The organism is Streptomyces sp. SX-6, from assembly GCF_059089585.1.
In genome coordinates, this window is record NZ_JBTHHU010000003.1 from 310945 (window position 1) to 366217 (window position 55273).

General features: G+C 72.2%; 48 protein-coding genes and 1 tRNA gene (1 of these 49 cut by a window edge). 32 read left to right on the forward strand and 17 right to left on the reverse strand.

Annotated elements, in window-relative coordinates; translation table 11 throughout:
- The 4 genes from pfkB to ACV530_RS05640 form a co-directional block, all read left to right on the forward strand.
- Positions 1-723: the 3' portion of a 1-phosphofructokinase gene (gene pfkB / locus ACV530_RS05625; protein WP_494331103.1), read on the forward strand. 234 nt of this gene lie to the left of the window's left edge; only the last 723 of its 957 coding nucleotides appear in the window; its start codon lies off the left edge, out of view; the stop codon is at positions 721-723.
- A gap of 19 nt (positions 724-742) precedes the next feature.
- On the forward strand, positions 743-2674 hold the full coding sequence (locus ACV530_RS05630) for a PTS fructose transporter subunit IIABC (RefSeq protein WP_494331104.1): 1932 nt from the start codon (positions 743-745) through the stop codon (positions 2672-2674).
- A 120-nt stretch (positions 2675-2794) separates the two neighbouring features.
- Positions 2795-3685, forward strand: a complete 891-nt coding sequence (locus ACV530_RS05635) for an ATP-binding cassette domain-containing protein (RefSeq protein WP_494331105.1) — start codon at positions 2795-2797, stop codon at positions 3683-3685.
- Positions 3682-4647, forward strand: a complete 966-nt coding sequence (locus tag ACV530_RS05640; RefSeq protein WP_494331106.1) for an ABC-2 membrane transporter-related protein — start codon at positions 3682-3684, stop codon at positions 4645-4647. Before ACV530_RS05635 ends, ACV530_RS05640 begins: the two co-directional genes overlap by 4 nt.
- 7 nt (positions 4648-4654) lie before the next feature.
- Here ACV530_RS05640 and ACV530_RS05645 read toward each other — a convergent pair whose 3' ends face one another.
- Together ACV530_RS05645 and ACV530_RS05650 are read right to left on the reverse strand one after the other, a co-directional pair.
- The gene (locus ACV530_RS05645; RefSeq protein ID WP_494331107.1) at positions 4655-5752 is read right to left on the reverse strand and encodes a P1 family peptidase; all 1098 of its coding nucleotides are present in this window, start codon (positions 5750-5752) and stop codon (positions 4655-4657) included.
- Positions 5749-6990 (reverse strand): low temperature requirement protein A, encoded by a 1242-nt coding sequence (locus ACV530_RS05650; RefSeq protein WP_494331108.1) that lies wholly within the window; start codon positions 6988-6990, stop codon positions 5749-5751. Before ACV530_RS05650 ends, ACV530_RS05645 begins: the two co-directional genes overlap by 4 nt.
- 64 nt (positions 6991-7054) lie before the next feature.
- Between ACV530_RS05650 and ACV530_RS05655 the strand changes: the two genes are divergently transcribed.
- On the forward strand, positions 7055-7240 hold the full coding sequence (locus ACV530_RS05655) for a hypothetical protein (protein ID WP_494331109.1): 186 nt from the start codon (positions 7055-7057) through the stop codon (positions 7238-7240).
- A 224-nt stretch (positions 7241-7464) separates the two neighbouring features.
- On the opposite strand, the gene mscL is transcribed toward ACV530_RS05655, so the two are convergent.
- From mscL to ACV530_RS05680, 5 genes are all read right to left on the reverse strand, one after another.
- Complete coding sequence (gene mscL / locus ACV530_RS05660; protein WP_494331110.1) at positions 7465-7944, reverse strand: large conductance mechanosensitive channel protein MscL; 480 nt, start codon at positions 7942-7944, stop codon at positions 7465-7467.
- Between the two features lie 431 nt (positions 7945-8375).
- A complete protein-coding gene (locus ACV530_RS05665) occupies positions 8376-9215 on the reverse strand; it encodes an S-methyl-5'-thioadenosine phosphorylase (protein ID WP_494331111.1) in 840 nt (279 codons plus the stop codon).
- 92 nt (positions 9216-9307) lie between these two features.
- The gene (locus ACV530_RS05670) at positions 9308-9616 is read right to left on the reverse strand and encodes an FmdB family zinc ribbon protein (RefSeq protein ID WP_494331112.1); all 309 of its coding nucleotides are present in this window, start codon (positions 9614-9616) and stop codon (positions 9308-9310) included.
- Positions 9617-9683: 67 nt separating this feature from the next.
- A complete protein-coding gene (locus ACV530_RS05675; RefSeq protein WP_494331113.1) occupies positions 9684-10949 on the reverse strand; it encodes an MFS transporter in 1266 nt (421 codons plus the stop codon).
- 205 nt (positions 10950-11154) lie between these two features.
- Positions 11155-12672: a potassium/proton antiporter gene (locus tag ACV530_RS05680; protein ID WP_494331166.1), complete on the reverse strand. Its 1518-nt coding sequence runs from the start codon at positions 12670-12672 to the stop codon at positions 11155-11157.
- A gap of 186 nt (positions 12673-12858) precedes the next feature.
- On the opposite strand from ACV530_RS05680, the gene ACV530_RS05685 reads away from it, so the two are divergent.
- Positions 12859-15759: a penicillin acylase family protein gene (locus ACV530_RS05685; protein ID WP_494331114.1), complete on the forward strand. Its 2901-nt coding sequence runs from the start codon at positions 12859-12861 to the stop codon at positions 15757-15759.
- Here ACV530_RS05685 and ACV530_RS05690 read toward each other — a convergent pair.
- Positions 15743-16351 carry a 5-formyltetrahydrofolate cyclo-ligase gene (locus tag ACV530_RS05690; protein WP_494331115.1) on the reverse strand — a complete coding sequence of 203 codons (609 nt, stop codon included), beginning with the start codon at positions 16349-16351 and terminating at the stop codon, positions 15743-15745. The genes ACV530_RS05685 and ACV530_RS05690 overlap by 17 nt on opposite strands.
- 79 nt (positions 16352-16430) lie before the next feature.
- Between ACV530_RS05690 and galU the strand changes: the two genes are divergently transcribed.
- The 9 genes from galU to ACV530_RS05735 all read left to right on the forward strand — a co-directional run bounded on the left by galU (position 16431) and on the right by ACV530_RS05735 (position 24196).
- Positions 16431-17333 (forward strand): UTP--glucose-1-phosphate uridylyltransferase GalU, encoded by a 903-nt coding sequence (galU, locus tag ACV530_RS05695; protein WP_494331116.1) that lies wholly within the window; start codon positions 16431-16433, stop codon positions 17331-17333.
- Between the two features lie 3 nt (positions 17334-17336).
- The gene (glp, locus tag ACV530_RS05700) at positions 17337-18656 is read left to right on the forward strand and encodes a molybdotransferase-like divisome protein Glp (protein WP_494331117.1); all 1320 of its coding nucleotides are present in this window, start codon (positions 17337-17339) and stop codon (positions 18654-18656) included.
- A gap of 65 nt (positions 18657-18721) precedes the next feature.
- Positions 18722-19213 (forward strand): cyclic pyranopterin monophosphate synthase MoaC, encoded by a 492-nt coding sequence (gene moaC / locus ACV530_RS05705; RefSeq protein ID WP_494331118.1) that lies wholly within the window; start codon positions 18722-18724, stop codon positions 19211-19213.
- Positions 19210-19704 (forward strand): MogA/MoaB family molybdenum cofactor biosynthesis protein, encoded by a 495-nt coding sequence (locus ACV530_RS05710; RefSeq protein WP_494331119.1) that lies wholly within the window; start codon positions 19210-19212, stop codon positions 19702-19704. The genes moaC and ACV530_RS05710 overlap by 4 nt, the downstream gene beginning before the upstream one ends.
- Positions 19701-20306 carry a GNAT family N-acetyltransferase gene (locus ACV530_RS05715; protein ID WP_494331120.1) on the forward strand — a complete coding sequence of 202 codons (606 nt, stop codon included), beginning with the start codon at positions 19701-19703 and terminating at the stop codon, positions 20304-20306. Before ACV530_RS05710 ends, ACV530_RS05715 begins: the two co-directional genes overlap by 4 nt.
- A gap of 145 nt (positions 20307-20451) precedes the next feature.
- A complete protein-coding gene (sepX, locus tag ACV530_RS05720; RefSeq protein ID WP_494331121.1) occupies positions 20452-21510 on the forward strand; it encodes a divisome protein SepX/GlpR in 1059 nt (352 codons plus the stop codon).
- A gap of 86 nt (positions 21511-21596) precedes the next feature.
- Positions 21597-21670 (forward strand) — tRNA-Ala (locus ACV530_RS05725).
- A gap of 131 nt (positions 21671-21801) precedes the next feature.
- Positions 21802-22656 (forward strand): putative RNA methyltransferase, encoded by an 855-nt coding sequence (locus ACV530_RS05730; protein ID WP_494331122.1) that lies wholly within the window; start codon positions 21802-21804, stop codon positions 22654-22656.
- A 133-nt stretch (positions 22657-22789) separates the two neighbouring features.
- Positions 22790-24196, forward strand: coding sequence for a hypothetical protein (locus ACV530_RS05735; protein WP_494331123.1), 1407 nt, complete (start codon positions 22790-22792; stop codon positions 24194-24196).
- A 49-nt stretch (positions 24197-24245) separates the two neighbouring features.
- Here the strand turns inward: ACV530_RS05735 and ACV530_RS05740 are convergent, their stop codons facing one another.
- A complete protein-coding gene (locus ACV530_RS05740) occupies positions 24246-26459 on the reverse strand; it encodes an alpha-N-acetylglucosaminidase (protein ID WP_494331124.1) in 2214 nt (737 codons plus the stop codon).
- Between the two features lie 172 nt (positions 26460-26631).
- Between ACV530_RS05740 and ACV530_RS05745 the strand changes: the two genes are divergently transcribed.
- From ACV530_RS05745 to ACV530_RS05755, 3 genes are read left to right on the forward strand one after another with little or no spacing between them, the layout of a single operon-like run.
- Complete coding sequence (locus tag ACV530_RS05745) at positions 26632-27081, forward strand: hypothetical protein (protein WP_494331125.1); 450 nt, start codon at positions 26632-26634, stop codon at positions 27079-27081.
- Positions 27082-27102: 21 nt separating this feature from the next.
- A complete protein-coding gene (locus ACV530_RS05750) occupies positions 27103-28335 on the forward strand; it encodes an ATP-binding protein (protein WP_494331126.1) in 1233 nt (410 codons plus the stop codon).
- 36 nt (positions 28336-28371) lie between these two features.
- A complete protein-coding gene (locus tag ACV530_RS05755; protein ID WP_494331127.1) occupies positions 28372-28881 on the forward strand; it encodes a DUF1269 domain-containing protein in 510 nt (169 codons plus the stop codon).
- Here the strand turns inward: ACV530_RS05755 and ACV530_RS05760 are convergent.
- Positions 28878-29357 (reverse strand): GNAT family N-acetyltransferase, encoded by a 480-nt coding sequence (locus ACV530_RS05760; protein WP_494331128.1) that lies wholly within the window; start codon positions 29355-29357, stop codon positions 28878-28880. The two genes, ACV530_RS05755 and ACV530_RS05760, sit on opposite strands and share 4 nt — an antisense overlap.
- Before the next feature lie 67 nt (positions 29358-29424).
- Here ACV530_RS05760 and ACV530_RS05765 point away from each other — a divergent pair, with 67 nt between their 5' ends.
- Positions 29425-30216, forward strand: coding sequence for an exodeoxyribonuclease III (locus ACV530_RS05765; protein ID WP_494331129.1), 792 nt, complete (start codon positions 29425-29427; stop codon positions 30214-30216).
- Positions 30217-30337: 121 nt separating this feature from the next.
- Positions 30338-30727, forward strand: coding sequence for a VOC family protein (locus ACV530_RS05770; protein WP_494331130.1), 390 nt, complete (start codon positions 30338-30340; stop codon positions 30725-30727).
- Between the two features lie 171 nt (positions 30728-30898).
- On the opposite strand, the gene ACV530_RS05775 is transcribed toward ACV530_RS05770, so the two are convergent.
- The 3 genes from ACV530_RS05775 to ACV530_RS05785 form a co-directional block, all read right to left on the reverse strand.
- Positions 30899-31099 (reverse strand): hypothetical protein, encoded by a 201-nt coding sequence (locus ACV530_RS05775; RefSeq protein ID WP_494331131.1) that lies wholly within the window; start codon positions 31097-31099, stop codon positions 30899-30901.
- Positions 31100-31176: 77 nt separating this feature from the next.
- On the reverse strand, positions 31177-32055 hold the full coding sequence (locus ACV530_RS05780; protein WP_494331132.1) for an SDR family oxidoreductase: 879 nt from the start codon (positions 32053-32055) through the stop codon (positions 31177-31179).
- Positions 32052-33512: a flavin-containing monooxygenase gene (locus ACV530_RS05785; RefSeq protein WP_494331133.1), complete on the reverse strand. Its 1461-nt coding sequence runs from the start codon at positions 33510-33512 to the stop codon at positions 32052-32054. Before ACV530_RS05785 ends, ACV530_RS05780 begins: the two co-directional genes overlap by 4 nt.
- A gap of 149 nt (positions 33513-33661) precedes the next feature.
- Here ACV530_RS05785 and ACV530_RS05790 point away from each other — a divergent pair, with 149 nt between their 5' ends.
- Complete coding sequence (locus tag ACV530_RS05790) at positions 33662-34426, forward strand: MerR family transcriptional regulator (protein WP_494331134.1); 765 nt, start codon at positions 33662-33664, stop codon at positions 34424-34426.
- A gap of 42 nt (positions 34427-34468) precedes the next feature.
- Here ACV530_RS05790 and ACV530_RS05795 read toward each other — a convergent pair whose 3' ends face one another.
- Positions 34469-37741 (reverse strand): S41 family peptidase, encoded by a 3273-nt coding sequence (locus ACV530_RS05795; protein WP_494331135.1) that lies wholly within the window; start codon positions 37739-37741, stop codon positions 34469-34471.
- Positions 37742-37925: 184 nt separating this feature from the next.
- Here ACV530_RS05795 and ACV530_RS05800 point away from each other — a divergent pair, with 184 nt between their 5' ends.
- The 3 genes from ACV530_RS05800 to ACV530_RS05810 all read left to right on the forward strand — a co-directional run bounded on the left by ACV530_RS05800 (position 37926) and on the right by ACV530_RS05810 (position 42408).
- Positions 37926-38498: a TetR/AcrR family transcriptional regulator gene (locus tag ACV530_RS05800; RefSeq protein WP_494331167.1), complete on the forward strand. Its 573-nt coding sequence runs from the start codon at positions 37926-37928 to the stop codon at positions 38496-38498.
- Positions 38499-38600: 102 nt separating this feature from the next.
- Entirely contained in the window at positions 38601-40802 is a 2202-nt protein-coding gene (locus ACV530_RS05805; RefSeq protein WP_494331136.1) for an MMPL family transporter, read from the forward strand.
- A 409-nt stretch (positions 40803-41211) separates the two neighbouring features.
- On the forward strand, positions 41212-42408 hold the full coding sequence (locus ACV530_RS05810; RefSeq protein WP_494331137.1) for a MarP family serine protease: 1197 nt from the start codon (positions 41212-41214) through the stop codon (positions 42406-42408).
- 158 nt (positions 42409-42566) lie between these two features.
- On the opposite strand, the gene nicT is transcribed toward ACV530_RS05810, so the two are convergent.
- Positions 42567-43685: a Nickel transporter NicT gene (gene nicT / locus ACV530_RS05815; protein ID WP_494331138.1), complete on the reverse strand. Its 1119-nt coding sequence runs from the start codon at positions 43683-43685 to the stop codon at positions 42567-42569.
- Between the two features lie 198 nt (positions 43686-43883).
- Here nicT and ACV530_RS05820 point away from each other — a divergent pair, with 198 nt between their 5' ends.
- Positions 43884-45056 carry a serine hydrolase domain-containing protein gene (locus ACV530_RS05820; protein ID WP_494331168.1) on the forward strand — a complete coding sequence of 391 codons (1173 nt, stop codon included), beginning with the start codon at positions 43884-43886 and terminating at the stop codon, positions 45054-45056.
- A gap of 260 nt (positions 45057-45316) precedes the next feature.
- On the forward strand, positions 45317-46123 hold the full coding sequence (locus tag ACV530_RS05825) for an SDR family NAD(P)-dependent oxidoreductase (protein ID WP_494331139.1): 807 nt from the start codon (positions 45317-45319) through the stop codon (positions 46121-46123).
- On the opposite strand, the gene ACV530_RS05830 is transcribed toward ACV530_RS05825, so the two are convergent.
- Complete coding sequence (locus ACV530_RS05830) at positions 46124-46975, reverse strand: DMT family transporter (protein WP_494331140.1); 852 nt, start codon at positions 46973-46975, stop codon at positions 46124-46126.
- 28 nt (positions 46976-47003) lie between these two features.
- A complete protein-coding gene (locus tag ACV530_RS05835; RefSeq protein WP_494331141.1) occupies positions 47004-48764 on the reverse strand; it encodes a dolichyl-phosphate-mannose--protein mannosyltransferase in 1761 nt (586 codons plus the stop codon).
- Positions 48765-48832: 68 nt separating this feature from the next.
- Between ACV530_RS05835 and rsmI the strand changes: the two genes are divergently transcribed.
- From rsmI to ACV530_RS05865, 6 genes are all read left to right on the forward strand, one after another.
- On the forward strand, positions 48833-49696 hold the full coding sequence (rsmI, locus tag ACV530_RS05840) for a 16S rRNA (cytidine(1402)-2'-O)-methyltransferase (protein ID WP_494331142.1): 864 nt from the start codon (positions 48833-48835) through the stop codon (positions 49694-49696).
- Between the two features lie 208 nt (positions 49697-49904).
- A complete protein-coding gene (locus tag ACV530_RS05845) occupies positions 49905-50354 on the forward strand; it encodes a hypothetical protein (RefSeq protein WP_494331143.1) in 450 nt (149 codons plus the stop codon).
- Positions 50355-50363: 9 nt separating this feature from the next.
- Positions 50364-51269, forward strand: coding sequence for a TatD family hydrolase (locus ACV530_RS05850; RefSeq protein WP_494331144.1), 906 nt, complete (start codon positions 50364-50366; stop codon positions 51267-51269).
- A gap of 96 nt (positions 51270-51365) precedes the next feature.
- Positions 51366-52790 (forward strand): resuscitation-promoting factor, encoded by a 1425-nt coding sequence (locus ACV530_RS05855; RefSeq protein WP_494331145.1) that lies wholly within the window; start codon positions 51366-51368, stop codon positions 52788-52790.
- Positions 52787-53680 (forward strand): 16S rRNA (adenine(1518)-N(6)/adenine(1519)-N(6))-dimethyltransferase RsmA, encoded by an 894-nt coding sequence (rsmA, locus tag ACV530_RS05860; protein ID WP_494331146.1) that lies wholly within the window; start codon positions 52787-52789, stop codon positions 53678-53680. The genes ACV530_RS05855 and rsmA overlap by 4 nt, the downstream gene beginning before the upstream one ends.
- Positions 53677-54582 carry a 4-(cytidine 5'-diphospho)-2-C-methyl-D-erythritol kinase gene (locus ACV530_RS05865; RefSeq protein ID WP_494331147.1) on the forward strand — a complete coding sequence of 302 codons (906 nt, stop codon included), beginning with the start codon at positions 53677-53679 and terminating at the stop codon, positions 54580-54582. The genes rsmA and ACV530_RS05865 overlap by 4 nt, the downstream gene beginning before the upstream one ends.
- The last annotated feature ends 691 nt before the right edge of the window (positions 54583-55273 follow it).

Here is a 55273-nt window from a genome sequence, read left to right on the forward strand (position 1 = left end):
GCCGGTGTTCCGGTGACCGGCGCGACACGGGTGAACGTCGCTGTCGCGGAACCGGACGGGACGCTCACGAAGGTGAACGCGGGCGGTCCCGAACTCAGCGCGGATGAAGCCGAGTTGCTGCTCGCCGCCGTGGCCGAGCGGTCGGCGGGGGCCGGCTGGATCGCCTGCTGCGGCAGCCTGCCGCGCGGCCTCGCGCCGCAGTGGTACGGCGCGCTGGTGGCCCGGGCGCACGCCGCGGGGGCACGGATCGCGCTCGACACGTCGGGCCCGGCGCTGACCGCCGCGCTGCGGGAACGCCCGGACGTGGTCAAGCCCAACGCGGAGGAGCTCGCCCAGGCCGTCGGCCGCCCGCTGGCCACGGTCGCGGACGCGGTCGAAGCGGCCCGCGAACTGCGGGAGTTGGGCGCCCGGTCCGTACTGGCCAGCCTCGGCGCGGACGGGCAGCTGCTCGTCGACGCGTCCGGCGTGTGCTTCGGCACCGCGCGGGTCGCGTCCGTACGCAGCAACGTCGGTGCGGGCGACGCGTCGTTGGCCGGGTTCCTCGCGGCGGGCGGCGAGGGCGAGGCGGCCCTGGCCGCCGCGCTGGCGCACGGTGCGGCGGCGGTGCAACTGCCCGGGAGCGCGATGCCCGCTCCGGCGGACCTCGAACCGTCCGCCGTCACGGTCACGCGGGACGTCCCGTGGAGCCGCGCGCTGACGGAGCCGGTGACATGCGGCCGGTGAACATGCAAGGGAGCATGCGATGAGTGAGCTGATCACCGCTGACCTGGTCGACCTCGACCTCTCCGCGGACACCAAGGAGGCGGCTGCCCGGTCGCTCGCCGAGCGCATGGTGGCCCTCGGCCGGGTCACCGACCTCGACGGCTTCCTCGCCGACGTGGCCGCGCGCGAGGCCCAGATGCCGACCGGCCTGGACGGCGGCATCGGCATCCCGCACTGCCGCAGCGAACACGTCACCGAGCCGACCCTGGCCTTCGGCCGCTCCGCCGCACGCATCGACTTCGGGGCGGCGGACGGTCCGGCGGACCTAGTCTTCCTCATCGCCGCCCCGGCGGGCGCGGACAGCGATCACCTCACCATCCTCTCCGCTCTGGCACGGCAGTTGACGGACGACGCCTTCACGGGCGCCCTGCGCGAGGTGGGCGATCCCGCGCGGGCCGCGGCCATGATCCGTGGCGAGGAGGCGGCCGCTTCGGAGCCTGAAACCGCTGAGGAAGCTGAAGAAGCTGAGGAAGAGCCCGTCTTCCGGGTCGTCGCCGTCACCTCCTGTCCCACCGGTATCGCCCACACCTATATGGCCGCCGAGGCGCTCCAGCGCGCCGGGCAGGCCGCCGGGGCCGAGGTCGTGGTGGAGACCCAGGGCTCGGCCGGGTTCACCCGGCTCGACCCGGCCGTCATCGCCGCCGCCGACGGCGTGATCCTCGCCCACGACGTCGAGGTACGGGACAAGGACCGCTTCGCGGGCAAGCCGACCGTCGACGTGGGGGTCAAGGCCGGCATCAACCGGGCCGACGAGCTGATAGCCGAGGTACGGGCCAAGGCCGGACGCGGCGAGGCCACCGCGCCGCGGGCCGCGGCCCCCATGGACGCCGGAGCCGCCGCGGGGGACGGCTTCGGCACCTGCCTGCGCAAGTGGCTGATGACGGGCGTCAGTTACATGGTCCCCTTCGTCGCCGCGGGCGGACTGCTCATCGCGCTCGCCTTCGCCATCGGCGGCTACGAGGTCAACAAGGCCCCGTCCGTCGCGGACCACTTCGTGTGGACCGAGTCCGCGAGCTGGGCCGCGCTGCTGTTCCAGACCGGCGGCGTCGCCTTCGGCTTCCTCGTGCCGGTGCTGGCCGGCTTCATCGCGTACGGCATGGCCGACCGGCCCGGGCTCGTGCCCGGCTTCGTCGGCGGCGCGGTGGCGGTGACCATCAACGCCGGGTTCCTGGGCGGGCTGATCGCGGGCCTGATCGCCGGTGCGGTGGTGATGGCCGTACAGCGGGTGAACGTACCGGCCGTGCTGCGCGGGATCATGCCGGTGGTGGTGATCCCGCTGCTGTCCTCGGCGGTGGTCGCGTTCCTGATGTTCCTCGTCGTCGGCAAGCCCGTCGCCTCGCTGCAGACCGCGCTGACGGACTGGCTGGGCGAACTGTCCGGCGCCAACGCCGTGATCCTGGGCGCCCTGCTCGGGCTGATGATGTGCTTCGACCTCGGCGGGCCGCTGAACAAGGTCGCCTACGCCTTCGCCGTCGGCGGGCTCGCCCACCCCAACGAGGGCAGCCTCAAGGTGATGGCCGCCGTGATGGCGGCGGGCATGGTGCCGCCGCTGGCGATGGCGCTGGCCACCACCGTGCGCGGGCGGCTGTTCACCGAGGCCGAGCGGGAGAACGGCAAGGCGGCTTGGGTGCTGGGGGCTTCGTTCATCACCGAGGGTGCGATTCCGTTCGCGGCGGCGGACCCGCTGCGGGTGATCCCCTCGGCTATGGCCGGCGGCGCGGTGACCGGCGCGCTGTCGATGGCCTTCGGGTGCGGGCTGCGGGCACCGCACGGGGGCGTGTTCGTGGTGCCGCTGATCAGCAGCCCGCTGCCGTACCTGGCCGCGGTGGCGGCGGGCACGGTGGTGAGCGCCGGTGCGGTCGTGCTGCTCAAGTCGTGCTGCTCAAGCAAGGGGGCCGTCGCCGCCAGGTGACTTCGGGTGAAGGGCGGGCTGGGTCCTCCAGCCCGCCCGTTTTTCGTTTCCACAGGGATTTGACGGCACGGACGACCTGTCCGCATCATTCCACTAAGGGCTTAGTGAAACGAGGTGGAAATGATCGCGGCGGCCTTGGCGGCGACCCGGCTCGGACGCAGATTCCGGGGCGGATGGGCGCTGCGGGACTGTGATTTCGCCCTGCCCGCGGGCCGGATCACCGGGCTCGTCGGCCCCAACGGGGCCGGCAAGAGCACGCTCTTCCACCTCGCGACCGGGCTGCTGCGCCCCACGGACGGCGAGCTGAGTGTCTTCGGCGAGGTGCCCGGCACCCCCGCCGCCCGGGACCGGGTGGCGTTCGTGGCCCAGGACAAGCCGCTCTACCCCCGCTTCACCGTCGCGGACACGCTCCGCTTCGGGCGCGAGATGAACGGCGACTTCGACCACGCCGCCGCCGAGCGCATCGTGCGCGCCGGTGACATCGCGCCGACCGCCCAGGTCGGCACCCTCTCCCGGGGGCAGTGCACCCGGATCGCCCTCGCGCTGGCCTTCGGCAAGCGGCCCGAACTGCTGCTGCTCGACGAGCCGTTGGCCGACCTCGACCCGCTGGTGCGCCACGAGATGATGGCGCTGGTGATGTCCGAGGTCGCCGAGCGGGGCGTCACCGTCGTGCTGTCCTCGCACATCCTGTCCGAGCTGGAGGACGCCTGCGATCACGTCCTGCTCCTGCGGCAGGGCGGCGTACGGCTCACGGGCGACGCCCAGGAGCTGACCGAGACGCACATACGGATCACCGGCCGCGCCGACGGGGCCACGCCGGACGGGCTGCCGCCCGGCCTGGACCGCGGCGCCGTCGTCGAGTCGGCCGTCACCGGGCGCCAGGTCACCGCCTTCGTGCGCCGCACCGGCTTCGTGCCCGACGATCACTGGATCACCGAACCCCCCACGCTGGAAGACCTCTTGCTCGCTTACCTCCGTTCCCCCGCCGCCCCGTCCGAGGCCGCGGCGTGAAGGGGACCCTCTGGCTGGCCTGGCGCCAGCAGCGCACCCTGGTCCTCGCCGGTGCCGCGGTCCTGGTCGTCCTCGCGGCCTGGGTCGCCTGGCGGCGCGCGGACATGATGGCGTTCATCGACGACAGCCATCTGAAGATCTGCAAGGGCTGGGACATCGAGGAGTGTCCGGGTACCAACCTCGATCTCTCCGAGAGGCTGCTGCGGGACAACACCGACTCCATCCGCGCGCTCGGCGCGCTCAGCACCGCCCTGCCCGCGCTCATCGGGCTGTTCTGGGGAGCGCCACTGATCGGACGCGAGCTGGAGAGCGGTACGGCCAAGCTGGCGCTCACCCAAGGCGTGGGCGCGGGACGGTGGTTCACCAGCCGCTTCGCGCTGGCCGCGGTGTGCGCGGCCGTCGGCTCGGCGGTGGTCGCCGGGCTCGTCGCCTGGTGGTGGGCGCCGGTCTCCAACATGCTGGACGGGCTGTACTGGCACGACGGCTTCATCTTCAACGCCACCGGCCCCGCCGCTGTCGCCTGTGCGCTCTTCGGGCTCGCCGTGGGCACGGCGTCGGGGCTGCTGCTGCGGCGTACGCTGCCCGCAATGGGCGTGACGCTCGGGGCGGTTGTGGCGGTGCGGCTGCTGCTCACCACCGTCCGTTCCGACTGGATCTCGCCGGTGCGGCGCGTCACGCCGGGCATGACGCCCAAGACGCCGGTCGGGAGCGCCTGGTCGACCGGGCAGTTCGGGTACCTCGACAAGGCGGGCCGGGAGTACTCCATCGACCGCTACTGCCAGACCTCGGGCGCGGATCTCAAGCGGTGCATGGCCGAGCACGGCTTCGTCGCCCGATACCACAAGGTCTATCCCAGCGGCGATTTCTGGGTGTTCCAGTGGATCGAGACGGCGGTGTTCCTCGGCCTCGCGGGGGCGCTGGTCGCGCTGACCTGGGTGATGCTGCACCGCCGTCCGATCTGATGGGCTATCAGTTCTCGTAGAGCTCGCGGTAGGAGGGGAAGACACCGCCCGGCCCGTCCACACTGTCCGCCGCGAGCACGGCCTTGACCATCGCCCGGGTCAGGATGTCGGCACCGGCGGCGAGGATCTCGTTGACGGCGCCGAGGGAGTAGTCGACGCCTTCCGGCAGGTGCTCCTCGACGGGCAGCGGACGGGAACCGGTGGCCAGGGCGAAGATTGTGTCGCCGTCGGTGAGCAGGTGGGCGGGGCGGACGGCGCGGGCCAGGCCGTCGTGGCCGGTGCCCGCGAGCTTCTGGGCCTGCGCCCGGGTGAGCACGGCGTCGGTGGCGATGACCGCGAGCGTGGTGTTGAGCGGCGGGCGCGCCGAGGCGGCGAGCCGCTTCGCGGACTCCTCGCGGGCCTCGGCCAGGGCGAGTTGGGCGGCGCGGTGGCGCTCGGGGGAGGGGCTCTCGGTCCGCGTGGCGCCGTGGAGCGCGCCCGTTTCCGGGTCGACGACGGAGCCCGCGGCGTTGACCGCCGCGAGGGCGGCGACGGTCACCCCGGAGGGCAGGACGACGCTCGCCGTGCCGATGCCGCCCTTGAGCCCGCCCGCCACGGCGCCCATGCCGGCGCCGACGTTGCCCTGCGCGACGGGTGCGCCGGGCGCCGTACGGGCCGCGGCCTCGACGGCGGCGCGGCCGAGCGCGGCACCGGGGCGGGCGCGCCAGTCGCCGCCGCGGCCGAGGTCGAAGAGGGCGGCGGCCGGGACGACCGGCACCAGCTGGGCGGGGTCCGGCCCGACCCGTACGCCCCGGCCCTGCTCCTCCAGCCAGGCCATCACGCCGGAGGCGGCGTCGAGGCCGAAGGCGCTGCCGCCGGTGAGGACGACGGCCTCGATGCGCTGGACGAGGTTGCGCGGGTCGAGCGCGTCGGTCTCGCGCGTACCGGGTCCGCTGCCGCGTACGTCCACGGCGGTGATCGCGCCGCCCGGTTCGGTGAGGACCACGGTCGTGCCGGAGAGGGCGCCGTCGCCGGTCAGCTCCGCGTGGCCGACCCGCAGGCCGGCGACGTCGGTGAGGGCGTCGAGGGGGCCGGTGGGGGTGGTGTGCTGCGTCGCGTCAGTCATGCGGCATGCGTATCACGCGCGGGCGGTGGGGAGTTGGCCGCGTCGCTGCTCACATGCAGGGCGACCCCGACGACGACGGTGGCGACGGACACCAGCCCGGCGGCGAGCACGGCGTGCTGCCCGGCGAACGTACAGGCCAGGAGCAGCACCGAGGCGACGGGCAGCACCGCCTGCTGGGCCGCGCCGCGCTTGTGGTGCCGGGCGTGGATCAGCCACACCGTGAACGCGAAGAGTGCGGCGGGCACGGTGACGGAACTCGCGGCGGCGAGCGCCGAGATGTGGGCCTTGCCGGTGGCCTCCTCGATGGCGACCTCGATGCCCGCGCCGATGGCGGCGGCGGAGGTGAAGATCAGGTAGTGGCCGTAACCCCACAGAAATGCCTGCTTGTTGGAGGCCAGATGGAGGTGGATGGGCACGGCGAAGTAGATCCAGTAGGCGGCGAAGATGATCAGGAGGCCGCCGGCCGCGGTGAGCAGCAAGGTGCTCAGCGCGTGCTTGCCGGTGTGCGCGTCGACCGCGGACTGGACAGCGACCGTGGCCGCCGAGACGGTCTCGCCGAGCACGATGATCGTGAACAGGCCGTACCGCTCGGCGATGTGGTGGGGGTGCCAGCCGGTCTGGTGGTCGCGCTCGGCGATCGGGGGCACGGTCAGCTCGCAGACGGCCATCACCAGGAAGCCCCATGGCTTGGCGTGGGCGGGCAGGAAGAGCAGGCCGAGCCAGCCGATCTGGCACAGGGCGATGCCCGTCGCGTAGCTGAGCGCCGTGCGGCGCTCCTGGCCGGTCGAGCCGCAGGCGGCTCGCAGCCACTGGGAGACCATCGCTAGCCGCATGACGAGGTAGCCGAACCAGACGACCGTGAAGTCGCCGCTGTCGAAGGCGCGGGGTACGCCCGCGGCGAGGATCAGCACACCCGCGATCTGGATCAGGGTCACGACGCGATAGAGCACGTCGTCCGTGTCATAGGCGGAGGAGAACCAGCTGAAGTTCATCCACGCCCACCAGACGGCGAAGAACATCATCGCGTAGCCCTCGACGCCGTGGGCCGGGTGGCCCTCGGCGAGGGCGTGCGCCAGCTGGCGGCCCGCCTGGGCGACGGCGACGACGAAGCAGAGGTCGAAGAAGAGCTCCAGTGGGGTCGCGGCGCGGTGGCTCTCCTCGCGGCCGCGCGCGGCCATGGGGCGCAGGACGCCCCAGCCGCCCCATGACCGGTCGGGTGCGGGGTGCTCCTCGCTCATACGGCGATTGTCGCCGTGACCGGCGCGGGGCGCGCGCGGAGGCGGCGCCCGTACGCTGGGGGGTATGAGTGCTTCCCCTTCGCCCGAGCCGTCTGTGCCCGTCCCCTCCGGCCTGGTCTTCGACGACCCGCTGGACCGGCAGTCGTCGGACGACACGGATGCGGGTTGGGGGGAGAGGGGCTCCTCCGGAGGCGGTGCGGCTGCGGATCTGGCGCGCTTCCTGGACGAGAAGCCGCCGCATCATCTGTGAGGGGTGCCTGCGCCCCAGTCCCACCCTTTCACCGTTTCCCGGGGCTCCGCCCCCGGACCCCCTTGTCGCGGCTCCGCCGCTCGGCCTCAAGCGCCGGCCGGGCTACAAGTCAGCCCGTCCGGCGATTGAGGACAACCGCGCGAAGCGCGGTTTCGGGGCCCGGGGCGGAGCCCCGGAGGAGACGGTGAGAGGGCGGGACCGGGGCACAACCCCTGCAGCGCGGTCTAGCGCGGGGCCGGAACCGAATCCGTGCCCGGGCCCCGGCGCTGCTCGATGAGCGTGTCGCGGATCTGCGCGAGAAGCTCGATCTCCGTGGGCGCGGAAGCCTTCTCCTCCGTCGGGGACTTCGCGGCCTGCCGGTCCTGCCAACGCTTCATCGGCAGGATCATCAGGAAGTACACCACCGCCGCGGTGATCAGGAACGTGAGCGAGGCACTCAGCACCGAACCCCACTGGATGAAGACACCCTTGGTGACCTCACCCGCCTTGTTCGTGACGCAGGGACCCTTGATGCAGGACGAGTAGCGCTCGAGATCCTGTGTGCCGAAGGCGCCCACAACCGGGTTGATCACGCCCTTGACCACAGAGTTCACGATGTTGGTGAACGCCGCGCCGATGACAACGGCGACCGCGAGGTCGATCACGTTGCCCCGCATCAGGAATGCCTTGAAGCCTCCAAGGACCCCTGTCTTCTTCTCGCCCACCGAGCAGCCTCTCTGTGCACACCAATGTTCCGGAATGGTCGATTCCACACCATACGAGACGGTCCGGGCTGTCTGTCCAATCGTTGAACACGATCAGCCCAGATACCCCGGAAGCAGCTGTGAGCCGCAGAAGATCAACGCACCGGCGGCCGCCAGACACCACATCGCTGCACCGCGCCGACGGCGTCGGCGCGGGCCCACGCGGACGGGGGCGAAGAGCGGCACCACACGCGCGGGCGGGGGCGCGCAGGGCCGCTGGGGGAGGGTCGGGACGGGCCTGGCGAGAGGGGACATGGCGACCTCCGTCTGTCGTGGGGAGCGTCCGGTGCACGCTCCCCACGATCCCGGTTCCCGACGGATCCCGCTGAGGGCTGTGGAGGATTGAGAAGTTGTGAACAACCCTGTCACCCTTGGGAGTCAGGGCTTGGGAGTCAGGGCAGTTCGATACCCAGGTCCCAGCCCTCGTGCACGCGGGTGCACAGACAGTCCCGCGCCTCGGTCTTCGGCAGCGCGGTCACCGCGTCGAAGAGCACCTCGCGCAGCCGCGCCGTGTTCTCGGCGAAGACCCGCAGCACCTCGTGGTGGGTGACGCCGTCGCCCGTCTCCGCTCCGGCGTCCAGATCGGTGACCAGCGCCATCGACGTGTAGCAGAGCCCCAGTTCACGGGCGAGGACCGCTTCCGGGTGCCCGGTCATGCCGACCACCGACCAGCCCTGGGCCGCGTGCCAGCGGGACTCGGCGCGGGTCGAGAAGCGCGGACCCTCGATCACCACCATGGTCCCGCCGTCCACCGGCTCCCAGTCGCGCCCGCGCGCGGCGGCCAGCGCGGCCGCGCGCCCGGCGGGGCAGTACGGGTCGGCGAAGGCCAGGTGCACCACCGCGGGGACCGTTCCGTCCGGGAGAGGTTCCCCGTCGAAGTAGGTCTGGGCACGGGACTTGGTGCGGTCCACCAGCTGGTCGGGGACGAGCAGGGTCCCCGGCCCGTACTCCTGCCGCAGCCCGCCCACCGCGCACGGGCCCAGCACCTGCCGTACGCCCAGGGACCGCAGGGCCCAGAGATTGGCCCGGTAGTTGATGCGGTGCGGCGGCAGATGGTGGCCGCGCCCGTGGCGGGGGAGGAAGGCGACCGTACGCCCTGTGAGTTCGCCGAGGAAGAGCGAGTCGCTCGGCGCCCCGTAGGGCGTCTCCACGGTGATTTCGGTCACGTCGTCCAGGAACGAGTAGAAGCCCGATCCTCCGATGACACCAATGTCAGCCTGCTGTTCGACCATGCGGCCACCCTAGGGCGTGGCCGTCGCGCACGTACGCCGAAGTCCACCGCCCGGCGGGGACGGTGGACTTCGGCGTACGTGAGATATGCGCGTCAGGCGGCGGTGGAGCTGCTGCTCGACGAAGAAGTCGACGAAGAGGTCGAAGAAGAAGAGGAAGACGACGTCGACGAGGTCGAAGTCGCGGAAGAGCCGGTCTTCGCCGCCGGAGTGCTGCTCGACGACGAGCCGCGGCTGTCGTTCCGGTAGAAGCCGGAGCCCTTGAAGACAATGCCGACGGCGGAGAAAACCTTCTTCAGGCGCCCGTCGCAGTTCGGGCACACGGTGAGGGCGTCGTCGGTGAACTTCTGCACCGCCTCGAGGCCCTCGCCGCACTCGGTGCACTGATACTGGTAAGTCGGCACTTGCTTCCTCCTGGCACTCTCACTCGATGAGTGCTAACGACGCTCCATAGTGCAGTATTCCTGTCCGTCAGTCCACCGAGACGGGCTCACGGTGACCGACCCCACTGGCCGCCACCCGCGAGGCCACGGGCCCGGTCGCCAGCGCCTTGCGCAGCACCAGCAGGACCATCAGCGCCAGCGCCGTGCCGGCCAGCGGCACCAGGAAGCCGCTGTTCGGACCGTGCTTGTCGATCAGGGAGCCACCGATGGCAGCGGCGGCCGCCTGGCCCAGGCCCACGGCGCCGGTCAGCCAGGTGAAGGCCTCGGTACGGACGTCCGCCCGCACCAGCTTCTCGACCAGCGTGAAGCCGGTGATCAGCGCCGGAGCGATGGACAGACCGACGACCAGGCCCAGCCCGCCCAGCAGCGGCAGCGAGTGCACCGCCCACAGCGGGCTGGTGGCCAGCACCAGCACCGGGTAGGCGGCCAGCAGACGGCGCTGCGGGGCGCTGCGCCAGACGACGGCGCCGCAGATGATGCCCGCGGTCATGTTCCCGGCCGCGAAGATGCCGTAGAGCAGGCCGTTGAGGCCCGGCTCACCGATGTGCTCGGTGAAGGCGGCGAGCGAGACCTGCATGCCGCCGAAGACCGAGCCGATGCCCAGGAAGACGGCGATCAGCACCCGCACGCCCGGCACGGAGAGCGCCGAGGCGCCCTTCTTCCGGTCGCCCTCGGCGCGTACCGGCCGCGGCTGGGTGCCCCGCTGGGAGGCGAAGAGCAGGCCGCCGACGATGGTGAGCGCGGCCTCCGCGATCAGGCCGGCCGACGGGTGGATGCCCGTGCACAGCGCGGTGGCCAGCACCGGACCGATCACGAACGTGAACTCGTCGGTGACCGACTCGAAGGCCGCCGACGTGCCCATCAGCGGCGTGCCCGCCAGCTTCTCCGCCCAGCGGGCCCGCACCATCGGGCCGATCTGCGGGGTGGACGCGCCCGCGGGCACCGCCGCGACGAACAGCGCCCACAGCGGGGCGTCCGACAGCGCCAGCGTCACCAGCACCGCGATCGCCGCGGCGTGCACGATGACACCCGGCAGCAGCACCGCGGCCTGCCCGAAGCGGTCCGCGAGCTTGCCGCCCTGGGGGGCGAACAGGGCCATCGACACACCCGCGGTCGCCGAGACGGCGCCCGCGGTGGTGTACGAGCCGGAGGTGTGCTGGACGAGCAGCAGGATGCCGATCGTCAGCATGGCGAACGGCTGTCGTGCCACGAAGCCGGGGAGCAGGAACGTCCAGGCGCCGCGCGTGCGCAGCAGCTGCCCGTATCCGGGCCGGTCGGTAGCCGTGGTTGCCACGGCTTGGCCTTTCCGCCACCTGGTAGCGCGCCCGCACAGCCACGGAGCGCGCCGAGAGCTGTCCTCTCGCGCAGGACCGTGGTAGATGCCGGTTCCGGCCGCCGTGCGGTCGCGCCAGCCCTGCATCAGGCAGAGTTGGTTCGGGGTTTTGTAACAAACGCTGTCAGTAACAAAGAGTGAGGCCCCGAGCGCACACTCGAACGGCCTACTTCCTCTCTACCATACCTGGGGCACCCCTGGTTCCTGTAGTACCCAACCACCCCGCGAGCTTGCCGCCCTCGCCGACCGCCCGCAGCCGTTCCTCGGCCGCGTCGCGCACCGGGTCGGTGGCCACCACGAGCAGTTCGTCGCCGTGCCGCAGCACCGTGCTGGGCAGCGGTACGAAGCTCGAGCCCTCCCGTACGACCAGCGTGACGGCCGATCCGGCGGGCAGCCGGAGCTCGGCGACCTCCACGCCGTGCATCTTCGAGGTGTCCGGTATCGCGACCGACAGCAGATGGCCGCGCAGCCGCTCGAGGGGCGCCGATTCGATGCCCAGGTCCTCGGCCTCGGTCTTGCCGAGGTCGAGGTGACGGGCGAGCCAGGGCAGGGTGGGGCCCTGCACCAGGGTGTAGACGATCACCAGCACGAACACGATGTTGAAGATCCGGCGGCTGTCCGGGACCGCGGCCACCATCGGGATGGTGGCCAGCACGATGGGCACCGCCCCGCGCAGCCCGGCCCATGACAGCAGTGCCTTCTCCTGCCACGGGGTGCGGAACGGCGCCGTACTCAGGAACACCGACACCGGCCGGGCCACCACGGTCAGCACCAGGCCGACGATCAGGGCCGGGAGTATGTCGGAGCCCAGCTCGTGCGGGGTGACGAGCAGACCGAGCAGGACGAACATGCCGATCTGGGCGATCCAGCCGAGCCCCTCCGCGAAGCCGCGGGTGGCGGGCTGGTGCGGCAGCTTGGCGTTGCCCAGGATCAGCGCGGCGAGGTACACGGCGAGGAAGCCCGAGCCGTGCGCGAGCGCGCCGCCGGCGTAGGCGACGGTGGCGATGGCCATGACGGCGATCGGATAGAGGCCCGAGGCCGGCAGGGCGACATGGCGCAGGGTGTACGCGCCCAGCATGCCGACCGTGAGGCCCGCGGCGGCGCCGATGGCCAGCTCCAGGGCGATCTTGCCGATCAGCATGTACCAGTGGTCGACCGGTCCGGTGGCGGAGAAGGCGACGACGAGGATGACGACGGGTGCGTCGTTGAAGCCGGACTCGGCTTCCAGAACACCCGTCAGACGTCCGGGGAGCGGAACGTTGCGCAGGACGGAGAAGACGGCCGCCGCGTCCGTGGAGGACACGACCGCGCCGATGATGAGTGACTGACGCCACTCCATGCCCGTCAGATAGTGCGCGGCCGACGCCGTGATGCCGACGCTCACGGCGACGCCGAAGGTGGAGAGCAGGGCGGCGGAGGGCAGGGCGGGTTTGATCTCGTGCCACTTCGTGCCGAGACCGCCCTCCGCGAGGATCACCACGAGGGCGGCGTAGCCGATGACCTGGGTCAGGCCGACATCGTTGAAGTGGACGCCGATGCCGTCCTGGCCGATCGCGACGCCTATGCCGAGATAGATGAGCAGGCTGGGAAGCCCGCTGCGGGACGAGATGCGGACCGCTACGACCGCGACGAGCAGCACGAGCGAGCAGATCAGCAGGAGTTCGTTGAGGTGGTGGACAGTCAGGGGCCGCTCCCATCACTAGCCCCATCGGCCGGTGGAACGTTCCGTCAGCCGATGGGAACTTCATTTCCTCATCTAACATTTTACGGGTTCTTAACGCCTGTCCCCAGCCGCGTCCGGCCTCCGGGCGCCCTGCGCCTATGGTTGCTTCCAGCACTCCAGGACCACCCTGCCCCGCGAAGGACAGCGATGCCCGCCAACAAGACCGGCCCTTCCGGCAAGAAAAAGAAGGGGCGACGTGCCCGCCTGCTCGTGATCACGCTCGTGCTGCTGCTCGTCGCGGGTGTCGGCTTCGGCGGCTACTGGACCGTCAGCACCGTCCGCGCCTCCTTCCCGGAGACGACCGGCACCCTGCGCCTCAAGGGCCTGACGGGGCAGGTCACGGTGGAGCGGGACGGCAACGGGATACCGCAGGTGTACGCGGACAACGCCGAGGACCTCTTCCGCGCCCAGGGCTTCGTCCAGGCCCAGGACCGCTTCTGGGAGATGGACGTCCGCAGGCATCTGACGGCGGGACGGCTGTCCGAGATGTTCGGCTCCGGACAGGTGGAGACGGACGCCTTCGTACGGACCATGGGCTGGCGCCGGGTCGCGCAGCAGGAGTACGACACCAAGCTGTCGCCGGCCACCAAGAAGTACCTGCAGGCCTATTCCGACGGCGTCAACGAGTACCTCAAGGACCACCAGGGCAAGTCGCTGTCCGTCGAGTACGCGGCCCTGGAGTTCGAGAACGACTACAAGCCCGAGAAGTGGACCCCGGTCGACTCGGTCGCCTGGCTCAAGGCCATGGCCTGGGACCTGCGCGCCAATCTGCGCGATGAGATCGACCGCTCGCTCGCCTCGACGCGGCTGAGCCCCAAGCAGATCGACGAGCTGTACCCGCCGTACCCGTACGAGCGGAACAAGCCGATCGTCGAGGGCGGTTCCTACGACTCCGTCACCAAGAAGTACGACCCCAAGGGCACCCCGGACGAGACCTCGCAGAACTCCACCGGCACCCCCGGCACGACCGGCACCGGCACGACCGGCACTGGCACGACCGGCACCGGGACCGGGACGACCGGCACCCCCGGCACGTCCACCGGCACCCCCGGTACGTCCGGGACGCGCGGTTCGTCCACCGCGCCCGGCACCACCCCGACCACCGGCGGGTCCGCGGGCACCGGGCTGCGCAGCGGGCTGTCCTCGCTGTCGAAGACCCTCGACAAGCTCCCGGCGCTGCTCGGCCCCAACGGCAACGGCATCGGCTCCAACTCCTGGGTCGTGTCCGGCAAGTACACGACCACCGGCAAGCCGCTGCTGGCCAATGACCCGCACCTGGCACCGCAGATGCCCTCGCTCTGGTACCAGATGGGGCTGCACTGCACCAAAACCGGACCGCAGTGCCCGTACGACGTCGCCGGTTACACCTTCGCCGGCATGCCGGGCGTCGTCATCGGCCACAACCAGGACATCGCCTGGGGCATGACCAACCTCGGCGCGGACGTGGCCGACCTCTACCTCGAGAAGGTCTCCGGCAGCACGTACCTGTACGACGGCAAGCAGATGCCCCTCGTCACCCGCAAGGAGACCGTGAAGGTCGCGGGCGGCAAGGACCGCGAGTTCACGGTCCGGTCGACCGCCGACGGCAAGCCGATCGTCTCCGACCGCAACGACGAGCTGGGCAAGGTCGGCCAGGACGCGCCCGTCAAGGACCCGGCCCCCGACCGCTCGGAGGGCTACGCGGTCTCGCTGCGCTGGACCGCCCTGACGCCCGGCAGGACCATGGACGCGATCTTCGAGCTCGACCGGGCCGCGGACTTCAAGCAGTTCCGTTCGGCGGCGGCGGACTTCGACGTCCCCTCGCAGAACCTGATCTACGCCGACACCAAGAACCACATCGGCTACCAGGCGCCCGGCAGGATCCCGGTGCGCGGCAAGAACAACGACGGCAGTCTCCCGGCGGCCGGCTGGGACCCGGGCTCCCGCTGGACCGGCTTCCTCCCGCAGTCCGCGCTGCCCTGGGACTACGACCCCAAGCGCGGCTACATCGTGACGGCCAACCAGCCGGTCATCGACCAGAAGTACCCCAACAAGCTCACGACCGACTGGGACTACGGCACCCGCAGCCAGCGCATCAACGACTTGATCCAGTCGAAGATCAAGGACGGCGGGAAGATCTCGACCGACGACATGCAGAAGATGCAGATGGACAACAGCAGCGAGATCGCCAAGCTGCTGACGCCCTACCTGCTCAAGGTCAAGGTCAAGGCCGCCAACGCGAAGGAGACCGCGTACGTCCGCGAGGCCCAGAAGCTGCTGAAGGACTGGGACTACCACCAGGACGCCGACTCGGCCGCCGCCGCGTACTTCAACGCGGTCTGGCGCAACACCCTCAAGCTCGCCTTCGGCAACAAGCTGCCCAAGGAGCTGCGGGTCAAGGGCCAGTGCCTGCGGGTCCGCCCCAACGACTCGGGGCCGCAGGAGGACCTGGACGGCAACACCCGTCTGGTCAACGAGTGCGGCGAGCGTGACCCGGACGAGGCGCAGCCGGACGGCGGCGACCGCTGGACCGAGGTCGTGCGCGGCATCCTCGACAAGCCGGACAGCCCGTGGTGGAAGACCCCCGGCACCCGTGCCGTCCCCGGTGCGGCCGGCCGCGACGAGCTGCTGAACAAGGCCATGCAGGACGCGCGCTGGGAGCTGACCTCCAAGCTCGGCAAGGACGTCAACTCCTGGAGCTGGGGCCGGCTGCACCAGCTGACCCTCAAGAACCAGACGCTCGGCAAGGAGGGCCCCGCGATCGTCAAGTGGCTCCTCAACCGCGGCCCGTGGAACCTCGCCGGCGGCGAGGCGGCGGTCAACGCCGTGGGCTGGAACGCGGCGGGCGGCTACGACGTGGTCTGGGTGCCGTCGATGCGGATGGTCGTCAACCTCGAGGACCTCGACAAGTCCCGCTGGATCAACCTCACCGGCGCCTCCGGGCACGCGTACAACGCGCACTACTACGACCAGACCGACAAGTGGGCCAAGGGCGAGCTGCTGCCGTGGGCCTACAGCCGGGACGCGGTCAAGAAGGCGACGGAGGACACCCTCACGCTGAAGCCGTAGCGTCCGGGAACCGGCGCACGCCGCCGGGAGTGATCACCGCGTGAACGGGGTGGTCGTGCGGTTCCTCCGGGACCCGCGCGACCACCTCGTCGTCGTAGAGCAGCACGATCAGGGCGGGCGAGACCCCCGCCCGCTCCAGCCGGGCCAGCACGCGGTCGTACGAGCCGCCGCCGCGCCCCAGCCGCATGCCCCGGCCGTCCACGGCGAGTCCCGGCAGCAGCACGGCCCGGGCCCCGGTCACGGCGTCGGGCCCGAGCCGCTCGCCGTCCGGCTCCAGCAGGCCACGGGCGGCGCGGACCAGGTGGGCGGAGCCCCGGTAGCGGCCCCAGTCGAGATCGTTGTCCGGCAGCAGGACCGGCAGCAGCACCCGCACGCCTCGTGCGTGCAGCGCGTCCAGCAGGGCGCGGGTGCCGGGTTCCGTCCCCACGGAGACGTACGCGGCCACCGTCCCCGCCCCCGCGAGCTCCGGGAGCTCGAGCGCGCGCCGCCCCAGAGCCTCCTGCGCCGCCTCGCGCGCGCCGGCGCTCAGCGCAGTCCGGCGGGCGAGCAGATCGCGCCGCAGGGCGGCTTTGGCGCTGTCCTGCTTGTTCATGTTCGTACAAACTCCTTTTCGCGGTCCATACTCGGTGGAGCCGTATATTCCGTCTCTGGCTCTGGATAGTGTTCGACCCATGACTCAAGCGCGCCCTCGGATCAGCAAGGCTGTCATCCCGGCCGCCGGCCTGGGAACCCGCTTCCTCCCGGCCACGAAGGCCACCCCCAAGGAAATGCTGCCGGTCGTCGACAAGCCGGCGATCCAGTACGTGGTGGAAGAAGCGGTCGGTGCGGGCCTGTCGGACGTCCTGATGATCACCGGTCGCAACAAGCGACCGCTCGAGGATCACTTCGACCGCAACTTCGAGCTGGAGGAGGCCCTGCGCCGCAAGGGCGACGAGTCCCGGCTCGCCCGGGTCCAGGAGTCCAGCAACCTGGGGACCATCCACTACGTGCGGCAGGGCGACCCCCGCGGCCTCGGCCACGCGATCCTGTGCGCCGCGCCGCACGTGGGCGACGAGCCCTTCGCGGTGCTGCTGGGCGACGACCTCATCGACGCCCGTGACCCGCTGCTCTCGCGCATGGTCGAGATCCAGCGCCGGCACGGCGGCAGTGTGGTCGCGCTCATGGAGGTCGACCCCTCCCAGGTCCACCTCTACGGCTGCGCGGCCTTCAAGCCCACCGACACCGAGGACGTGGTCGAGATCACGGGCCTGGTCGAGAAGCCCGACCCCGCCGAGGCCCCCAGCAACTACGTGATCATCGGCCGCTACGTTCTCGACCCCGCCGTCTTCGGCGTGCTGCGCGAGACCCCGCCCGGCCGCGGCGGCGAGATCCAGCTGACCGACGCCCTGCAGGCCCTCGCCGCCGAGCCCGGCCTCGGCGGCCCGGTCCACGGCCTGGTCTTCAAGGGCCGCCGCTACGACACCGGGGACCGCGGCGACTATCTGCGGGCCATCGTCAGGCTCGCCTGCGAGCGCGAGGATCTGGGGCCGGACTTCCGGGCCTGGCTGCGGAGTTATGTCACCGAGGAGATGTAGCGAGTGAGCCGGAACGCCGACGACACCGACCGCCTGTGGACGGTCGACGAGCACCTCGACGACATCCTCGGCAGGATCCGCCCGCTGGAGCCGCTCGAGCTCCAGCTCCTCGACGCCCAGGGCTGTGTGCTGGTCGAGGACGTCGTGGTGCCCGCGGCCCTGCCGCCCTTCGACAACAGCTCCATGGACGGCTACGCGGTCCGCGTGGCCGACGTCGAGGGCGCGAGCGAGGAGTTCCCGGCGGTGCTCACCGTCGTCGGCGAGGCCGCGGCGGGCGGCGGCGAACCGCCCGCCGTGGGCCCCGGCGAGGCGGTCCGCATCATGACGGGCGCACCGCTGCCGCCCGGTGCGGAGGCCGTCGTCCCCGTCGAGTGGACCGACGGCGGCCTGGGCGGCGGCCCCGCCGCCACCATGGCCGCCGGCAGCGTCCCCCGTAGCCTTAACGGCACGGGAGGTGCCCCCATGGGCGAGGTCCGCGTCCACCGCCCCGCCGCCGCCCGTGCGCACGTACGGGCCCGGGGCAGCGACGTGGGCGCCGGAGAGCTCGCCCTCGGCGCGGGCACGGTGCTGGGGCCGTCCGAGATCGGGCTGCTGGCGGCGATCGGCCGCGCCGCCGTGCGCGTCCGCCCGCGCCCGCGCGTGGTCGTCCTGTCCACGGGCAGCGAGCTGGTCCCGCCCGGCGAGGAGCTCGGCCCCGGCCTGATCCACGACTCCAACAGCTTCATGCTCACCGCCTGCGCCCACGACGCGGGAGCCATCGCCTACCACGCCGGTTCGGTGGGCGACGACCCCGGGACGCTGCGCTCCACCCTCGAGGACCAGCTCGTGCGCGCCGACGCCGTGGTCACCAGCGGCGGCGTGAGTGTGGGGGCGTACGACGTGGTCAAGGAGGCCCTGTCCTCTCTCACCGGCGAGGACGGCAGCGTCGATTTCCGGCGGCTGGCCATGCAGCCCGGCAAGCCCCAGGGCTTCGGGCGCATCGGCCCCGACCGCACCCCGCTGTTCGCCCTGCCGGGCAACCCGGTCAGCTCGTACGTCTCCTTCGAGCTCTTCGTGCGCCCGGCCCTGCGGGCCCTGATGGGGCTCGAGCCCCGCGACCGGACCGTCGTGCGCGCGGTGTGCGCCGACGCCGTCACGTCCTCCCCGAAGGGCCGCCGCCAGTACCTGCGGGGCCGCCACGAGGACGGCAAGGTCACCACCCTCGGTGGCACGGGATCGCACCTGGTCAAGGCCCTCGCCGACGCCAACGCCCTGATCGTCGTCCCCGAGGACACCACCGAGGTGGCGGCCGGTACGGAACTCGAAGTGATCCTTCTCGACTGACCGCTCACCTCTCCGGGTACCGTGCTGCCCACTGTCTGACCGCACCGGACCGGACCAGGAGAACGATGAGCAGCGCCCAGGACCCCCTCGACCGTCTCACCCACATCGACGAGACGGGCGCGGCGCGCATGGTCGACGTCTCGGCCAAGGACGTCACCGCCCGCACCGCCACGGCGAGCGGGCGTGTGCTCGTCTCGCCGCGCGTCGTGGAGCTGCTGCGCGGCGAGGGCGTCCCCAAGGGCGATGCCCTCGCCGTCTCCCGCATCGCGGGCATCATGGGCGCCAAGCGCACCCCCGACCTCATCCCGCTCTGCCACCCGCTCGACGTCTCCGGCGTCACGGTGGACCTGTCGGTCGCCGACGACGCGGTCGAGATCCGCGCCACGGTGAAGACCACCGGGCGTACGGGCGTGGAGATGGAGGCCCTCACCGCGGTGAGCGTGGCCGCGCTCACCGTCGTCGACATGGTCAAGGCCGTCGACAAGGGCGCCACCATCACCGCCGTGCGCGTCGAGGAGAAGACGGGCGGCAAGTCCGGGGACTGGAGCCGCGCATGAGAGCCCTGGTCGTCACCGCCTCCAACCGGGCCGCGGCGGGCGTCTACCCGGACCGGGGCGGCCCCCTGCTGGCCGAGGGACTGGCCGGGCTGGGGTTCGCCGTCGACGGCCCCCGGGTCGTCCCCGACGGGGACCCCGTGGAGCAGGCCCTGCGGGAAGCGGTCGAGGCGTCGTACGACGTCGTCGTGACCACCGGCGGCACCGGGATCTCGCCCACCGACCGCACCCCCGAGGCCACCCTGAAGCTCCTCGACTACGAGATCCCCGGCATCCCCGAGGCCATCCGGGCCCAGGGGCTGGCCACGGCGCCCGCCGCCGCGCTCTCCCGGGGGCGCGCGGGGGTGGCCGGGCGCACGCTGATCGTCAACCTGCCCGGCTCCACGGGCGGCGTCCGCGATGGCCTGGCCGTCCTGGAGCGGCTGCTGGTGCACGCCGTCGAGCAGCTGCGCGGCGGCGACCACCCGAGACCGGACACCCGGAACCCGGCATGAGCGGCTGGCCGGTCGCGCTCGCGTACGGGGACGTGGTCCTGCGCCCCATCCGGCAGCGCGACCAGCGCGCCTGGCGGGAGGTCAACCGGCGCAACCGCGAGTGGCTGCGCCCCTGGGAGGCGACCGTCCCGCCCGCGCCGCCCAGCGGCCCCGTCACCCGGCGGCCCACCTACCGGCAGATGGTCCGCCACCTGCGCTCCGAGGCCCACGCGGGCCGCATGCTGCCGTTCGTCATCGAGTACCGGGGTCAGCTGGCCGGTCAGCTGACCGTGGCGGGGATCACCTGGGGCTCGATGTGCTCGGCGCACATCGGCTACTGGGTGGACCAGGCGATCGCCGGCCGGGGCGTGATGCCGACGGCCGTCGCCCTCGTCACCGACCACTGCTTCCACGCCCTCGGGCTGCACCGGGTCGAGGTGTGCATCCGGCCCGAGAACGCGCCCAGCCGCCGGGTCGTGGAGAAACTCGGCTTCCGCGAGGAGGGGCTGCGCCCGCGCTATCTCCACATCGACGGCGCCTGGCGGGACCATCTCGTCTACGTCCTGACGGCCGAGGAAGTGACGGACGGACTGTTGGTCCGCTGGCACCGGCAAATAAAATAAGTGTTCGAAATTGACTGTCGATGGTCGGATTCCGTCGGGTTACGGGCTCAACAATCACAAAAAAAGTTCGAGATATCAGCCAGTTCGTGCGACACACCGCGCCAATTGGCGGAATCCCTTGCACACGGCCCTCTACCGTGTCCGTGTGAGCAGCAGCGGCCTGATCTACGCAGTCATCGTCGGAGCCTGGGCCGCCTACTTGGTGCCGATGTGGCTCCGTAGGCAGGACGAGCTCAACGAGGCCCGTCCGACGGAACGCTTCAGCACCGCCATCCGGTTGCTGTCCGGGCGGGCGGGCATGGAGCGCCGTTACGCCAAGGAACTCGAGGGGCGCACCGCGACCGACGTGCCCGTCCCCGACGAACCCTCCCCCATGGCTCAACGCATGGGAGGTACCCCCACCGCGGAGCGCCACGCGCCGGAGCCGGAGACCGTGGCCGAGCCGGTCGCCGCCCGGCCGTCCGCCGCACCCGGCCACTCCCCGGTGCCCGGCCACACCCTGACGCCCGCCGAGCGGGCCCGCCGCTCCAAGGTCCTCGCGCGCCGCCGCCGCACCACCGTGATGCTCTTCCTCTGCTTCAGCGTCGGTGCCGTCGTCGCGGGGGTCGGCGGCCTGGCGTTCCTGTGGGCCCCGGGCATCCCGGCGGCGCTCCTCAGCGCGTACATCTTCTACCTGCGGATCCAGGAGCGGCGGCGGTTCGCCTTCACCATGGACCAGCACCGCGCCGAACTGGCCGCGCAGCGGCTGCGCGAGGGCCGTCCCCGCCCTCACCAGGCGGCTGACCCGGTGGCCGCCGACCTCGAGACCGACGCCGACACCGTGGTGCACCCCGGGCCCGACCGGGCTCCGGCGGAGCGGCCGTCCGCCCGCAGCGCGGGCCGGCGCGCCCTCGTCGAGCAGACCGATCACGCCGAGTGGGTCGATCAGCAGCGCGACCGCGGCACGGGCGAGGGCTGGGAACCGGTGCCGGTGCCCCTGCCGACGTACGTCACCGCGCCCGTCGCCCCCCGCGGCGAAGGCACCGAGGCGCCCGACACCTGGAGCTCCGCCCGGTCCAGCGCCGCCGAGCCCGCCGCTGACCGCAGGGCGCCCGCGGACGACCGCCGCGGCCCGCGCCCCCGCCGCCGCCCGCGCGAGCGCGGCCGCACCCCGCTCTTCGACCAGTACGCCGAGGGCGAGCGGCCGCGCGCGGCCAACGAGTGACGGCTGCCGCGCTGACCAGCGAGGGTGCGTCAGGGGAGCGATTTCCGACCAGCCCGATGGAGGTGCTAGAGTTTCACTCGTTGCAAGGGCCTGTGGCGCAGTCTGGTAGCGCACCTCGTTCGCATCGAGGGGGTCTGGGGTTCAAATCCCCACAGGTCCACCGCACATGAGAAAGTCCCTGTCGGAGAAATCCGGCAGGGACTTTCTTGTTGTGCGTGGCGGTGGCCCGGCGCTCGGGTGGCTCGAAAGAAGATGATCAAGGAACGTTTGCGCGGCTATGCTCGGAAAACCATGCCCGCCAAGCCCCTCGCGCGCGATGCGCTGCTCGACGTCCTGATCTGTCCGCTGTGCGGCGGGTCCTTCCTGCGGTCCGCCGGATCGTTGCGGTGCGCCGGCCGGCATGCGTACGACATCGCCCGGCAGGGGTATGCCGGGCTGCTGACGGGCGATATGCGGGCGGGTACGGCCGACACCGCGTCCATGGTGCAGGCCCGCGCCGCGTTCCTGCGGGCCGGGCACTACGCGCCGTTGGCGGGTGCGCTCGCGGGGCTCGTGGCGGACCTGGCCCCGGCCGACGGTGTCGTGCTCGACGCCGGGGTCGGTACCGGGTACTACCTGGGCGCCGTGCTGGACGCCCTCCCGGAGGCCGTCGGACTGGGGCTGGACGCCTCGAAGTTCGCCCTGCGCCAGGCGGCGCGGGCACATGCGCGGGCGGGGGCGGCGAGTTGGGACGTGTGGCGGCCGCTGCCGGTGCGTTCCGGTTCTGTCGACGTGGTGCTCAATGTCTTCGCGCCCCGCAACGGCGAGGAGTTCCGCCGGGTGCTGGCGCCCGGCGGGGCGCTCGTGGTCGTCACGCCCACGCCGCGTCATCTCGCCGAACTGCGGCGGCCCGTGGGGCTGCTGGCGGTCGACGCGGCCAAGGAGGAGCGGCTGCACCGCACGCTGGGCGGGCATTTCCGCGCGGAGCGCGCGGAGCGGCACGAGTGCCTTGCCGAACTCGCGGCCGGGGATGTCGAGAACCTGATCTCCATGGGGCCCTCCGCGCGGCACATCGCGCCGGAGGAGCTGCGGCGGCGTGTGGCACGTCTGGAAGTGCCGTTCCGGGCCACCGTTTCCTGCCGGTTGTCCGTGTACCGGCCGTTGTGACGTAGATCATCGTTTGCGCTGTGCGGAATGGATTCCGGGTTCGTGATGCGCATGACACGATCGGGGCACGCTGCGGTTACTTGCGAGTAGTCGCAGCTTTTCCTGTCCCCCCGTGCGCCCCCGAGGAAACAACTTGCGCAAGTCTCACAGGAACGTGATTTTCCCCGCCGCTGCCCTGACCGCCGCCTCTCTCGCGCTCGCCGGGTGCTCGGCGGGGTCGTCGAACGCCGCGAAGGACACCGCGGACCCGGCCGCCGCCACGGCCGCCGCGCCGTCCCCGACCGACGCGCCCCAGCTCGCCGTTGCCGCCGCGTCGGCCGGCGGTGCCCCGAGCGCCGTGGCCCGCCCGGCGGAGGACGGCACGCAGACGAGTGCCGCGCCGGCTCCGGCGGAGAAGTCCTCGCTGAAGGTCGCCTCCTTCGACGAGAAGACCGGACGGGCCGTCATATCCGGTCCGTCGAAGAAGTCCGTGGCCAAGCCGGCGAAGGTCGCCGCCGGTGACGTGATCGCCAGCGCGCCCGCGCCCGGTGCGCCCAACGGCGTCCTGGCCAAGGTCACCAAGGTGGGGCGTACGACCGACCACGGCACCGAGGTCCACACCGAACCCGCCACGCTGAACGCCCTGCTGGGCGCGTCCAAGGCGGCGGGGAAGGTCGCGGTCGACCCGTCCGCCGTCAAGGTCCAGCCGCTCGTCTCCGGGGTCAAGGTCTCCTGGGCGAAGCGCGGTGACGTCCACTTCGGGCCCGAGGGCGCGAAGTTGCCGATGGGCAACCTGCGGGTGGACGTCGGCACGGCCATCGCCACCGCGAAGGGCGCACCGGCGTCCGCGGGCGCGTCGGTGAACGGCTTTGTGCAGCTGGCGCCCGAGGTCGACTTCTCGTACGACGGCCGTGGGACGGGCGGCCGCGCGCCCGGCACGGCGTCGCTCGCGCTGTCCGGTGACTGGTCCGCGCAGTGGGAGCTGAAGGGCCAGGCGGCGGCCTCGACGGACGCCAAGCCGCTGCGGATCCCGTTCGCGAAGCTGCACGCGGACCCGGTCATCAACGTCGGGCCCGTGCCGGTGGTCGTCAACACCGACTTGACCTGCTACCTGCAGGTCGACGGCGACGGCAAGATCAGCGTGGACGTCAAGCAGGACGTCAAGGGCGGCTTCAAGGTCGGCGGCTCCTACAGCCGGTCCGCGGGCTGGAACCCGGTCAGCGAGTCGGACATCAAGGGCACCCCGGTGAAGGCCACGGCGTCCGCCGAGGGCAAGGTCAGGGCCGCGCTGGGCGCGGAGGCGTCCGTCGGCCTGTACGGGAAGGTGGGCGTGACCGGAGAGGTCGCGCCGTACCTGCGGGCCGAGGGGGCCGTGCAGGCGAGTGCCGGTGGCGGCAAGCGCCCTGAGGTCAAGGGGAATTGGGCCGCGTTCGGCGGTGTCGATGTGAACGGCGCGCTCCAGCTGCGGCTCGACATCTTCGGCACGCCGATATTCGAGCGGAAGCTGCCGCTGCCGGGGATCCACAAGGAGTGGCGTCTGGCGGGGTCCCCCAACAAGTAATGCCCCGCGTGGTGCCCGCAGTCGGGGGCTGCGGGCACCACGCGTACCGCTACAGGCGGCTCGCCACCTTGCGGGCCGCCTTCAGTGTGTCGCCCACCGGATTCGCGGGGTACGACGGGCGGTGCCGCGTCCAGCCGTCCTCCAGCGCGAACCAGTCGATCGGCTTCGGCTTGCGCCTCGCCGTCAGCGCCGCGTCCAGCTCGCCGAAGTACGTGGCCCAGCGCAGCCGGTAGAGCCCGCCGACCAGCCCCGCCCACTCACGGTTCGCGTAGTCGTGCAGCTTGCCCCCGTTGGCCGAGGCGCGCGGCCCCCACACGGTCAGCAGCGAGACGGCGTCGTGCTCCAGGCGGTCGCGCTCGGCGCCGGACGTCCCCCAGGACCGGGCGTCGGCGATCCAGCGGCCCAGCAGATGCCGTCCGTCGGTCGCGACGACCTCCTCCATGAGGTCCATCCACCCCAGCCACTGCTTGGTCAGCTCGCCCAGCCGCGCCCGGTCCTTGGCCTCGTACGCGGCACGGATCCGCGGCAGCAGCAGCCGGCTGCGGTTGGCGACCGCCTGCCGGGCGACGTCGACAAGGTCGTATCGGTACGCCGAACTGCGCTGCAGCGCCGGCGCGACCGCGAGCAGCGCGGGCAGCGCCTTCTCGAACTCGGCGGCGCTGTAGCGCAGTTGATGCGGCGACCAGCTCGCGGCGTGCGCGACGGCGAGGTCCGGCCGGGCGCCGAACAGTCCCTCCGCAGCCTCGCTCCACTGGTCGGCGCGGGACGTGCCGTACGCGGTGTGCCGCAGCACCGACCAGGCGCGTACCGCCGAGCGGTCGTTGCCGCCGTAGCGGCAGCCGGCCCACCGCTCGAACCAGGTGTCCAGGTTCACCGGGCCGTTGGTCCAGGCCAGATCCGCGAACAGGGCCAGCGCGGCAGGGTTGTTGTCGGCGGCCTCGGGCATCAGCGCGATGCCGCGCAGCGCGCTGCCCGGCTTGGTGCGCCAGCGGTGGTACAGCTCGGCCCAGTCGGGCGCGTTGGCGCCCAGCGCGGTGTGGCCGCCGAAGTTCCAGATGGAGCCGAAGGCGTAGGGGGTGCCGCCCCAGTCCCGCTCGCGGTCGGTCACGGTGGGGTAGCGGTCGGAGAGCCCGTCGACGACGAGCATCCGGGAGCGGTCGACCGCGTCGAGGATGTCCCGCCGCGGGTTCGACTGCCAGCCGAGGACGGCCCAGACCGCATCGGGGTGGGCGGCGCGCAGGGCCTTCTCGACGGCCTTGGCGGCGGCGCCGACGGGGACGTCCCCGGGGGTGCCGCCCTCGTGCAGCAGGTCCATCTTGTACATCGAGGTCGTGCCGTACAGCTCCTGCTGGACGCGGTAGAAGGTGCGGGCGACCTTGGCGAAGGGCGCACAGCGCGGGTCGAGCCAGTCGGGTCTGGGGAAGCCCTGCCAGTCGCCCTGCGGGACGGTGCGCGCACCCGGCACGCGCTTGGCGAAGCCGGGCGGCACGGTGCCGTAGTAGCCGGGGAACACGGGCGTCATGCCCAGCTCACGCAGCCGCCCCACGATCCGCTTGCCCAGCGCGGTGCGGCGGTCGAGGAGCTGGCGGGAGACGGGGCCGCCGAAGGCGGACATGTTCTGCATCAGCCACCACGGCTGGTGGGCCGGGCCCGGGATCCACTCCCTCAACTCGGCGTCACTGTAGCCGTGTTCGAGGAAGGTGCGGTGGTAGACGGCCTCCGCGCCCGTGTAGACGAGCACCTCGTTGAAGCCGTGCAGGGCGAGGACGTCGATCTCGCGTTCCCACTGCTCCCAGCCGCGATAAGGCGCGGTATAGGCGTCGTTGGTGTCGTTGAACACAAAGCGGTGCCGGGCGTTCGCCGCCGAGGTGATCGGGGTACGGACGGCGGGGAGCCTGTCGGGGAGGCCGGTCTGCTCGCCGGCCCAGGAGAAGTGGGCGTGCGCGGTGTTTCTGAGGTACCAGTGGAAGCCGGTGAGCTGTACGGCCGGAGTGCTGCCCTCGACGAGGATCCGGCCCGCGCTCCCGGTCACCCGGAAGACGTCCGCGCCGCCGCGCCGCGGCAGCGTACGGAAGGCGACCTGGCGGTGGTGACGGGGGAGCAGCCGGGCGAGGGCCGCGGCGGCCGGCCCGCCGTTGCCTCCTTGTGCACCGTTGCCTCCTCCCGAATCGGCCGGTTCCGCCGAGGCGGCGGGCACGGCCATCGCGCCGAGAGCGGCGGATCCGGCGAGGGCTCCGAGGATCGTGCGACGGGCGATGTGCATGGGGTGACCTCCCATGGCGCTGTGGTGCCTGGACTGGACCACGTAAGCGCGGAGATCCTATGAGCCGATATCCGCGCACGGTCAAGGGCGCGGTGGTCAAGTCACCCACAGCGGCTACATTTGGCACGAATAGCCCAGCCGTTCCGATCCATCTGCCTGCGTGAGGAGTCCTGTGCGAGCACTCACCCCGGCCTTCGGCGCCATTGCCGCCGCCGTCGGTCTGCTGGGCGTGCTCCTGTGCGGATGCGGTGATCCGGGCGGGCTGAAGGTGACGGGCCGTGCGGTCAGTCCCGCGGCGGTGGCCGTGCCCTCGTACGTCGTCGAGAGACCGGGCGGCATGCACCTGAGGCGCCCCGTGTCCTTCGAGGCGAACGGCACGGTCCGGCTCACCGGGCTGCGCTGGCGGAGCTGGGACGGGCCGATCGCGGAGGCGACCGGCGAGGTGACCTGGTGCACGCCGGACTGCGCCGCGAGCCCGCGGCCGGCCTCCGTCATGCTCAGCGGCCTCGTACGGCAGGATCGTTCCGCTTACTACAGCAGGGCAGCGGTCGTGGCCGACGGGCTGCCGCCCGGACAGCACGCGGAGCTGCGCGACCTGCGGCTCTACGTACCGAAGCGTTAGCGGCCGGGGAGCCTTGTAGCGATGGGACTGCGTACGAAGGTCGGCGTGGCGATCACCTTCACCGCCGCGCTGGTCGCTGTCCTCATGGGCTTCGTCGTGCACCACCGCACCGCGCAGAACCAGTTCGAGTCCGCGGCCGACAGCATCGACAGCCGGCTGGTGTCCGCCGTCGAGGACCATGCGGTGGGCAACGACTGGCGCCCGCACACGCTCGTGAACCCGGCCCGGATGCCCGGCCCGCTGCGCAAGGCCGCCGAGGGCGGCAAGCGCGCCGTCTATCTGGACCGCGGCGGCCGGGTCCCGATGCTGTGGGCCGCCAGCCGTCTCGGTGACGACATCGTTGTCGTCACACGCCCCTACAGCCGTGAGACGCGCAATCTCGACAACCTCGACGAGGTCCTGCTGCTGGCCGGCGGCATCGGCACCGGGTTCGCCGGCGTCGTGGGGGTGGGGCTCGCAACCGTCGTCGGGCGGCGGTTGAACGCCTCCGCCCGGGCCGCCGAGCGGATCGCGGGCGGCGACCTCACCGCGCGGTTGCGGCCGAGGGGCGGCCGGGACGAGATCGCCCGCCTGACCGTGGCCGTCAACTCCATGGCCGACGCGCTGGCCGCCCGCATCCAGGCCGAGCGCGAGGTCACCTCCAACATCGCGCACGAGCTGCGCACGCCCGTCGCGGGCCTGGTCGCGGCGGCGGGCCTGCTGCCGCCGGGCCGGCCCGCCGAGATGGTCCAGGACCGGGCCCGCCGGGTCAGCTCCCTGATGGAGGACGTCCTCGAGGTGGCCCGCCTCGACGGCGACGCCGAGCGCGCCGAGGTGGACGTACGGGAGCTGGGCGAGCTCACCCTGCGCGCGGTGCGGGCGGCGGCCGTGCCGGGGCAGGAGCCGGTGGAGGTACGGGTCCTGCGCGACAGCCTGGTCGAAACGGACGCCCGGCGGGTCGAGCGCATAGTGGCCAACCTGGTCACCAACGCCTTCCGGCACGGCACCGGGCCCGTCGTCGCCGAGGTCGACGGCCCCGTGGTCCGGGTCCGCGACCGGGGCCCCGGCTTCCCGGAACGGCTGCTGACCCGCGGCCCGCAGCGTTTCCGCACCGGTTCCGGCGCGGGTCTGGGCCTGGGCCTGACGATCGCCGCCGGGCAGGCACGGGTGCTGGGCGCCCGGCTGACCTTCGCCAACCCCGACGGCGGCGGCGCGGAGGCCACGCTGGACCTGAGCGGCTCGGTCCCGTCCCCGGCACCATCGCCCGAGGCCTGACATGCGGACGGGCCGGAGCGGCCCAACAGTGGAGCCATGACCACTGCTGACAACGTCCTGTTCCTGAGCGTCCCCGACCCCGACACCGGCCACCGGGCGCTGGACGGTCTCCGCCTGGCCCACGCCGACGGTGCCGTCCGGCTGCACGAGGCCGCGGTGATCGCCCGCGCCGCGGACGGCACCCTCGACTTCCCCGACGCCGTGGACCACACCGGCACCGCCCGTGCCTTCACCGTCGGCGGCCTGATCGGCGGGCTCCTCGGCATCCTCGGCGGCCCGCTCGGCGTCATGATCGGCTTTGGCGCTGGCGGCCTGATCGGCGGCGCGCACGACGCACGCCGGGCCACCGCGGCCAACGCCGCGCTCGAGATGCTGGCTGCGGAGGTGCCGCCGGGCGTCACGGTCCTCGTGGCCGAGGTCGGCGAGGACGGGCCCGAAACCGCCGACCGCGCCCTCGCGCCGTACGGCATGGTCACCCGCTACTCGGCCGACGACCTGCGCGAGGAGGTCGAGGCGGCGATCGCGGAGGGCACGCGCGAGCGTTAGAGGTGCAGCGCCTTCGCGAAGCAGCGGCTCGAGTCGTACGTGCGGTAGAGCCCGAACTTCGGCGCCGGCGCGTAGCCGCTGGACGTGTAGAGGGCGATGGCCTCCGGCTGCATGATCCCGGTCTCCAGCACCATGCGCGTACGCCCCGCCTCGCGTGCGTCGTCCTCCAGCACCGCGAGCATCCGCCGTGCCAGTCCCAGGCCGCGCGCCGCGGGGATCACGTACATCCGCTTCAGCTCGGCGTCCCCGTCCGCGTAGCCCTCCTCGTTCTCCTCCTGCGCCCGCCAGCCGCCGGTGGCGACGGGCTTCCCGTCGGCGTCGTAGACGATGAGATACCGGCCACGCGGCGGGGCGAACTCCGCCGGGTCCATGGGGGTCAGGTCGCCCTCCCCGTAGCGCTCCGCGTATTCGAGCTGTACCTGGTCGTCGAGGGTCACGGCATCGGGATGGTCGTACGCGACGGTCATGATCCGCATGCCGGGGATCGTACGGACGTCCGACCGCGGGCGGCAGTGCCGCCCCGGAAGTCGGTATCGTTCCGGAATGCTCACTGTGACGACCGTGAATGTGAACGGCCTGCGCGCCGCGGCCAAGAAGGGCTTCGTGGAGTGGCTGGCGGCGACCGAGGCCGACGTCGTCTGCCTCCAGGAGGTCCGCGCCGAACCGCACCAGCTCCCCGACGAGGTGCGCGAGCCCGAGGGCTGGCACACCCTGCACGCCCCGGCGGCGGCCAAGGGCCGCGCGGGCGTGTCCGTCTACACCCGGCGCGAGCCGGAGGCGGTACGGATCGGCTTCGGCTCGGAGGAGTTCGACGGCAGCGGCCGCTACGCGGAGGCCGACCTGCCGGGCCTCACGGTCGCCAGCCTCTACCTCCCCTCGGGCGAGGTGGGCACGGAGCGGCAGGACGAGAAGGAACGCTTCATGGCCGAGTTCCTGCCGTATCTCGTGGGGCTGAAGGCCCGGGCCGCGGCCGAGGGCCGCGAGGTCGTCGTCTGCGGCGACTGGAACATCGCCCACCAGGAGGCCGACCTCAAGAACTGGAAGGCCAACCGCAAGAGCGCGGGCTTCCTCCCGGAGGAGCGCGCCTGGCTGACCCAGGTCTTCGCCGAGTACACGGACGTCGTCCGCGCCCTCCACCCGGACGTCGCGGGCCCGTACTCGTGGTGGTCCTACCGCGGCCGCGCCTTCGACAACGACTCCGGCTGGCGCATCGACTACCAGGCGGCGAGCGCGGGTCTCGCGGAGCGTGCGGTGAAGGCGGTGGTGGAGCGGGCGGCCAGCCATGACCAGCGGTGGTCGGATCATGCGCCGGTGACGGTGGTCTACGAGCTCTAGTCCGGCCCTGGTCCGGCGGGCGCCACGTCGGTCTGAGGGGTCCTAGGACCCCTCAGACCTTGGGATGAAATCCCGTGCGGGCCCTGGGAGTTCGTTGCCCCGGGCGCCTACCATCGGGAGCATGGCAGTTGAGCTGAACCACACCATCGTTCACTCCCGTGACAAGCACGCGTCGGCCAAGTTCACCGCGGAGATCCTCGGCCTCGAGGTCGGGCCGCCCTTTGGCCCGTTCATCCCCGTAGGGACGGACAACAGCGTGACGCTGGACTTCGCCACGGTCGAGTCGGAAAGGATCGTCCCGGGGCACTACGCGTTCCTCGTGTCCGAGGACGAGTTCGATGTGATCTTCCAGCGGATCAAGGACGCGGGGGTCACGTACTACTACGGGCCCGCGCTCGACCGGCCGGGGGAGATCAACCACCACGACGGCGGGCGCGGTACGTACTTCCAGGATCCGGACGGGCACATCCTCGAGATCATCACCAGGCCGTACGGGAGCGGTGCGGCGTAATTCGGCGGCCTCGAGGGCGCGCGGCAGCATCGCGGACTCGTAGGCGCGGACGCCGTCTTCGAGAACGGCCTCGGCCATGTGCTGGACGGGGTCGCCGCGCGCATCTCCCGCTGAACGGCACAGAACGAGGGGCGCGCCTGCGCATGGCGCGCCCCTCGGCTGTCGACGGCCCTACTGCAGGTCTTCGTCCTGGATGTCGTCCAAGGACTGCTGGCGGCCCTGCTGTTGCTGCTGGCGCTGCTGCTGCTCCTGCTGCTGCTGGCGGACCTTGTCCTGCGACTGCTGGCCCTTCTGCTGCGCCTGCTGCTTGGCCTGCTGGGCCTTCTGCCTGGCCTGCTGGGCCTTGTTCTGCATCTCGTCCTTGATGCCCATGTGTGTCACTCCTAGGGGAGGTCGGGGGGAACGGGCCGCGACCAGCCTCACATGAGGGGACGAACGTCGCATTTCGATCAGTGACGCTCCGTGCGCGCCTTCTCGTCCGCCGCGCCTCCGGCGCCCACGAGGCCGCCCGGCGGGGGGACGTCGCCGACGCGGCGGACCTCGCGTGGGCCGAACGTGCCGATGACGCCCGGCAACAGGCCCCGTACGGACTGCAGGCCGCGCAGCCAGCCCTGGCCGTACACGTGTGCCGAGCGGCGCTCGATGCCCGCCACCAGGCGGTCGACGGTGGGCTCCAGGGGGTAGGTGCGGTTGGCGGGCCACGGCAGGCGGCGGCGCATCTCGCGCATGGCGTCGTGGGCGTCGGCGCCGCGGACCATGTCGGTGTCGGTCCAGCTGAGGTAGGCGACCCCGACGCGTACGCCCCGGTGGGCGACCTCGGCGCGCAGGCTGTGGGCGTAGGCCTCGACGCCCGCCTTCGAGGCGCAGTACGCGGTCATCATGGGCGCGGGCGTGATCGCGGCGAGCGAGGCGATCTGGAGGAGGTAGCCCCGGCTCTCGGCGAGGACGGGCAGGAACGCGCGGCCCGTGACGGCGCTGCCGATGAGGTTGACCTCGATGACCCGCCGCCAGGCGTCGGGGTCCGAGCCGTCGAGCGGGCCGCCGGTGGCGACACCGGCGTTGGCGACGACGATGTCGGCCTTGCCGAAACGGTCCTTGACCTCGCGGGCGACCTGGGCCATCGCCTCGTGGTCGGTGACGTCCGCGTACCAGTGCGCCGCGTCGGTGCGCAACGACCCGGCGACGCGCCGCAGTTCGGCGGGCTCCAGGCCCACCAGCGCCACGCTCGCGCCGCGCGCGGAGAGCTTGCGGGCCAGCTGCTCGCCCACGCCGCGTGCGGCGCCGGTGATGACGGCGACCTGTCCGGGGAGTTCCACGCGTCGGCTCAACGAAGCACCTCGTATTCGGAAAGGTCGACATGGCGGGTGGCCCGGCGGAACTCGGCGGTCGTGCCCGGCCAGACGGTGGTGTTGCGGCCCTCCGCGTCGAGGTACCAGCTGCTGCAGCTGCCGGTGTTCCATACGGAACGGTCCAGGCGGGTCTGCAGTGCGCGGTTCCAGGACCGGACGGCGGACGGGCGGGCGTCGAGCGCGACCCGGCCGCCGAGGACGTCCAACTGGCGCAGGAAATCCGCCAGATAGTTCAGCTGGGACTCGATCATGAGGATCATCGAGCTGTTCCCGAGGGCCGTGTTGGGCCCGATGACGGTGAGGAAGTTGGGGAACCCGGCGGCGCTGGCGCCGCGGAGCGCGGCCATGCCGTCCTTCCACTCCTCGGCGAGCGTGGTGCCCGCCGCGCCCGTGACGCGCTCGGCGATCGGCATGTCGGTGACGTGGAAGCCGGTGCCGAAGACGATGGCATCGGCCTCGGCGCGGGTGCCGTCGGCGGCGACGAGGGTGGAGCCGCGTACCTCGGCGAGGGCGGAGGGCACGAGGTCCACGTTGGGCCGGGTGAGGGCCGGGTAGTAGTCGTTGGACAGCAGGATGCGCTTGCAGCCGATGCGGTAGTCGGGGGTGAGCCTGGCGCGCAGCGCCGGATCCCTGACGGCTCTGCGCATGTGGGCCGAGGCGAGCCGTTCGACGCCCTTCATCCGGTCGGGCCGCTTGGCGAACGCGCCGACCTGCAACTCCCGTATGCTCCACAGGAGTCCGCGGCGCGCGACGCGGGTGAGCGGGACCTTCTCGTGCAGCCACCTCTCGGCGGCGGTGATCGGGCGGTCGACCCGGGGGACCACCCAGGGCGGGGTGCGCTGGAAGAGAGTGAGCCGGGAGACGTCCGGCTGGATGCTCGGGACGATCTGGATGGCCGAGGCGCCCGTGCCGACCATGGCGACGCGCTTGCCGCGCAGGTCATAGCCGTGGTCCCAGCGGGACGAGTGGAAGACCGCGCCGGGGAAGTCCGCGAGGCCGGGTATGCCGGGGACCTTCGGGTCGGCGAGCGGGCCGCCGGCGGAGACGACGACGTCGGCGGTGAAGTCGCCGCGGGACGTTCGCACTTCCCAGTGCAAGTCGTCGGTGTTCCAGCGGATTTGGAGCACCTCGTGTCCGAGACGGAGGTACGGGCGCAGGCCGTAGACGTCGGTGACATGCTCCAGGTACGCCCGTATGTGCGGCTGTCCGGAGAAGCTGCGCGGCCAGGCGGGGTTGGGGGCGAAGGAGAACGAATAGAGGTGGGACGGCACATCGCAGGCACAGCCGGGATAGGTGTTGTCCCGCCAGGTGCCGCCGATGGTCTCGGCGCGCTCGAGGACGACGAAGTCGCCGACGCCCTCGCGACGCAGCCGGATGGCTGCGCCCAGCCCGCCGAATCCGGCTCCGATCACCGCCACGCGTACCCGTACGGTCATGCTGCCGCCTCCTGCGTTGCGTTGCCCTTGCGGACTGTGCCAGTGATTACTGGCACAGTGGGAGCGTAGGCCACGGATCCGGTGGGGCGACAGAGGCCGTACGCAAGGAAGTTGAAGGCGCTTGAGTCGAGGGCGCTTAATCTGCCTGAGTGAGCAACGAGGAGCAGGGCGAGAACGAGTACCGGGTGGCGGAGCTGGCCCGGGAGGCCGGCATCACCGTCCGTACGCTGCGTTTCTACCGCGAGCGCAAGCTCATTCCGCCGCCGCGGCGGGAGGGCCGTATCGCCTGGTACAACGGCCGCCACCTGGAACGGCTGCGGACGATCGCCGCGCTGCTGGAGCGGGGGCACACGCTGGGCGGCATCGCGGAGTTGCTGGCCGCGTTCGAGGGCGGGCGCTGCATGGGCGAACTGCTGGGCCTGAGCGGGGCGATCGCCGCGCCGTGGTCCGAGGAGACGCCGGTGCGGCTCACCTCCGGTGACCTCGCGGAGTGGTTCGGGGACGAGGTGACGCCGGAGAACCTCGCCGATTCGATCGACATAGGCTATCTCGCGCCGGACGGCGGGGAGTTCGTGCACGTCAGCCGACGGCTGCTGGAGGCGTCGGCCGATCTGCTGCGGAGCGGTGTGCCGCTCGCGGCGGTGCTGGCGGCGGGGCGCGAGGTGCGGGCGCATGCGGATGCGCTGGCGGAGACGTTCACGACGTTGGTGCGGACGCATGTGCTGGCGGATGTGCTGGCGCGGGTGGCGGAGGGGGAGGGCGTGGGGGCAGGGGAGGTCGAGCGGGTGGTGGAGGTGCTGGACCGGCTGCGGCCGGTGGCGAAGGCGGTCGTCGACGCGGAGGTGGCGATGGCGATGGACCGGCGGGTGCGGGGGGAGTTGGAGGGGCGGCTTTCCAGCCCGTCCGGCGATTGAGGACCAACGCGGCGAAGCCGCGTTGCGGGGACCGGGGCGCGACTACCCGGGGTTGCGGCCCGGGAGTTTCGGGCGGCGTAGGTCCGGGACCGTGGAGTAGTCCGGGGGCGTGGACGCCCCGTGGCGTTCCAGGAGGTCCAGCGCCAGCCTGACCGCGTCGTCGAGCTGCTTGTGGCGGCCCTCCGCCCAGTCGAGCGGGGTCCGGTCGATCTCGATGTCCGGCTCGACCCCGTGGTTCTCCACGCCCCACCCGTACGCGTCGAACCACGCCGCGTTCATCGGCACGGTGATGGACGTACCGTCACCGAGCCGGTGCCGGCCGGTCATGCCGATGACGCCGCCCCACGTGCGCAGGCCGACGACGGGGCCGATGCCCTGGAGTCTGAACGCCGCGGTGATCATGTCGCCGTCGGAGGACGTCATCTCGTCCGCGATGGCGACGACGGGCCCCCGCGGTGCGGTGGAGGCGTAACTGACCGGCTGCGCACCGCGCGTGAGGTCCCAGCCGATGATCGTGCGGGTCAGCTTCTCGACGACCAGCTCGCTGATGTTGCCGCCCGCGTTGCCGCGCACGTCGACGATGAGGGCGGGGCGGGACATCTCCATCCGCAGGTCGCGGTTGAACTGGGCCCAGCCCGAGCCGCCCATGTCGGGGATGTGCAGATAGCCGCACTTGCCGCCGCTCAACTCCCGTACGACCGCCCGGCGTTTGGCCACCCAGTCCTGGTAGCGCAGCGGCCGTTCGTCGATCAGCGGCACGGCGGCGACGCGGCGCGGCGGGCCGCCCCCGGGCGGCTGGAAGGTGAGCTCGACGGTCGTCCCGCCGGCCGCCGCGAGCAGCGGGTACGGGCCGGTGACGGGGTCGACCGGGCGGCCGTCGACGTGGGTGAGGGCGGAGCCCTCGTGGATGCCCGTACCGGCCAGTGGGGAGCGGGCCTTGGAGTCGGAGGAGTCGCCGGGCAGGATGCGGCGTACGGTCCAGGAGCCGTCCTTGTGGTGGGTCAGGTTCGCGCCGAGCAGGCCGATGGCGCGCTGGTAGTGGGGCGGGCCCTCGTTGCGGCGGGCCGCGGTGACGTACGCGTGCGAGGTGCCCAGCTCGCCGAGGACCTCGCGCAGCAGGTCCGCGAAGTCGTCGGGGGAGGCGACCCGTTCGACCAGGGGGCGGTACTGGCCGAGCACGCCGTCCCAGTCGATGCCGCACATGCCCGGGTCCCAGAAGTACGCGCGGACGATGCGGCCCGCCTCCGCGTACGCCTGCCGCCACTCGGCGGGCGGGTCCGCCTCGTGCAGGATGCGGCGCATGTCGATGTAGACGGTCGAGTCGAGGTCGGCGGTGTCGGTCGCGGGCACGGCCCGCAGGTCGCCGTCGTCGTTGACGACGAGCCGCGAGCCGTCGCCGCTGACCGCGAACCAGTCGATGGCCGAGGTGAGTTCGGTGCGCTTGGCCTTGCCCAGGTCGAAGTACTCGAGGGTCGGCTTGCCCGAGATGTCGGCCGGGTTGGCGAAGGTCTCGCCGAGCGCGCCGGAGATCGGCCAGCGCAGCCACACCAGCCCGCCGCCGTGCACGGGGTGGAGGTGCGAGTACTTGGAGGCGGCCACCGGGAAGGGCGTCACCCGGTTCTCCAGCCCCTCCACCTCCACCGTCACCGCGCCGTCGCCCTCGCCGCCCGCGTCCAGGTCGAGCCCGCCGCCCGGCGGGCGGCCCTCGGTGGTCAGCGCGAAGGGCGAGGGCGTGGCCGACGACAGCGGCACCAGGTACGGGCGGCAGCCGAGCGGGAAGGACAGGTCGCCGGTGTGCACGTCGTAGACGGGGTCGAAGCCGCGCCAGGACAGGAAGGCGAGATAGCGGCCGTCGCGGGTGAAGACAGGCTGCTCGTCCTCGAAGCGGCCGTTGGTGACGTCGACGATGTGCCGGTCCGCGAGCCGGGCGATCTTGATCTGCCGCAGCGAGCGGCCGATGCCCGGGTGCGACCAGGTCAGCCAGGCCGAGTCGGGGGAGAAGGCGAGGTCGCGCACGGGCCCGTTGACGGACTGGATCAGCTCGCTCACCTCGCCGTCCCCCTCCGGCGAGGTGTCCACGAGCAGCAGCCGCCCGTCGTGCGCGGCGACGGCCAGCCGCTCGCCGTCGGGCGAGGAGAGCGTCTCCTGCACCCGGCCGATCCGGCCCTGCGCCAGCCGCCGCAGCGCGTGCGTGCCCGCGGCGCGCGGGAGTTCGGAGATCTCGACGGCGTCGTCGCCCTCCGCGTCGGTGATGTACGCGATGCGGCCCGTCGAGCCCAGCATCTCGGGCAGCCGGACCCGTACGCCCGGGGTGTCGGCGATGGCGCGGGCCGGGCCGTCGCGGTGGGTGAGCCAGTAGAGGCTGCCGCGCACCAGGACGGCGCTGGCGCGCCCGGTGCCGTCCACGGAGAGCGACTCGACGTGGTGCGCGGCCTGTACCTGGTACGGGCGGCGCCCGGCGCGCGTACCGCAGAGCCGGACGTCCAGCCGGCGCGGGACGCCGCGCGGGCCGAAGTCGTCGACCAGCCACAGGTCGCCCGCGCACTGGTAGACGACGCGGGTGCCGTCGGTGGAGGCGTGCCGGGCGTAGAAGTCGTCGTGGTCGGTGTGGCGGCGCAGGCCGGTGCCGTCGGGCAGGCAGGAGTAGAGGTTGGCGACGCCCTCGTGGTCGGAGAGGAAGGCGATCCGGTCGCCGACGAACATCACCGAGTCCAGGTGCCCGTTGATGTCCGGCACCAGCCGGGTGTCCTGGAGCCACAGCCGCCCCATGGCCCCGCCCCGGTAGCGCTTCCACGCGGCCGGCTCGTGCGGCGGCTTGCCCGTCAGCACCAGCGGCTGCCCGGGCGCGTCCCCGGTGCCGCGCAGGGCGATGTCGGACACCGGGCCCCAGGGCAGCCGCCCGCCGGGGCTGCCGTCGGTGGGCAGGCGGTAGGCCCAGGAGAAGTAGGAGAAGGGCTGGCCGTGCGAGGAGACGGCGAGGATGTCGCTGCGCCCCTCGTGGTCCGGCGGCGTCCAGCCGCAGACCCGGGCGTCCGAGCTGCCCCAGTAGGTCAGCCGCCGGGCCGGGCCGCCCTCGACCGGGACGAGGTGGATCTCGGGGTCGAGGCTGCGCCAGCTGGTGAAGGCGATGTGGCGGCCGTCGGGGGAGAAGCGGGGGTGCCCGAGCCGGGTCCGGTCGACGGTCAGCCGCCAGGCCCGCCCGCTTCCGGGGCCGGTGGACGCCAGCCACAGGTCGTCCTCGGCGACGAAACAGAGCAGATCGCCGTGGAGGTGGGGGTACCGGAGATAGGCGTCGGCCGTGGCGTTCGCGGTCACCCCACCATCGTTTCGGCCCGGGGAGGGTGCGGCAACTCGGTCCGTGACGCAGAACACCACCGAAACGGCTCCGTTTCGCTTGCGGCGGTCGTACGCTCGTACGGTACGAAACCGTTTCGTTCGATTGGTTCCCGTGAAGCGTGAAGGAGGGCGCGGCATGTCGTCGGAGACACCCACACCGCCGGTGCGTCGCACCCGGCTCACACCCGAACGGGAGGGCGAGCTCTACGAGGCTGTTCTCGCGATCCTGCGCGAGGTCGGCTACGACGCCCTGACGATGGACGCCGTGGCGGCTCGTACGCGGTCCAGCAAGGCCACCCTCTACCGCCAGTGGAAGGGCAAGCCCGAGCTGGTCGCGAGCGCGCTGCGGCACAACAAGCCGGTGCGTTCCGAGGAGGTCGACACCGGCACCCTGCGCGGCGACCTGATGGCGTTGACGTGCAACGCCGACGAGGCCCAGATGGAGCGCGACGCGGCCCTCATGCGGGGGCTGAGTCATGCAGTCCACAGCAATCCGGACCTCAGGCGCGCGCTGCGCGAACTGCTGATCGAACCCGAGAAGGCCGCACTCGACGCCATGCTGCGCCGCGCGGTCGACCGGGGCGAGGTGGCCGTGGGCACGTCCGCGATTCCGTACATCGCCCACATGATGGTCGGCGCCTTCATCGCCCGGCCGATGATCGAGGACCGTCCCCCGGACCGCGATTACCTCGTCCGTTACATCGATGCCGTGATCCTCCCCGCTCTCGGCCTCTGATTCCCCCCCCACACCCCACCCGTCGCACCGCTCTTGACGTCGGGCTGGTTCCCCACTGCCAGAAACGCACGTTCTCCGATCCGACGGGAGCAGTAACTCCTCGTGGCCACCTTCCTCTACAAAGTCGGCAGGCTCGCCTTCCGGCGCCGCTGGTACGTCGCCCTGATATGGGTGGTGCTGCTGGGGCTCGCCGGTACGGGCGCCGCCACCGCCTCCAAGTCCACCAACGACAGCTTCTCCATCCCGGGCACCGAGGCGCAGCACGCCTTCGACCTGCTCGGTGAGCGCTTCCCGGGCCAGAAGGCCGACGCCGCCTCCGCGCGCGTCGTCTTCAAGGCCCCGGACGGCCAGAAGATCACGGACCCGAAGAACAAGACGGCCGTGGACAAGGTCGTCCGCGAGCTCGCCGGGCCCCAGGTGGCCATGGCCCCCAACCCGTTCCAGGCCAAGACCGTCAGCAAGGACGGCACCATGGCCTACACCCAGGTCATGTACAAGGTGAAGTCCACCGACCTCACCGACGCCTCGCGCGACCGGCTCACGGACGCGCAGAAGCACGGGCAGGACAGCGGGCTGACGGTGGAGATGGGCGGCAGCGCCCTGCAGAAGATGCCGGAGACCGGCAACACCGAGGGCATCGGCATCGGTGTCTCCGCGGTCGTCCTGCTGCTCACCTTCGGCTCGCTGGTCGCCGCCGGGCTGCCGCTGCTCACCGCGATCATCGGCGTGGGCATCGGCGTCTCGTCGATCACCGCGCTCGCGTCCACGCTGGGCCTGTCCAGCAACACCTCGACGCTCGCCATGATGATCGGCCTCGCGGTCGGCATCGACTACGCGCTGTTCATCGTCTCCCGCTACCGGGCCGAGCTGGCCGAGGGCCGCGAACGCGAGGAAGCGGCGGGACGTGCCGTCGGCACCGCGGGCTCCGCGGTGGTCTTCGCGGGCCTCACGGTCGTGATCGCCCTCGTCGGCCTCGCGGTCGTCAACATCCCGATGCTGACGCAGATGGGCATGGCCGCCGCCGGTACGGTCGTCATCGCGGTGCTCATCGCGCTGACCCTCATCCCGGCGCTGCTGGGCTTCGCGGGCCGCCAGGTGCTGGCCCGCAAGGACCGCAAGGGCACGGCTGTGGACGGCGGCAAGCCCAACATGGGCACCCGCTGGGCCCGCTTCGTGCTGCGCCGCCCGCTGGTCGTGCTGCTCGTCGGCATCGTGGGCCTCGGCGCCCTCGCCGCGCCCGCCGCCTCCCTGGAGCTGGGCCTGCCGGACGAGTCCTCGCAGCCGGTGAAGACCACGCAGCGCAAGGCGTACGACCTGATCGCCGAGGGCTTCGGCCCCGGCTTCAACGGCCCGCTGATGGTCGCCGTCGACGCGGGCGAGGGCAAGAACGCCAAGGCCGCGACGCAGGCCGTCGCCAAGAAGGTCGCGAAGATGGACGACGTCGCGGCCGTCACCCCCGCCACGTTCAACAAGGCGGGCGACACGGCCCTGTTCAACGTGGTGCCGAAGTCTAAGCCGAGCAGCACCACGACCGAGGACCTGGTCCACGAGATCCGTGACAAGGGCCGTGCGGCCGGCGAGGACGCCGGTGCGAAGGTGCTCGTCACCGGTACGACGGCCATGAACATCGACGTCTCGCAGAAGCTGAACGACGCGCTGCTGCCGTATCTGGCGCTGGTCGTCGGCCTGGCCTTCCTGCTGCTGATCCTCGTCTTCCGGTCGCTGCTGGTGCCGCTCAAGGCGGCCCTGGGCTTCCTGCTCTCCGTGATCGCCGCCCTGGGTGCGGTCGTCGCGGTCTTCCAGTGGGGCTGGCTCTCCTCGCTCATCGGCGTCGAGGAGACCGGGCCGATCATGAGCATGATGCCGATCTTCATGGTGGGTGTCGTGTTCGGTCTCGCGATGGACTACGAGGTCTTCCTCGTGACCCGGATGCGGGAGGCCTTCGTGCACGGCGAGCGGCCGGGCGAGGCGATCGTGACCGGCTTCCGCCACGGCGCGCGGGTGGTCACGGCTGCCGCGGTCATCATGATCAGCGTCTTCGCCGGGTTCATCGGCTCGTCGGAATCGATGATCAAGATGATGGGCTTCGGCCTGGCGATCGCGGTCTTCTTCGACGCGTTCGTGGTCCGGATGGCGATCGTGCCGGCGGTGCTGGCGCTGCTGGGCAAGGCGGCCTGGTGGCTGCCGGCGTGGCTGGACCGCATCCTGCCGAACGTCGACGTCGAGGGCGAGAAGCTGAATGCCGTCCCGGCCGGGGCGGGCGATCACGGCGCGTCCGCCGAACCGGAGCTGACGCGCGTCTGACGCGTGCGCGTCTTCCGCGGTGTGCGGTTTGCCGGGTGCCGGTGCGTATCCGGCAAACCGCCGGTGGGTGGGCACGCCCCTGCGGGGCGTAGGCGCACCCTCCCGCCCGCCCGTGACGCGGCACCGGGCCGCGAGGTTTCCCGCGGGGGCGCGCCACCGCCGGCGGCTGACGCCGGCGGCGGGCAACCCCCACAGGAAAGCGAGCCGACCCGGTGCCGGGCAACGGGTGGCGCGTGGGCGGGGAGCACTACACCCCGCAGGGGCTGCCCACCCACCGGCGGTCAGCCGGAAAACGTGGGAAACCCCACCCCTGGGAACCGCACACAGCGGAACACGCGTTTTCCTTAGTCCACGGGAACACGACCCCGCGGACGCGATCGGGGGCGCGTGCGAAGGAAAGGGCTCCGCGTTGAACCTGCTCGATCTGCTGCTCATGCTCGTCGTCGTCGCCTATGCCATATCCGGCTTCCGGCGCGGCCTCGTCGCCAGCGCCATCCTGCTCGCAGGGTTTCTCGGCGGCGCCGTGATCGGCGTCTGGGCCCTGCCGTTCGTCATGAAGCACTTCGAGGCCGGGACGGTGACCGCGGCGGTCGTGGCCGTGATCGTCGTCCTGCTTCCCGCCGCCATCGGGCACGCCCTCGCCGGGCGGCTCGCCTGGGGGCTGCGCCGCAGGCTCACGTGGGCGCCCATCCGGGGCGTGGACGGCGTGGGCGGCGCCGCGGTGAACTCGCTGGCCGTGCTGCTCGTCGCCTGGGTGGCCGCGAGCGTCCTCGTCTCGGCGAACTCCACCATCCTCGACCGGCAGATCCAGGACTCGCGCCTGCTCGGCGCCGTCCAGGACGCCATGCCCGAGCAGGCGCCCACGTGGTTCACCAGGGCCACGGACTCGCTCGGCGACGCCGGCTTCCCGCAGGTCTTCAACCCGTTCGAGAACGAGCCCGTCACCAGCGTCGCCAAGCCCTCCGGCGATGCCGTCACCGCCGCCGCGACCCGGGTGGCCCGGTCCAGCGTGGTGAAGGTCGAGGGCGTGGCGGACGTCGACGAGGGCCGGCGCGGCCAGGAGGGCAGCGGCTTCGTCTACGCCCAGGGCCATGTGATGACCAACGCGCACGTCGTGGCCGGCGTGAACGAGCCGACCGTCCGCATCGGCGGGGTCGGTCGCCCGTACCGCGCGAAGGTCGTCCTCTTCGACCCGAAGACCGATGTGGCCGTCCTCGACGTCCCCGGCCTGGAGGCCCCCGTGCTGCCCTTCGACAAGAGCGCCAAGCGCGGTGACCCGGCCGTGGTCGCGGGCTTCCCGGAGAACGGCGGCCTCGACCTGCGCGCCGCCACCGTGGCCAACGAGGTCCGGGCCAAGGGCCAGGACATCTACGGCGACGGCGTCACCACCCGCCACGTCTACTCGGTGCGCTCCACCGTCCGCCCCGGCAACTCCGGCGGCCCGCTGCTGACCCCGTCCGGCAAGGTCTACGGCGTCGTGTTCGCCCGTTCCACGGCCAACGCCGAGACGGGCTATGTGCTGACCGCGGAGCAGGTCGCCGCCGACGCGCAGCGCGCGGCGACGGCGACGGCCGCAGTGGACACGGGCAGCCGGGCCGCGCTCTAGGGGGTGGCCGATGGGTCAGCACAGGCCCCGCGACGCCTGGCACGGCACCTCGCCGCGTTGTCGCATCACCCACGGACACCCAGTCCGAGGGCGATGCTCCGCCTTGCGATGCACCGCACCAGACGCCGCGGGGCCCGCACTGACCCATCGGCCACCCCCTAGTCGCCCGTCTGTTCCGCCGGGGCGGGCCGGAGGTTCGCGTTCCACTTCTCCTCGATGCGGCCGAGGCGCCACACCGCCAGCGCCACGAGCCACGTGACGAAGAACAGGCCGACGATCAGGAAGCCGACCGTGTTCAGGTCGAGGCCGCCGATCCAGTCCCAGAACCAGCCGTGCAGGCCCAGCTTGTCGGCGAGGAGGCCGAGCAGCTCGACGGTGCCGATGATCAGGGCGACGGCCACGGACAGGCCGGTGATCGTGAGGTTGTAGTAGACCTTGCGGACGGGCTTGGAGAACGCCCACCCGTAGGCGAAGTTCATGAACGAGCCGTCGATGGTGTCCAGCAGGCTCATGCCCGCGGCGAACAGCACCGGCAGGCACAGGATCGCGTACCACGGCAGGCCGGAGGCGGCGCCGGAACCGGCCAGCACCATCAGCGCGATCTCCGTGGCGGTGTCGAAGCCCAGGCCGAACAGCAGCCCCAGCGGGTACATGTGCCACGGCTTGGTGATCGAGGACATCAGCCGGCCGAGGACCCGGTTCATCAGCCCCCGGCTCTCCAGGTGCCGCTCCAGCTCGCCCTCGTCGAAGTGGCCGGAGCGCATCTGCCGGAAGACCTTCCAGATCCCGGCCAGCACCACGAGGTTCATGGCGGCGATGAGGTAGAGGAAGACGCCGGAGACGGACGTACCGATCAGGCCGGTGACGTCGTGCAGCTCGGAGTTGTCGTCCTGGACGGGCCCGGCCAGGGCCTTGATGCCGAGCGAGAGCAGGAAGGTCAGTCCGAAGACGACGCTGGAGTGGCCCAGCGAGAACCAGAAGCCGACGGACAGCGGGCGCTGCCCCTGGTGCATCAGCTTGCGGGTGGTGTTGTCGATGGCGGCTATGTGGTCCGCGTCGAAGGCGTGCCGCATGCCGAGGGTGTAGGCGGTGACGCCCATGCCGATGCCGAAGGCCTTGCTGCCCACCGTGTAGTGCTCGGGGGCGACGATCACCGCCAGGGTGAACCAGCCGATCACGTGCAGGGCGAGGATGAACGCCGCCATGCCGCCGAGGCGGGCCCACTCCTTCCTGGTGATCGACGTACGGATGCGCCGCAGGCGCGCGGTGCCGGTCATGTGCGTACTGCTCTCTGTGGTGTGCGGTGCTGACGGAAGACACACCACTTCACTGCGATCAGTGCCCAAGTGCAATCAATGTGCAGTAAAGCCCGAGTGGTACGTAGTCCCGACCCGGTCTACGCGCGTCCGCGGGCGCATTGCACCATGGAGGGAGTTTTGCCAGAGAACGGTACGGATGGGGAGCGGGCGACAGTGGTGGACGTCCAGGGCACGGTGACGGACGGCTTCGAGCCGGTCCGGGACGCCTTCTGCGACAACTTCGCGCGGCGCGGCGAGCGTGGCGCGGCCGTGGCCGTCTACCGCGACGGCCGCAAGGTCGTCGACCTGTGGGGCGGTACGAGGGACGTCGACGGCACCGCGCCGTGGGAGCGCGGCACCGCGCAGATCGTCCGGTCCGCGACGAAGGGTGTCGCCGCGGCCGTGCCGCTGCTGCTGCACCAGCGCGGGCTGGTCGACCTGGACGCGCCGGTCGGCACGTACTGGCCCGAGTTCAAGGCGGCGGGCAAGGAGCGGGTGCTCGTACGCCACCTGCTCGCGCACCGCGCGGGGGTGCCCGCCCTGGACACCCCGCTCACCCCGGCCCAGGCCCTGGACCCGGAGGCCGGCGCGCGGGCCGTCGCGGCCCAGGCGCCCGCCTGGGAGCCGGGTGCGGCGCACGGCTACCACGCGCAGACCTACAGCTGGCTGATCGGCGAGCTGGTGCGGCGCGTGACCGGGCGTACGGTCGGCGACTGGCTCGCGGAGGAGATCGCCGGACCGCTCGGCCTGGACCTGTGGGTCGGACTGCCGCGGTCCGAGGCGTGGCGCGCCGGACGAATAGGCGACGTGGCCCCGCCTGTCGCGCCTGCCGCGGCGGGCCTGCGCGTACGGCCCCGCCAGTCCGTCTCCGACGCATACCGGGACCCGGACTCCCTCACCCGGCGCGCCTTCGCCGCGATCGACCCGGTGCCGGACGAGAACGATCCGGCGTACCGGGCCGCCGAGCTGCCCGCCTCCTCGGGCATCGCCACGGCGGAGGCGCTGGCGCGCTTCTACGCCGCGCTCATCGGTGACGTGGAGGGCGGGCGCCGCCTGTTCGCGCCCGCCACGCTGACCGTGGCGCGCACGGAGGAGTCCGCCGGGCCGGACCGCGTCCTGGTCGTCAACACGCGCTTCGGGCTGGGGTACATGCTGCACGGCGCGGCTTCGCCGCTGCTGGGGGCGGGTTCGTTCGGCCACCCCGGGCGGGGTGGGTCCCTCGCCTTCGCCGACCCGGAGGCGGGTGTCGCCTTCGGCTACGTCACGAACGGCATGCAGAAGAACGTCACGGCGGATCCGAGGGCACAGGCGCTAGTACGAGCCGTGTCCGGCTGCCTGGCGGCCGGCTAGTCCCGCCCCGGCCCCGCCCTTTCACCGTTTCCTCCGGGGGGCAAGCCCCCGGGCCCCCGCAACGCGGCTTCGCCGCGTTGGTCCTCAAACGCCGGACGGGCTGGAGGGTGCCGGCCCGGGCGCGGAAATCCAGCCCGTCCGGCGTTTGAGGACGAGCGGCGGAGCCGCGACAAGGGGGTCTGGGGCGCAGCCCCAGGAGACGGCGAGAGGGCGGGACCGGGGCACAGGTACCTCCGGCGGAACCCGGGCACACTCCCCTCATGGACCCCCTGGCCCGCAGACTCGACGGCTACGCCGTCATCGTCACCGGCGCCGGCCGCGGCATCGGCGAGGCAACCGCCCGCCGCCTCGCGGCGGAAGGCGCCCGCGTGCTCGTCACCGACGCGGACGGCGACCGCGCCGAACGAGCCGCCTCCGCCCTCCGCGCGCAAAACCGCACAGCGGAAGCGCTGCCGTGCGACGTCGCCGACCGCACCGCGGTCGAGGCGGCCGTCGCCCACGCGGTGACCCGCTTCGGCCGCCTCGACGTACTCGTCAACAACGCCGCATCGTGCGCCCCCGACCCCCCACTCGTCGAGGACCACCCGGACGAGCCCTGGCACCGCGACTTCGACATCACCCTCACCGGCGCCTTCCGCTGCGTACGGGCGGCCATGCCGCACCTCGCCGCCGCGGGCGGCCGCGGCTCGGTCGTCAACATCGGTTCCGTCAACGGCGAGCAGGACTTCGGCAGTCACGCCTACAGCGCCGCCAAGGCCGGCCTCGCGAGCCTGACCCGCACGCTCGCGGGCCAGTGCGCCCCGCGCGGCGTACGGGTCAACCTCATCGCCCCCGGCACCGTCCGCACGCCCAACTGGGACGGCCGGGAAGAGGCGTTGGAGCGCGCCGCTCCGCTCTACCCCCTGGGGCGGATCGGACGTCCCGAGGACATCGCGGCGGCCGTCGCCTTCCTCGCCTCCCCGGACGCGTCCTGGATCACCGGCATCACACTGCCCGTGGACGGCGGCATCCTCATCGGCAACATCGGCCTGCGTAAAGCCCTCCGCAGCCAAGACCGAGAAGAGTGATCAACTCGAGTGCAGCATCAGGCCGATGCCGGCCACCATCAACCCCGCAGCCGCGATCCGAGGCGCGCCGAACCGCTCCTTCATGAACACCGCCCCGATCCCCGCCCCCACGATGATGGACGACTCCCGCAGCGCCGCGATCGGCGCGAGCGCCGCACGCGTCTGGGCCCACAGCACCAGGCCGTACGCGAACAGGGACAGCACCCCGCCCGCCAGCCCCCGCACCGCGAACGGGCGGACATCCGCGAGGAACCGGCCGCGCCGGGTGGCCAGCACCCACAGCGGAATCGGCAGCGCCTCGAGGATCATCAGCCACGCGATATAGCCCAGCGAGGAGCCCGACGCCCGTACGCCCAGGCCGTCGATGACCGAGTACCCGGCAATGGACAGCCCCGTGGCGACGGCCGCCCCGATCGCCGCCCAATGAGGTCTCGCGCCCGTCCCGCGGATGCCCCAGAGGGCGAGGCCGACGAGCCCGGCCGAGGCCACGGCGACGCCCGTGAGCTGCCAGGCGTCCGGGAGTTCGCCGGCGAAGACGGCGGCGAGGAGGGTGACGGTCAGGGGCGCGGTGCCGCGCGCGATCGGATACATCTGGCCGAAGTCGCCGAGCGAGAAGGACCGCATCAGCAGCACCTGGTACACGATGTGCACCAGCGCGGACGCGACCAGGTACGGCCACGCCCCGCCCGCCGGCAGGGGCACGAACGGCAGCATCGCCAGCCCGCAGAGCGCGCCACCGCCGCCGACCAGGGTGAAGGCCACGGCCTGGTCCCTGATCCCATGGGCGATGGCGTTCCAACTCGCGTGCGTGACGGCCGCTATGAGGACGGCGGCGGCAACCAGCGGGGTCATGATCACGAACCTAGCGCGCGCCTGATCGTCAGATCCAGGTGTCGAACCACATCCGGTCGCGCCACGCGTCGATCGGGATCGCCTGGCCCGTGTAAATCGGCCAGAAGTAGATGAAATTCCACGCGATCAGCAGCACCAGCGCCCCCGCCCCGGCCGCCCCGGCCACCCGGCGGCGTTCCGAGGAGCCGGGCGGCCCCAGGATCGCCCCGATCATCATGGCCACCGCCAGGCACAGGAACGGGACGAACACCTCCGCGTAGAAGACGAAGATGGTGCGCTCCTGGTACTTGAACCACGGCAGGATGCCCGCGGCCACCGCGCACAGGATCGCGCCGGCCCGCCAGTCGCGCCGCATCGCCCACCGGTACAGCAGGTACACCACCGCGAAGCACGCCGCCCACCACAGCAACGGGGTGCCCAGCGCGAGCACTTCGCGCGCGCACTTGCCGGTCGCGTCCGAAGGGCAGCCGTCGGCGCCGGGCTTGGGCGAGTCGTAGAAGTAGGAGACAGGACGCCCCTGGACGAACCAGCTCCAGGGGTTGGACTGATAGGTGTGCGCCGAGGTGAGGTTGGTGTTGAACTTCCACACGTCGCGCTCGTAATGCCACAGGCTCACCAGCGGGTTGATGATCCCGGCGAGGAAGCCGTCCGAGCTGCGGCCGCCCTCGGTCTCCGCCCAGTGCCGGTAGAAGCCGCTGTGCTGCCAGCCCGCCGTGGAGCTGTACGTACCGCTGTGGACGAACCAGCCCGTCCAGGAGGCGAGATAGACCCCCACCGTCACCGGCACCGTGGACAGGAAGGCCCAGGGCGCGTCGCGGCGCAGCATCGAGCGCCACGGCCGGCGGGCGCCCGCCACCCGGCGCGAGCCCACGTCCCACAGGACGATCAGCACGCCGAACGCGGCCAGATAGATCGCGCCGTTCCACTTGGTGGCGCAGGCCAGTCCCAGGAACACGCCGGCCGCGATCCGCCAGGGGCGCCACCCGAGCTTCAGCCGGTCGCCCACCGCGTCGTCGGGGCGCGGCGTGCCGTCGTCCGCGTGCGGCAGTGCCGAGGCCAGCCGTTCACGCGCCTTGTCGCGGTCGACCAGCACACAGCCGAACGCGGCCACGACGAAGAACATCAGCACCGAGTCGAGCAGCGAGGTGCGGCTCATGACGAAGTGCAGTCCGTCCACGGCCAGCAGCGCGCCCGCGAGACAGCCGAGCAGGGTGGAGCGGAACAGCCGCCGCCCGATGCGGCACAGGATCAGGACGGACAGCGTGCCCAGCAGGGCCGGCATGAACCGCCAGCCGAAAGGGTTCATCCCGAAAAGCTGCTCGCCGATGCCGATGACCCACTTGCCGACCGGCGGGTGCACCACAAAGGTCGCGGCGTCGCCGACCCCGTGGTGACCGGCGATGATCTGCTCGTTGGGGATCTTCTGCCAGTCGACCTCGTAGCCGTACTTCCACAGCGCCCAGGCGTCCTTGGCGTAGTACGTCTCGTCGAATATCACCGCGTTCGGGCTGCCCAGGTTCCAGAACCGGATCAGCCCCGCGACGAGCGTCACCAGCAGCGGTCCGACCCAGCCCAGCGACCGGGCCACCGCGTGGGCCGCGCGCGGCCCCAGCCCGAGCACCGTCCACAGCCGGGTGCCGGGCTCGCGGTGGGGTGGCACCAGCCGCTCGCGCACGCCGGGCCCGGCGGGGGCCGTGTAGCCGAAGCGGCGCAGCCGGAGCTGCCACAAAGGCGGCTGCCCGTCCGCGGTCCGGCCCTGGCGGTCTTGCGTCGCGGTGTCACTGGTCACCGCGCCATCGTAGGGAACCGGCCTGTGCACGTCCCGGGGACCGCGCGCGACCCTGCGAGGATGGGGGCGTGACTGGAACGCTCGTACTCGCAGGAACCCCCATCGGCGACGTGGCCGACGCACCGCCTCGGCTGGCCGCCGAGCTCGCCGCCGCCGAGGTGATCGCCGCCGAGGACACCCGGCGGCTGCGCCGGCTCACCCAGGCGCTGGGCGTGCACACGACGGGCCGGGTGGTCTCCTACTTCGAGGGCAACGAATCCGCCCGTACGCCGGAGCTGGTGGAGGCGCTGGTGGGCGGGGCGCGGGTGCTGCTGGTCACCGACGCGGGCATGCCGTCCGTCTCCGACCCCGGCTACCGGCTGGTGGCCGCCGCGGTGGAGCAGGGGGTCAAGGTCACCGCCGTGCCCGGCCCGTCCGCCGTGCTCACCGCGCTCGCGGTGTCCGGCCTGCCGGTCGACCGGTTCTGCTTCGAGGGCTTCCCGCCGCGCAAGGCGGGGGAGCGGCTCGCCCGGCTGCGCGAGGTCGCGGACGAGCGCCGCACGCTCGTCTACTTCGAGTCCCCGCACCGGCTGGAGGACACCCTCGTCGCCATGGCCGAGGCCTTCGGCGAGGACCGGCGGGCCGCCGTCTGCCGCGAGCTGACCAAGACGTACGAGGAGGTCAAGCGCGGTCCGCTCAAGGAGCTGGCCGTCTGGGCCGCCGGGGACGTCCGCGGCGAGATCACGATCGTCGTCCAGGGCGCGTCCGAGCAGCCCAGGGAGACCGACCCCGCGGAGCTGGTGCGCCGGGTGCGGGTCCGGGAGGAGGCGGGGGAGCGCCGCAAGGAGGCGATCGCCGCGGTGGCCGCCGAGGCCGGTGTGCCCAAGCGCGAGGTGTTCGACGCCGTGGTCGCCGCGAAGAACGCCGCCGGCACTGGTCACTCGGCGCCCTGAAGTAAAGCGTTGTCCCCAATGGCAAAGCCCGGGCCCAGGTCCCGGGCCCTTTGGGCATGAAGCCGTTAAGTTTGCCCCAATTCGTGGGCTGAGCTGCTGCGCAGCGGCCGGGATGGGCGTTCCCTGGGGGTGGGACGTCCCAGCATCCCGGAACGAGGCCGGCGGACACCGTCATCACGCGGTGTCCGACGGGCGACAAGGAGCTGCCATGAGCGACACCGTGGGCACGTCGGAGCACGACACCGCGCATGAGGCGTACGCCTTCGCCTGCATGCGATGCGGGCACGGGTGGGAACAGGCGTATGAAATAACGCACCATCTGGACGCCGAGGGCCGGCCCTACGTCGTCTACTACGCGGACGGCAAGCGGGTGCCCTCCCCCCTCACGCAGCCGACCTGCGAGGTCTGCGGCGCGCACGTCGTACGGATCATGCGCCCCGGCCGGGTGTCCCAGGTCGCCGACGCCCTGCACCTCGCCTCGCGCACCGCGACCCCGGTCGTCGGCACCGCCGGGCCGATCGGCTACGGCGCCCTCGGCGCCGGCCCCGCCCTGGGCGAGCCCGAGCTCTCCGCCGAGAAGGAACCGCGCCGCGAGCACCACTGGCACCTCTCGGACCTGCTGCACCCCTTCCAGCACCACAAGAAGCAGCATCCTTAGACTTCCGGCATGGCATCGAACAGCGGCACCGGCGAGCAGAAGAAGCAGAGCGACAAGGACGCTCCCCCGCCGCTCCCCGCACCGCTGAACGTGCCGGTGGCCGACTCGCACACCCACCTCGACATGCAGGGGGGCACCGTCGCGGAGTCCCTCGCCAAGGCCGCGTCCGTCGGGGTCGCCACGGTGATCCAGGTCGGCTGCGACCTCGCCGGGTCGCGCTGGGCCGCCGAGACGGCCGCCGCGCACGAGAACGTCTGGGCCACGGTCGCCCTGCACCCCAACGAGGCCCCGCGGATCGTCCTCGGCGATCCCGACGGATGGTCGCGCCAGGGCGCCCGCGAGCCCGGCGGCGAGGCCGCGCTCGAGGCGGCGCTCGAGGAGATCGACGCCCTGGCCGCACTGGAGGCGGTGCGCGGCGTGGGCGAGACCGGCCTGGACCGGTTCCGTACGGGCCCCGAGGGCATGGCCGCGCAGGAGCTCTCCTTCCGCCGCCACATCGACATCGCCAAGCGGCACGGCAAGGCCCTCGTCATCCACGACCGGGACGCGCATGACGACGTCCTGCGCGTCCTGGCCGAGGAAGGCGCCCCCGAGACCGTCGTCTTCCACTGCTACTCCGGCGACGCCGCGATGGTCAAGATCTGTGCCGAGGAGGGCTATTACCTCTCCTTCGCCGGGAATGTCACCTTCAAGAACGCCCAGCACCTGCGCGACGCCCTCGCCGTGGCCCCGCTCGACCGGGTTCTCGTCGAGACCGACGCGCCGTTCCTGACTCCCGCGCCCTACCGCGGGCGCCCCAACGCGCCCTACCTCATTCCGGTCACGTTGCGGGCGATGGCCGCCGTCCGAGGGCTGGACGAGGACGTGCTGGCCACGGCGATCGCCGAGAACACCGCGCGCGTGTTCGCCTACTGACCCCGGTATCGCGACACAGTGTGAACATCGGGCTTTGGAGAGTGACGAAAGCTCCGCTACAGTCCTGGCCCGTTGGCCCGGATCCGATGGAGTGTCGTGAGTCATCCGCAGGGCGGCTCCCCAGCGCCGCCGTACGGCCCCTATGCGCCCTTCGAGACGTACGAACCGCGTGAGACGTACGAGACGTACGGACCGCACGAGCCCTACGGGTTCGGCGAGCCCGGCGAGCTGCACGGCTTCGGTGAGCCCCAGGGCTTCGGCGGGCCCGGTGAGCCGCACGAGCCGTACGTCCCCCGTCAGTCCGCCCCGCCCGGGACCACCGACGTCCCCCCGGCGGAACCCGCCGCACCCGCCCCGGCCCCCGCCCCGGCCCCGGCCGTATCGGCCACGTCCCGCCGGGCCGCGCGCCGCAAGCGCCAGGGCATCGGAACCGAGCCGCTGCGCAGGCTGCTGCCCCAGGCCCTCGTCGTCGCCTTCCTCGCCGGCGGCACCTCCGCCTTCATCGCCAGCGACAAGGCCGTCCAGCTCAGCGTCGACGGCCGCCCCCGCACCCTGCACACCTTCGCCGGGGACGTGGACGAGCTCCTCGCCGACGAGGGCATGGCCGTCAGCGAGCACGACATCGTCGCCCCCGGCCGCCACCACGACCTGGCCACCGGCGACCGCGTCATCGTCCGCTACGGGCGCCCCGTCACCCTCAACCTCGACGGCGAGCGCCGGCAGATCTGGACCACCGCCGAGACCGTCGACGGCGCCCTTCGCCAGCTCGGCGTACGGGCCGAGGGCGCCTACCTCTCCGCCTCCCGCTCCGCCCCCATCTCCCGCCACGGCCTGAACCTGGACGTCCGCACCGAGCGCACCGTCACGTTCATGGTCGACGGGCACGAGTACCTCGTCCGTACGAACGCCGCCACCATCCGCGAGGCCATCCGGCAGGCCGGCATCGCCCTGCACGGCCAGGACACCACCTCCGTCGACCCGGAGAGCTTCCCCCGCGAGGGCCAGACCGTCTCGATCATGCGCATCAGCGGCGGCCGGGAGGTCCGCGAGGAGCCCATCGACTTCACCACCGAACGCCACGACGACCCTGGCCTCCCCAAGGGCACCCAGGTCGTCTCCCAGCGCGGCGAGAAGGGCGTCGAACGCGTCACATACGAGCTGCGCACCGTCAACGGCGTCAAGCAGAAACCGAAGAAGATCAGCTCGGAGACCGTGAGCAAGCCCCGCACCCAGATCGTCAAGGTCGGCACCAAGCCCATGCCCACCTCGGTCCAGGGCTCCGACGGGCTGAACTGGCACGGACTCGCCCAGTGCGAGGCCGGCGGACGCCCCGACGCCGTGGACCCCTCCGGCACCTACGGCGGCCTCTACCAGTTCGATGTGCACACCTGGCAGTCCCTCGGCGGCAGCGGCCGCCCCCAGGACGCCCCCGCCGGTGAGCAGACCCTCCGGGCCAAGAAGCTCTACGTCAAGCGGGGGGCGAGCCCGTGGCCCATGTGCGGCCGTAAACTTCACGGGTGAGCTCCAGCCCCAGCACCAGCCCCAGCGCAGACGATTCCGGCGCCCTGCTCGGCCCCGCCGACATCCGCGAACTGGCCGCCGCCCTCGGGGTGCGGCCCACCAAGCAGCGCGGCCAGAACTTCGTGATCGACGCCAACACCGTCCGCCGCATCGTGCGCACCGCCGAGGTGCGCCCCGACGACGTCGTCGTCGAGGTCGGCCCCGGTCTCGGCTCGCTCACCCTCGCCCTGCTCGAGGCCGCCGACCGGGTCGTCGCCGTCGAGATCGACGACGTACTCGCCGCGGCCCTCCCGTCCACCGTCGCCGCCCGCCTGCCCGACCGCGCCGACCGCTTCGCGCTCGTGCACAGCGACGCGATGCACGTCGCCGAGCTGCCCGGCCCGCCGCCCACCGCGCTGGTCGCCAACCTGCCGTACAACGTCGCGGTGCCTGTGCTTCTGCACATGCTCGCGCAGTTCCCCAGCATCGAGCGCACCCTCGTGATGGTCCAGGCCGAGGTCGCCGACCGCCTGGCGGCCCCTCCGGGCTCCAAGGTCTACGGCGTCCCGTCGGTCAAGGCCGCCTGGTACGCCGACGTCAAGCGCGCCGGCTCGATCGGCCGCAACGTCTTCTGGCCCGCCCCGAACGTCGACTCGGGCCTCGTCTCCCTGGTGCGACGCACCGAGCCGCTGAAGACCACGGCCACGAAGGCGGAGGTCTTCGCCGTCGTCGACGCCGCCTTCGCCCAGCGCCGCAAGACGCTGCGCGCAGCGCTCGCCGGCTGGGCCGGTTCCGCGGCCGCGGCGGAGGCCGCGCTGGTGGCGGCCGGCATCTCGCCGCAGGCGCGGGGCGAGTCGCTGACTGTGGAAGAGTTCGCGGCGATCGCCGAGAACAAGGAGCCGAGCGCGTGAGCGTCCCGTCCGTCGCCGTCCGCGTCCCCGCCAAGGTCAACGTCCAGCTCGCCGTGGGCCCCCCGCGCCCCGACGGCTTCCACGACCTGGCGAACGTCTTCCTCGCGGTGGGCCTGTACGACGAGGTCACGGTCACCCCGGCGGACGAGCTGAGGGTGACCTGCGCCGGGCCGGACGCGTCCCAAGTCCCCCTCGACGCAACCAACTTGGCGGCGCGCGCGGCGCTGGCGCTGGCGAAGCGGTACGGGCGCCCGACGGCTGACGTCCACATCCACATCGACAAGGACATCCCCGTCGCCGGCGGCATGGCCGGCGGCAGCGCGGACGGCGCGGGCGCGCTGCTCGCGTGCGACGCGCTGTGGGGTACGGGTGCGTCGAGAGACGAACTCCTCGCCATTTGTGCCGAGTTGGGCAGCGACGTGCCGTTCTCGCTGGTGGGCGGGGCGGCGCTTGGCCGCGGGCGCGGCGAGCTGCTCACGCCGCTGGAGGTCGGCGGCTCCTTCCACTGGGTCTTCGCGGTCGCGGACGGCGGGCTGTCCACCCCCGCGGTGTACGCGGAGTGCGACCGCCTGCGCCCGGTGGCGGACGAGCCTCGTCCTTCGGATGCCCTTCTCGCGGCGTTGCGGGACGGCGACCCCGTCGCCCTGGCGGGCGCGGTCTCCAACGACCTTCAGGCGGCGGCTGTTTCGTTGCGCCCTTCGCTGACGGAGACGCTGGCTGTGGGTACGGAGGTAGGTGCGCTGGCCGCCATGGTCTCGGGCTCCGGCCCGACCACGGCGGTCCTGGTCGAGGGCCCGGAGGCGGCGGAGAAGGTCGCGGAGGGGCTGCGGGCGTCGGGCACGTGCCGGGCGGTACGGGTGGCGGCGGGGCCGGTGCCGGGTGCGGTGGTGGTCCGCCGGTAGGTGGGGCCCCAGTCCCACCCTCTCGCCGTCTCCTGGGGCTGCGCCCCAGACCCCGCTTGTCGCGGCTCCGCCGCTCGGCCTCAATCGCCGGCCGGGCTTGATTTTCGCGCCCGCGCGAAAAACCAGCCCGGCCCGGCACCATCCAGCCTGTCCGGCGTTTGAGGACCAACGCGGCGGAGCCGCGTTGCGGGGGCCCGGGGGCGTAGCCCCCGGAGGAAACGGTGAAAGGGCGGGACCGGGGCACCAATCCCCTCCCCGCGCGGGGCGGCGGCAACGGTGGGTGGTTTACGTGGCGGGTGCTTGGCCGTCCGCCCGTTTCGTCGTGGCGGGCGTTTGAAAAGCGGCGGGTTACGGGAGCGGGTGCGGGTCGCCTGGGCGCCGTTGCCGTCGCCGGGGTGGGCGGTTTGCGGTGCGGATGGGACGGGTGTGATGTGACGGCGCGTCAGCGGTGAGTTGGTTACGTTCCATACCGGACATAAGTGGCATGGAGCGTAACTTTGAGCGCGTCGATTAATAACGTGCAACCTCGTGGGGTCGGTTGTCGTTGTCCTGGTGTGGGTGTGCCTGGGGACGTGGGCAGTGCGCTGGCGGTGAAGTTCAGGGAGCTCTTCCCTCATCTCGATGAGCGGCAGCGGCGGTTGGTGATAGGAGCTGAAGCGCGGGCGCTGGGGCATGGAGGGATGAGGGCGGT

Excerpts from the sequence above, each read along its gene's own strand:
- ACV530_RS05730 (WP_494331122.1), top strand. The coding sequence starts at position 21,802 with ATGCCCGCCAAGCCCCTCGCGCGCGATGCGCTGCTCGACGTCCTGATC.
- ACV530_RS05740 (WP_494331124.1), bottom strand. The coding sequence starts at position 26,459 with ATGCACATCGCCCGTCGCACGATCCTCGGAGCCCTCGCCGGATCCGCC.
- ACV530_RS05650 (WP_494331108.1), bottom strand. The coding sequence starts at position 6,990 with ATGAGCGAGGAGCACCCCGCACCCGACCGGTCATGGGGCGGCTGGGGC.
- ACV530_RS05850 (WP_494331144.1), top strand. The coding sequence starts at position 50,364 with ATGGCATCGAACAGCGGCACCGGCGAGCAGAAGAAGCAGAGCGACAAG.
- ACV530_RS05760 (WP_494331128.1), bottom strand. The coding sequence starts at position 29,357 with ATGCGGATCATGACCGTCGCGTACGACCATCCCGATGCCGTGACCCTC.
- ACV530_RS05845 (WP_494331143.1), top strand. The coding sequence starts at position 49,905 with ATGAGCGACACCGTGGGCACGTCGGAGCACGACACCGCGCATGAGGCG.
- ACV530_RS05655 (WP_494331109.1), top strand. The coding sequence starts at position 7,055 with ATGAGTGCTTCCCCTTCGCCCGAGCCGTCTGTGCCCGTCCCCTCCGGC.
- ACV530_RS05685 (WP_494331114.1), top strand. The coding sequence starts at position 12,859 with ATGCCCGCCAACAAGACCGGCCCTTCCGGCAAGAAAAAGAAGGGGCGA.
- ACV530_RS05765 (WP_494331129.1), top strand. The coding sequence starts at position 29,425 with ATGCTCACTGTGACGACCGTGAATGTGAACGGCCTGCGCGCCGCGGCC.
- ACV530_RS05775 (WP_494331131.1), bottom strand. The coding sequence starts at position 31,099 with ATGGGCATCAAGGACGAGATGCAGAACAAGGCCCAGCAGGCCAGGCAG.
- ACV530_RS05755 (WP_494331127.1), top strand. The coding sequence starts at position 28,372 with ATGACCACTGCTGACAACGTCCTGTTCCTGAGCGTCCCCGACCCCGAC.
- ACV530_RS05825 (WP_494331139.1), top strand. The coding sequence starts at position 45,317 with ATGGACCCCCTGGCCCGCAGACTCGACGGCTACGCCGTCATCGTCACC.
- ACV530_RS05785 (WP_494331133.1), bottom strand. The coding sequence starts at position 33,512 with ATGACCGTACGGGTACGCGTGGCGGTGATCGGAGCCGGATTCGGCGGG.
- ACV530_RS05770 (WP_494331130.1), top strand. The coding sequence starts at position 30,338 with ATGGCAGTTGAGCTGAACCACACCATCGTTCACTCCCGTGACAAGCAC.
- ACV530_RS05630 (WP_494331104.1), top strand. The coding sequence starts at position 743 with ATGAGTGAGCTGATCACCGCTGACCTGGTCGACCTCGACCTCTCCGCG.
- galU (WP_494331116.1), top strand. The coding sequence starts at position 16,431 with ATGACTCAAGCGCGCCCTCGGATCAGCAAGGCTGTCATCCCGGCCGCC.
- ACV530_RS05750 (WP_494331126.1), top strand. The coding sequence starts at position 27,103 with ATGGGACTGCGTACGAAGGTCGGCGTGGCGATCACCTTCACCGCCGCG.
- ACV530_RS05690 (WP_494331115.1), bottom strand. The coding sequence starts at position 16,351 with ATGAACAAGCAGGACAGCGCCAAAGCCGCCCTGCGGCGCGATCTGCTC.
- ACV530_RS05710 (WP_494331119.1), top strand. The coding sequence starts at position 19,210 with ATGAGAGCCCTGGTCGTCACCGCCTCCAACCGGGCCGCGGCGGGCGTC.
- ACV530_RS05715 (WP_494331120.1), top strand. The coding sequence starts at position 19,701 with ATGAGCGGCTGGCCGGTCGCGCTCGCGTACGGGGACGTGGTCCTGCGC.
- ACV530_RS05830 (WP_494331140.1), bottom strand. The coding sequence starts at position 46,975 with ATGACCCCGCTGGTTGCCGCCGCCGTCCTCATAGCGGCCGTCACGCAC.
- moaC (WP_494331118.1), top strand. The coding sequence starts at position 18,722 with ATGAGCAGCGCCCAGGACCCCCTCGACCGTCTCACCCACATCGACGAG.
- nicT (WP_494331138.1), bottom strand. The coding sequence starts at position 43,685 with ATGACCGGCACCGCGCGCCTGCGGCGCATCCGTACGTCGATCACCAGG.
- ACV530_RS05645 (WP_494331107.1), bottom strand. The coding sequence starts at position 5,752 with ATGACTGACGCGACGCAGCACACCACCCCCACCGGCCCCCTCGACGCC.
- ACV530_RS05665 (WP_494331111.1), bottom strand. The coding sequence starts at position 9,215 with ATGGTCGAACAGCAGGCTGACATTGGTGTCATCGGAGGATCGGGCTTC.
- ACV530_RS05635 (WP_494331105.1), top strand. The coding sequence starts at position 2,795 with ATGATCGCGGCGGCCTTGGCGGCGACCCGGCTCGGACGCAGATTCCGG.